The sequence below is a fragment of the Oceanobacillus sp. AG genome (genome assembly GCF_009746545.1).
GTDB classification, from domain to species: domain Bacteria; phylum Bacillota; class Bacilli; order Bacillales; family Amphibacillaceae; genus Oceanobacillus; species Oceanobacillus indicireducens.
Genome location: NZ_WOWT01000017.1, coordinates 1 through 57,671, shown reverse-complemented (window position 1 = coordinate 57,671; position 57,671 = coordinate 1). Strand labels below are relative to the sequence as shown.

The window sequence follows — 57,671 nt, the reverse complement described above, 5'->3', positions numbered from 1 at the left end:
TCAGATCTTAAACGACTGGTCTCTTCCTAAAGATAGGAAAATAACTCACTTCTTTCCATTATAAAAAACGGCGAGCATACATATGCTCCCCGTTTTACTCTATCATTTACCAGCTTGCTTTTTTCAAGCCGGGTACTTGACCTTTATATGCATATTCACGAAGGCAGATTCGACACATATCAAATTTCCTTATAACACTGTGTGGTCTGCCGCAATGCTTACACCTGCTATATTCGCGAACTGCAAACTTTTGAGGCTTTTGTTGTTTGACGACTAAAGCTTTTTTTGCCATGCGGCATTCTCCTTCTATATTTGAAATAGAGAATCATTATACCATATTTTATTACTCAATATGGAATCCAATTTGTGGTAAAGCCATCATCCAGCTATGAAAGAATAAAACAATTATAGTAGTAACTTACTTATTAAGGAATGTTTTACGACATGGAAAAGCGGTAATCAAAAAGTAGACTTTCAAACAGAGTTTGCAGAGTTCTATACCGATAAAGTGAAACTTCATTTAGTGGGGGTTTCCTTACCTTTTTGGTTTTCCCTCTTGTTTAGAGGCGGGGGTATTACAGAGCGTTAATACGTGATAAAATTCGTGAAAAAACAGAAGAGATTAACCTATTAACCTTCCATTTTTTGAAAAAAGGTATTGAAATAAGTGAGTTAACAATGGTATAATATTCTAATGGAAAATGATCAGCTATAAAATGTCACCTGGAGAGATTTCAGTAACTAACACCGAAGCAGATGGCTGTCACGGGAGTTCGTTTATTTATTTTACGGATTTTCGGACGGTCTTTTTTACTGGTTGGGAATTGTGTTATTATGTTGGAATTTGAAAAATTTAATAGTGAAGGAGAAACGATTTCAATTGAATATAGAAAAAAATAAGTATCAAGAACAGTCGTTATTTAGTATTACGTGGCCGCTTTTTATTGAAATCTCTCTTCATATGAGCGTGGGCATTCTTGCAACATTAATATTAAGTAGTTACTCTGACCAGGCGGTAGCTGGTGTCGGTGTAGCGAACCAGATTATGAATATCTTTATTATCCTTTTTAACGTGACAGCAGTCGGAGCGACAATCTTGATTGGTCAAAACCTTGGAGCAAACCAGCTTAAAACGGCGAGGGACTACGCAAGATCTGCTTTCGGGCTGAATTTCTGGATCGGTATCGTGATGACGATTATTGTAATTGCATTTGGCGGTATATTCTTAAATTTCTACGGATTAAGTGGAGAGGTATATGATTACGCGTATTCTTTCCTCGCAATCACGGGGCTTTCCCTCTGTATTGAAGCTGTAGCTTTAGCGCTTAGTGCTGTATTAAGAAGTCACGGATATACGAGAGAGACAATGTTTGTCACGGTTATCATGAATATAATTAGTATTACCGGATACTTTATTGCGGTTCACGGATTGTTCGGTCTTCCGGTGACAGGAGTTGTCGGAGTTTCCGTTACAATCATAGTGGCTCGTATCTTCCTCGTTCTTGCTTTGTTAGGATTTGTATATAAACGGCTGGCGATTAAATTCAGTCTGCAAGATATTTTTAAAATAGATAAGAAAAACATCAAAAATCTGATGGGAATTGGGATACCATCTGCTGCAGAACAACTATCCTATCAGTTCTCGCAAGTAGTTATTACAAGTTTTGTCGCAATCATAGGGGACGCGGCACTTGCTGCGCGGGTTTATATTTTAAATATATCGATGTTTTGTTTTATGTTTACGATGGCAATATCTCAAGGTACACAGCTTCTCATTGCCCGCTATGTCGGAGCGGGGATGTATGAGCGCACATTGAAACGGGGCCTGAAAACGTTGCGGATAGCAGTTTCTGTGTCACTTGTCATTTCGCTTATCATCGCGCTAACCGGCAAAGGACTCCTTGGTATATTCACGAGTGACCCGGCGATTATTGCCGTTGCGATTCCGGTCCTCTGGGCGATTGTGTTCATCGAGCCTGGCCGGGCGGTGAATATGGTCTTGATGGGCTCATTAAAATCAGTAGGGGACGTTCGTTTCCCTGTTGTAATTGGCGTCATCTCCATGTGGGGGCTTGCCGTTGTCCTAAGTTACGTATTCGGTATTCATTTCGGACTTGGCTTACTTGGCGTATGGCTTGCGCAAGGTGCGGACGAATGGTTCCGTGGTATTTTTGCCTACCGTCGCTGGAAATCCCAACCATGGTTAAGGAAAAAGTTGGTTAAAACAAAAGCAGAGACAATATAAAAAAGAGGGGAGCATCCCTCTTTTTATATTTTAATCGGTGCTCTTTTTGTCAATGTCCGGATAAGGATTAATGGAATGAACATGATGACTACAAGAAGAATATAGGCAACCCGGCTTGGTACTGCATCAAAGAAGGCATAGGTTTCAAATAACGGCAAGTCCATTGCGATACGCTGCATGGAGTCTTTTGCAGCAATTAGGACGATGCTGATGGCGATAAATAAAATCCCACCAATCACCCCAAGCCGATAAAATGCTGCCCCAATCAACCAACCGATTAAATAAAAGGCAAAGATATTTAAACTAAATACAGCAAGGGACAGCAATACATTCGCCTCCATATCAACATAAGGCGTAATTAAAATGCTTTGTAACAGATCGCCAATGAAATTGCCATCTGCAGCAGATTCGATATTGAAAGTCGGTTCTTTAAAATTAGCCAATATCAGTTTCTCGAAAATAGTGAGTACATAAGCAAAAACCGGAATCAATATGGAAAGGCAGATACTTGCGATTGCATTCCCATAAAAATAACTTTTCCGGGTGACTCCCATCTCGACAAAGTAGGGCATAAACGAAATGGTGATGATTCCGATAACAAGCATATATACATTACTAGCAACGAAGGCATGATTGTAAAAGGTATCTATCCCGTCTGCACTGAATATCAGCCTAGCAATATTTACAAGTAGCAGAATCCCCATATACCAAAGTGTCCAAGTAAGCTGTGCTTGTAACATGATGAAGGCTGCTTGATGGATTTGTACCGGTTTATTCATTATCTTCATCCTCCTTTGTCAGCTGTATAAACAAGTCTTGCAGAGCGATATTGCGAACTTGCAGACCTCTTTCTCTCGCTTGTTGCCGCTCCATATCATTAAATTCTCCGTATAAAGTCACCGAATGGGTATCTCCCAATTGTTCATGATGAACAATTTCCTTATTTTTGCTAAAGGCATCTATTGCTTCTTTGCTGCCGATTAGATTAACCCCGCGAGAGAGCAAATCTTCATACGCTTCATGAAGAAGGAGTCTACCTTCTTTTAAAATAAGCACTTCATCAAACAGATAATCCATTTCAGAAACAAGATGTGTGGAGAGAATCATAATCCGTGGATGACGTTCCTGTTCCTTTAGCAACTCTTTATAAAATAAGTCTCGTGCCGGTGCATCCATTCCCAGATAAACTTCATCAAAGATTGTAATCGGTGTTCTGCTAGCAAGGCCAACAATCGCATTGAAAGCTGACTGTTTCCCGGTGGACAATTTGGATAAAGTTTTCTTTAAATCCACTTTAAATTTCTTTACTAATTCAAGTGCATATTCATAATCGAAATAGGGACGATAAATTTGTAAACCTTTCAACAATGTCTTTACATAATCCGTCTCTCCGCTATTATCTTTATTGTACAGGAAAGCAACCTGCTGCATGATTTCCGCATTTTCAAATGGTGCTTCTCCGTTAATGAGCATTTTGCCGGAGGATGGTTCCCGAAACGAGCCGATGATGGAAAGAAGTGATGTTTTTCCAGCACCATTTCTACCTAGGAGCCCATATATCTTTGGTGCGTTCAACTCAAAATTAATATCTTGTAACACTTCATCTCGACCATAAGAGAAATGAAGGTTTGTTGCCGTTATATTCATTATTTCTCACATCCTTTAACCTGTTTAATAAACTTTAGAATTTCTTCCTCTGTAATTTCCAGCTTCTCGGCCTCTTGTACGAGGGTGACTATATAATCCTCGACGAACATTTGCCGCCTTTTTTCAAGCAACTGTTTTCTTGCTCCTTCTGCAACGAACATACCAATCCCTCTTTTCTTAAAAAGAATTCCGTCTTCCACAAGTTGATTGATTCCTTTCGATACCGTCGCATGGTTAATTTTATAAAAATTCACAAGTTGATTCGTGGAAGGGGCCTGATCTCCCGCTTGTAATTGTCGATTGATAATTTGGTCTTCGATTTGTTCACGCACCTGAAGATAAATTGGTTTATCATCCTGTAACAGATGTCTCAATGCCAGCCCTCCTTTTATTGCTTCGCTGTTATGGTTATATACTCATGTGTATAACCATAACAGCGATTAATTATTATGTCAATAAACTATTTGAAATAAAGAACATTGGCAGACACACCCTTACAGTAAGCTTCGCGATTCGTTTCACGGGGCGCCTGGGACTGCGATTACTCGTTCCACGAAAAGATCTGCTCGTTGCTTGTCGTGATGTAAGCTTATTCAGTGAAGAAAACTCCTCGCAAAGTGACAAGAGGATTGGGCATGGAAGCTAACTCAAGAACTACTTTATATTGGGCTTTGCTTGGGGTGGCTAGCGGGATTCCCAAGCTATCCACAGCATTTTTTTCCTATGCAACAAAAAAATCCTTCCTACACTTAAGTAGAAAGGATTTTCATCTCTTTAATTTTTATTTTTTATTTACAGAAGCGTCATAAATTGTTTCCACTGCATCGTCTAAAGTTTGGTTAAAGCTTTCATCACTTTGATTGACATTGAGGTTCTGCGTGAGAGCTCTTGAGAAGCTTGCGATGATACCCTCATTCTCTTTCAGTTTCTCATTCGCCTCAACGAGTGGGTAACCTCCAGATAAAGCGACAATACGGATGACTCGTGGATGGTCAACAACTTCTTTATAGAGATTAGCTACAGTCGGGATTGAGAGTTTCAGCATAACGTCTTGTCCATCAGCTAACTCATTTAGTTGCTTCAATAATTCTTCTTTCAAAATCTCCTCTGATTGTGATTTGTCTTCACTGAAAATATCTACTTCAGGCTCAATAATTGGAACTAATCCAGCAGCAAGAATGTCTTTACCGATATCGAATTGCTGTTTAACGATTTTTTGGATACCTTGCGCGTTTGCTTGCTTAATGACAGAGCGCATCTTCGTACCGAAAATATTCCGCTCATTTGCTCGTTGCAGTAATTCATCCAGGTCTGTAATAGGCTTCATGAGCTGGACTCCTTCTGCTTCATCTGCAAGACCTTTGTCCACTTTTAGAAAGGGAACGATTCCCTTCTCTTCTGCTAAATAGTCAGCGGTATACTTCCCTTCAATGTGACGGTCCATCGTCTGTTCAAATAATATGGCGCCAAGGATACGTTCAGAGTTAAAGGCTGGTGAAGTTATAATCCGGGTGCGCATGTCGTGAACAAGATCGAACATCTGCTCTTCATTATCGTACGCGTCTTCTGCTATGCCATAATTTTTCAAGGCCTTCGGTGTACTTCCGCCACTTTGATCAAGTGCTGCAATAAAACCTTTTCCATTTCGAATTCTTTCTAAATGTTTTTCCTGCATGCATTCCACTCCTCTTTCCTTTGTATTAAGCGCTAGAATATTCAGCTATTATCTATTGTATCATTAATTATTGAAAACTTTTACTCGTTTGCAAAGTTTTCTTTTTCAATTTGCAACCTGCCATTCTCAAAGGAAGGAGACCTATGCCAGCTCACTTTAGGGAAAATGAATGTCCAAGGCATGCTCGTCTTCCGCTGAATATTCACCTGCGGAAAGGTAAAATCATGTTCGGCGATTAATTCATCAGCTTCCAGGTACGAAGCATAAACATTTCTAAGGGGAAAATCCTCATTCGAAAAGTTGTGGATGAGTACAATAACAAGTAAATCTTCATTATGATTAATTGCTTGCCTAATCGGTATAATTTCCACATTTTCTTTATTTTCATTCGTTGTCTTTCGGAATAGAGACGTAATATTATCCCTATCAATCGGAGCAATCGTCTTATCCCAAGCTGCTTCAAATATAAGTTGTTGCATGTAAACATCTCCTCCTATACTTAACCTAACAAAAAAAGGAGTGGAGAGGAACTAATAAGTATGCATTGTCAATGAAAATTAAAGCTAGTGCGATAAAGGAAGGAGAGATGGTTGGGCTAGATTGGAAGAGATTCTGTTAGCGGGCACATCAAATAAGGTATGCTGAAATGGAAGCAATAGAGTAGCTTGTGAATATAGAAAATTAATTATATCATGCGTTGGAGAACGGTGAAAATAGCGTTCTCCTTCATTTTATCTAATTATTCCAGGGCTATTTGAAGGAATGACTAATCCGTTTACACCTAAAACAAGATGGGATTGGGAGATTGATCCGATAGGTTTCCGATACTTATTAAATGAGATTTATGACCGTTATCAGATTCCATTGATGATTACAGAGAACGGTATCGGAACGTTGGATGAACTGACAGAGGATAAACAAGTCCATGATCGGGAAAGAATTGATTTCCTTAGTTTCCGTGAATTATCCAAAAATACACAGAAGTTACGAACGTATGTTTGTGTTAATCTTCTGAAATGTGTATAATAATACTTAAGGAGGTGATAATGAATTGGCAAGAAGCCCTTTGTCCATAAAGATTGAGGAAGGGTTACAAAAGGCTATCAAGAAATTTCATGTTGAAAAAGAAGAGAAAACAAATGTGGTAGTGAAAGCGTTTAATGAACACAGAGGTGAAGAATTTAGCGCAAAAAAATCAAGAATGTTATACAAAAAGAGTAGTAATAGAGGAATCCGCTTTCCCATCAAAAGTAAACGGATTCCTCAACACACACCCTCTTGAGAGGTTGCAAATCTATTATAAAAGGGATGTCTCCTTATCGGCAAGGAAATATAAGCGAGATACAAAATATTCATATGACCAATAATGGTTATACAATAGGGGGAGTTTAAATGAAGGCTGATCTATCTACAGTAGAAAATCCAATGGTTTATAATAAAAACTTGGAGAAAAGTTTAGCGAGTTTTTCATTTACTCAAGAAATCCACGAGAATCGTGATACCTATGAATCCGACAATATACTGGACGAGCCTATGACCGGTAACAATATTATTCGGAAGGCTTTTATTAATATTGTCTTTGTTGAACGAGTCCATCAAGTGGCCTATAAGAAGGTTATGGCTGATTCGGAATACCGTACTGCCGAAGAAGTTTGAAGACCAAGGTGATTTGGAAGTGAAATTTGAAGGGGATATCCATGTTGAAAACAACGTTGTTTCTGTCAAAGGAACAACAAATCTTTTACCAGAATCACAACTTATCCTTTTGGTTGATTCAGAGGATGGTGTACTAATTGGAACGAGTGATCGAGCTCGAGTTAATGAAAGTGGAGCCTTTGAATTAGAATCTACTTTGCCAGATAACGTAGAAGGAATACTACATATTGAAGTAAAATTTGAGCCTGTAAATCAGGATGTGGAGGAAATAAAAAATCATTATTTAAACGAGCTTAGTGGGAGCTTTGTACGAAACTATGTAGAATTAGATGAGACCTATCAAAAGGCATCTTTCCAACAAACAGTCACTCTAGATGAGGGTGAAGAACAGACATTTGCGATTACGGAACCAAGCTGGGAAATACCGGATGATTATGGAGAAGCAACGGTATGGATCGAGCCAGAAATAGAGAAGCAAGGAGATTATGTTGCCGTAAAAATAAATAGCAATATTATAGATGGAACGTTTATTCAAGCAAGAGCTTCCATTCCCGATTATATTACATGGGGAATACAGGGCTCCGGCTATATAAATCCCGATGGCTCGGCAGTCCTATATTTTGAAGACCCAGAAAAAGACAGTAGAATTAAAAATCTAACTGAATATGATATTATTATTACAATGGAGCCATCCAATAGTAATAATGGTCCGCATGTTACAGAGATATATGGGGAGAATGGACAGAATCTGGCAGGCGATTTTGTTGATACTGAAGATGGTTCGAAAGTGATTAGGCAAACCATAACAGTTACGGTGGAAGAGTAGAATATATATAAGGCAATCAACACTATCATACGGGGAGTGTAGACATCCCCCCGTATGATAGTGTTTTTTTGCTTACTGATAGGGCAGAGACGAGAATAAGGTTTGGTCCTAATGATTTTGACCTAGTGAGGGATTTTCCTATTAGTATTACTAGTAATTTCACCATTTAAGTTAATTCTCCATCTCGTGATTTAGCACTTTACTACCGATTCTATGATAAGTATAGCAGCACATTATTAAGCCAATGTAATATTTCCGTAAATATTTTTTTGATGTTTTCACAAAATGTAATAATTATGAGTTATAATAGAATAGATCTTATGTTTAGGAGGATTTAAGAATGACAACCATTAAAAAGGCCGGAAATAAGTTTTATGTAGGCGAAGATGTGAAAACACCGCTTGCTGAGATAACATATGTGGAATCTAATAGATCATTAGTAGTCATCGATCATACTTATGTCTCTGATGAGTTAAGAGGTCAGGGGATTGCTGGGGAATTATTGGAACAAGTCGTTTTATACGCTCGTGAGCATAATAAAAAAATTAAACCCCTTTGTGTATTTGCCAAGAAACGAATGGAAGATACAGTAGAATACCATGATGTTCTTGCTCAATAGTATATAGGACATCGTAATAATATAAAAGAGGCGAGCGCTGACGCTTGCCTTTTGTGTGTGTTTAAATGGAAATATCCGTGTTTGTGAGATAAACTTAATAGAGGAAGAGTAATGAACGGAGGTTGAATCATGAATAAGCTGTTAGTTACGCAGTTAGGTATGATAGCGGTCGTTTGGCTTGGAATGTTTTTCTTCTATAATGAGATGACAAGTACAAGTAAAAACATTTTTTATGTTGTAACGTCATGGTTGTTGTTTTTAATTGTAATGGTCGTCAAAAACCTGTTGAAAGTAAGAAAAGAAAAAACCGAATAGGAAGGATTTTTTATGCTAACTGCTGAACAATTATATAAGTTGTATGGAGATAAAGTGCTTTTTGATTCGATCCATTTTACCATTTCCCCATCTGAAAGAATTGGTCTCATTGGTGTAAATGGAACTGGAAAATCAACACTTCTCCGTACGATTGCTGGGCTTGCATCCTTGGAAAAAGGGACGATAGCTCATGCGAAAGATTACGAAATAGAATATTTAGCACAGGATCCAGAACTAGACCCCAACCTTACCGTGATTGAGCAAATCTATTACGGGGAATCCGCGCTTATGAAGTTGCTCCGGGCCTATGAACAGGCCCTGCTAGAGCTTCAGGCAGAACCAGAGCAGGAGAAACTGCAAGAAAAATTATTGAAACTGCAGCGTCAAATGGATGAACAAGATGCTTGGGAAGCGAATACGCAGGCGAAAACAATTTTAACGAAATTAGGGATTACCGACTTCGATAAATTAACAGGAGAGCTTTCCGGAGGTCAAAAGAAACGGATCGCTTTAGCGAAAGCGCTAATCCAACCAGCAGATTTATTGATTCTCGATGAACCGACAAACCATTTGGATCATCTGACAGTAGAGTGGTTGGAGAAGTATTTGCAAACTTATCCGGGAGCGCTTTTGCTCGTAACGCATGACCGTTACTTCTTAAATCGGGTGACGAATCGAATTTTTGAATTGGATAAAGGGAAACTATATTCGTATGAAGGAAATTATGAAGTTTTTCTGGAGAAGAAAGCGGAACGTGAAGAACTGGAACGGGAAAGTGAAGCAAAACATCATAATGTCCTCCGCCGTGAGCTTGCTTGGCTAAAGCGCGGTGCCAGGGCCCGCTCAACAAAGCAAAAAGCGAGAATAGGACGAATAGAAGAATTGCAAGAGAAGCAGTTCGACACGAAAAAACAGGGAATAGAAGTACAAATTGGTTCTCACCGGCTTGGTAAAAAGGTATTGGAACTCGAAAATATTTCAAAATCTTTCGTTGATAAACAAGTTCTTAATGATTTCAATGAACTAATTATCCCTGGAGACCGAATCGGTATCATCGGACCGAATGGTTCCGGGAAGACAAGCTTGCTTAACATTATGGCCGGACGTCTTGCGCCTGATGCTGGAAAAGTAGAAGTAGGGGAAACAGTTAGAATCGGTTATTATACACAAGGTGACGAGGAACTGGATGGGGAACAGCGAGTCATCGATTATATTAAGGAGACAGCTGAAGTCGTCCATTCGATAGATGGTAACGTTATTTCGGCTGAGCAGATGTGTGAACGATTCCTCTTTTCCCGCAGTGAGCAATATACGTATATTAGGAGACTTTCTGGTGGAGAGAAGCGTCGCCTTTATTTACTCAAAATCTTAATGGAAGAGCCGAACGTCTTATTCCTTGATGAGCCGACGAATGATTTGGATACACAGACATTAAGTGTCCTAGAAGAATATCTCAGATCTTTCCCAGGTGTTGTCGTTACGGTTTCCCATGATCGTTATTTCCTTGATCGGGTGGCAGATCGGTTAATTGTTTTTAACAATACTGGAAAAATAGAGCGGTATATTGGAACATACAGTGAATACTTGGAAAACGTCCGAGAGACCGAACCGGTAGAAAAGTTGCCAAAACAACGAGAAAAACAGAGCGCGGAAGAGAGAAAACAAAAGAAGCTTACTTACCGTGAACAGAAAGAATGGGAAACGATTGAAGATGATATAATGGGATTAGAGGAACGTGTCTCCGAGTTGGAACAACAGATTGCAGATGCTGGCAGCGATGCAGGAGAAGTTCAGCGTCTTTTCGCGGAGCAGGAAGATGTACAAGCGGAACTTGATCAGAAAATGGAACGTTGGGAAGAATTATCTTTAATGGTTGAAGCATTTGAAAATAGATAGGTAAAGGTTTAGAAACATTGATTCTAGTGAATCATGTACAAATATAAGCGTTGATTAAAAAATCAGGAGGTTGGATATGAAGTTATACCAGGTTCGTAAGGGACAGTTTGTTTTTTATAAAAATGAGTTGCATAAAGTATACTCCGTTAAGCCGATGTTCAGACAATCCGTCCACTTATATCGTCTAAAAGATATGGAGCAAATTCTTACAAGGGCAGCTGATATCGAATTGTATCGACCAAAACATAATGATACATTTATTTTCTACGGACAACGGTATACAATTGATCAGTATAAAAAGCCGGAGCCGGGTGATTACATTTTAATTACGAAGCCTGCACCAGACTTATTTGATCACTATTCATTAAATGAAATTGAAAAAGTTGAAGAAGTGCATGAAAACAGTGTAACAACGACAAAGGATAATGGTGTAAAGCATCATGAATATGTCATGCTCGTTCCTGGTAAGAGTGAAGCGAGTCAAGAGATTGCCTACTATGATAAGGAACTGGTGCCAGAGGAACAACGCTTGAAAGATGAGTCGATTTCCTATCTAGCTGAGAAAGATGTAACACTGCAGCCTTATGTTGGGGATATTTATCTTGATAAACGAAATAATACGAAGGCAATGGTTGTAGCAGTGACAGAATCAGAAGTAACCTTTGGTCATGGAATCCACGTCCACATTGCAGAACTGCTAGACGAAGAAAGCTTCGAACTCATCTATCGCTACAGTACGGATTAATACACAACTCATTGGAACGAATAAAAGGCTCTAGCTAGTAGCCTTTTATTCGTTTTTTTGTAAGATAAGAAAGTATAAAATAAAAATGCTGTGATAACTTAGGTATCCGGGGCTAGCCACGTCCGGCTCCAGCGCCCAGCAACTAGCAAACTTCACACTCCTCCAATCGATAAGTCAACATCAACTCAGAAATAAAGGAGGACCGTTTAAATTCGGGCTAAAGCCCAACAACGGCATACCCCTAAAGGGGCATGTTTCCTTTATCTCATTCCGTAAAGGGGAAGTTCGATTAAGTTCGCTCACGTATGGGGCAACATCGAACTACCTCCCGTTCTGGGAGGCACAGTTTGTACGTTGCTACGACGCACAGGATGTGCTAGTGCAGGTGTTGCGACAGGACGTCGCGTTTTTAACCTGCAAGGGCGCTTCCGCCTTTGTTGTAACTATAAATACGCATCTGCAAGTAGTTCGATCGTTTTTTTGCGGAGTTTGATATGTGGAAGCAGTGGTACGATTAAAACTTCATCGGCCTGAAATAGACGGATGAGATCGTCTAATTGTTCGGTCACTTGTTTCACATTGCCGGTTATCATCCGTTTGCGGTTTGCCTGGATTCTCGCTTTCTCCTCGTCTGTATAGTTGTAGTTCCTTGCAGTTTCAACAGATGGAAATTGTTTAAACTGGCTGAACTGGTCATTTCCGAGCAACCATAAGTCCAAAGCTTGCCGGTATTCATTTGCTATCTTTTCCGTTTCTGCTGCAATAACAAAAGAGGCAAGAGAAACTTTAGGCTCTTGCATGAATCGGGATGGAGCGAATTCGCGCCGGTATGTCTCGACAGCTTTGATCCCGATATCAAGCCGCTCCGTACCACGGAGGAAAAATCCGTAAGTGAACCCTACTCCAAGCTTTGCAGCTATCTTTGCAGTGCGGATACTCATAGATAAGAGCCACATTTCTGGAACAGTCGGAATAACCGGATTGGCTGAGAGTCCATGGAAGCGGTGATCGTTATTTACTTCATCGGTTAAATACGTTGCAATGTCTGTGATACTCGCTTCATAGTCGAGCTTCTCTCGTTTATTTTCATTCATCGCCCGATTGACGAGAGCCGTTCCTACTGTATTGCCAATACCTAAATCAATACGGTTAGGGTGGAATGCTTCAAGAATCCGGAAATTTTCAGCGACTTTTAACGGACTGTAATGGGGGAGCATCACTCCACCTGAACCAAGACGAATACGCTTTGTAGCGTTTGCTAAATGCATCATAATCATTTCGGGTGAACTGCCAGCAAACGCTGGAACATTGTGATGCTCTGCCATCCAAAAACGGGTGTAACCTAAGCTTTCAGCTAACTGAGCAAGTTCGACTGTTTGCTCCAGCGCTTCTTTTGCGTTACTACCTTCATCAATTTGTGCGTAATCTAATATTCCTAGTTTAACCAACTTCATCCTTCTTTCCATATACTTTGGCTATCCATTTAAAATAAAGCTAACAAGTTCATCTTTATTTCTCAAATCATACAATCCGTAAATTCTCAGACGGTCATACATGGCTTCATAGTTCGGATCCTTTAAGAGTAACCTGCATATACCCGTCCCTGTTTTACGGTCATTGCGCGACCGGATATTTTTTTGCTGTCTAAAACAAAATTATTCCGTATGGAAGTATCATTTCGTTTAGTTTACACAAAACTCATTATTTAAATAATGATGTCTAGCTACATACTTCAAAGACTACGGGTGTTTGTTATAGATGATTAGCTTTCATATTTTAGGTGAAATCAAATGTTGATTAGTCGAAGTCATCCCATAAATTGGTGTCTATATCAATTAGCCAATGGTTCCGGAGCGTGAGAGCACGTTCGAATGCTGCCAAGGCCCCGGAGATAACTAAGAACGTATTCAACCAGCCCGGTAGAATAATAGGAGATTCGAATGTTCCGATATAATCCTGGACAATGGGAATTTCAGTAATAAGGGCGATAAGTTGAGGTAACCCAAGTACAATTGATGCGAGCAAAATAACAATAGCTAGAATTCCAATTGTCTTGCTAATTCTTGGAAAACGCTGATCGAGTCTCATCCGGAGTCCTTCTGTAGAGCCGGGGTGCGGACTAAGCTGTTGTTCGCTTCCTTCCTCGGGGATAAAATGCATACGACTCAGTCCATAAGTCGTCGTTGCAACTTCAATAAATCCCCCAGGTACTGGAAAAGCTGCAGGCAGCTTGGATGTAGCGATATGTTTACCATCGCGGTACATATCGGCTTTCGATTCTTCACTAAAGTAATTGACGTCAACCATATAGGTGTGAGAACTCCCATCATCTTCATCTAAGCGAATATAAAAAAGTGACCGGGAAAGCAAATGATAAAAACGGTAGGCTTTTAAAGCGTGTCCATCACCAGGTTTAACTTTACCTATTTTCCGCTGATGACGCCAATTCCGTAATAGACGCAACATAGTAACAGCCCCTTGTATTCAATCAACTTTGGAGGATAATGATCGTTATCTTTCTCTTTTGAATACGAAAAAAAGAGTGGATTGGTTTCAATAATAAAGAATCTTTCCATGAAGTTTCAGGATATAAATTCATTCTAACGTAAGTATCTTGTTCGGCTATTATTTTAGTGCCCTGATTACCGTTCAGTTACCCGGCAGACGGATACTATCCCAATTAAGTAAGATAATCATACGTATGGGAAAATAGGAATCGTTTGTTTTCTTATTAGAGCAAGGTAAGCGCGCTAATAGGAAAATAACCCTCAGTTGTTTTCCCATTAAAGTAAGAAGAACATGCGAATGGGAAAATAAAACTGACAGTTGCCAGAGGAGGTGAGGCTCACCAGCCGTTCAGCAGGTGCGTGAGGTTTCGGGACTGCGGACCTCCAGAAATTAGTTATTATATTTTTCAATCAAAATTATTAGTTTGTGTATTTTGGGTAAAAATGTGGTATTATATATAGTAACAGAACATATAATAAAAAATGACCACAGCTGTAACTGTGGTCAAGTAGATATCCATTCTCTTAACAGGGAGTGGCGTTATCTAATATACAAAGAAAAAATAGCCTTTACCCATTTGGCGAACAGGGGGGCTATTTTTTTGTGTTAAAAATAGCGACAACGACCGCGATTAACGCAATGATCATTGTAGAAAAAGAAATCATTAACGTCAAAGATTGGAATGTTGTCATAGAATCACCCCCTTTTCGGGGATAACTCCAACCGCCCTGTCCATCAAAAAAATTGATCAATTGAATGAATATCAGTTTCCATTATACCATAAATACCCCTAGACTATCTTTCTTCCTATCGAGAAAATCCTGTTATTTCAAGGGTTTTTCTTTAACTAAAACAAAAACTTCAGACGTTAAATATTCAACTTCATTTCCCTTTCCAGTCAAGCATTCATTGCAGTATAATAAATGTATGTATTTTTTAGAAAAGTTTAAAAAGGAGGAATCATATGCTTGATAAGACATTAGTTGAAAATGTACTTTCTGCCGCACTTACAACGGGTGGAGACTTTTCTGAAGTATTTGTGGAAGATCGCTTTACGAATAACATGCATCATCAAGGCGGGAAATTAGAAAAAAGCTTAGCTGGACGTGATTTTGGTGTGGGGATTCGGATTTTTAAAGGGCTTCAGAGTGTCTATGCATATACAAACGACTATTCCGAGGAAGGGCTTGTAAAGGCTGCAAAAACGGCAGCAAAAGCGCTTCAAGGAGCGAACAGTAAAAAGGACATAATATTACCACTGGAAAAACAATCGTTTGAAACAGCGCATCCGATTCAGTTGATGCCGAACAGTGTGGAGAAAAACCGTAAATTAGCTGTATTAAGGGATGCAAGTGAAATTGTAACCAGTTACGATTCAGCTATCGCTCAGGCAATTATCAGGTTGATCGACGAAGAACAACATGTATTAATCGCAAATTCAGAAGGAACTTTTGTAGAAGACAAACGAGTACGAAGCAGGATGGCGATTGCAGCTGTTGCATCGGACGGAACTGACATGCAGACAGGATTTTATGGGCCGGGTGCATATCAAGGGTTTGAATTCATCGAAGGACTGGATCTTAATCATTATGCAAAAGAAGCGGCCCGGATAGCCGTCACAATGCTTCATGCAGACCCTGCACCAAGCGGGAAATTCCCGGTAGTTATCGATAATGAATTTGGCGGGGTTATTTTCCATGAAGCATGCGGTCATGGACTAGAGGCGGAAGCTGTTGCGAAAAATAATTCGGTTTTTGCAGGTAAGATTGGTGAGAAAGTTGCCTCAGACCTTGTTACATATATTGATGATGGTACGATACCGAATGAATGGGGATCCATTAATATCGATGATGAGGGAGAAAGGGCAAGAAAGAATGTACTGATTGAAAATGGAATTTTAAAAGGGTATATGATTGATAAATTCAATGGCAGAAGAATGGAAGCAGAATCGACCGGTTCGGGACGGAGGGAATCTTATAAATTCGCTCCAACATCTCGAATGACGAATACGTATATCGCTCCAGGAGAGTCTACACCTGAAGAAATCATTGCAAATACGGAGCATGGCATCTATGCGAAATATATGGGTGGCGGTTCGGTCAATCCAGCAACAGGTGATTATAACTTTGCTGTAAATGAAGCATATATGGTGAAAAACGGAAAAATCGACAAGCCAATACGTGGAGCGACCTTGGTTGGAAATGGGGCAAAAACGATTCAAAAGGTAGATATGGTTGGCAATAACTTAGGCCATGGTGCCGGGATGTGCGGTGCATCAAGCGGAAGTATTCCAGTTAATGTTGGCCAGCCCATGCTACGCGTAAGTGAGATTACTGTCGGTGGAAGGGAGGCAAACTAAATGGATTTAACAACATTTCGCAAGCAGCTTTTTACAGAAGGTGAAAAATTAGGGTTTACAGATTTAGAATTATATTATGAGAAACAGGAAAAATTCTCTGTGAAAATCTTTAAAGGTGAAATAGACGGGTATGAATCATCGACTGTAAACGGTGTTTCTGTGCGTGGGCTCTACAACGGGCAGATGGGTTATGCCTATACGGAGAAACTGGATGGGGATTCTATTGCCTTTTTACTAAAAAGTATTCAGAAAATTGCGCCATTACTAGAAGATGAGCCCGAAGAACTTTTTACAGGTGAAGGTGCAGATTACCAAGAGACAGATTATTACTCTGCAGAATTACAACATGTAACAGCAGAAGAAAAAATTGCATTCCTAAAAGAAGTCGAAAAGAAAATTTATGCCTATGATCCCCGGGTTTCTCAAACGAATTACGCAGCGATACAGGATAAATCTATTGAAAAAGGTTTGTTTAATAATAAAGGATTAACGCTAAATGATCGAAATAATTTCTTATCCGTCATCTTTTCTGTCGTCGTAAAAGAGGGAGAGGAAATTAAGTCTGATTTGTATTTTAAAATAACGAAGGACTTTGCTGCACTGGATGCCGAAAAAATAGCGAAAGAAGCAGTTGAAAAGAGCTTAAGCCAGCTTGGTGAACAGGCTTATCCTAATAAAAACTATCCAGTCATTCTAAAAAATACTGCTGCGGCTTCACTTGTCGCAACCTTTGTATCTTCTTTCTCTGCTGAAGCGGTTCAAAAGGGGCAATCAAGATTAAAAGGAAAGTTGGATGAAAAAATAGCATCAGAACAAGTTACATTATTGGATAATCCCTTTTTACCAGAGGGAACGCATAGTGGAAACTTTGATTCAGAAGGTGTGCCAACAAATGAGTTGAACTTAGTAGAGAATGGGAAACTGATATCCTTTTTCCATAATTTAAAAACTGCAAAGAAAGATGGAGTTAATTCTACAGGGCATGGATATAAATCATCTTATAAAGAAACGATTGGTGTCAGTCCATCGAACTTGTATGTCGTGCCAACGGAAAAAACGTATGAAACGTTATATGGAAGTCTGGAAGAAGGTATCATCATAACTGATTTATCCGGACTCCATTCCGGGGCCGATCCAATTTCAGGTGATTTCTCCCTTGCAGCTAATGGATTTTATGTAAAGAACGGAAAAATCGTTGGCCCAACGACACTTATGACGGCTGCTGGAAACTTTTTTGAAGTTTTACAAGATATTGAAGAGGTCGGGGCGGATCTTGAATTTTCACCAATGAGTAGTTATGGTTATATTGGATCCCCGTCCCTTAAACTTAAGGGCTTGGCAGTTACGTTTGATTAAGATGTGAAGAGGGAAAATGACCGTTCCATACGATGCTGAAGTACGGACGGTCTTTCTCCTTTCTGTTCTATTAATTCTCTCCAAAAATCGGCCATTGTTTCGCTTTGGCCACTTCACGCATCCCATTTTTTGGGTTAACGATAATCGGTTTATCGACAAAATGGAGGAGGGGAATATCACTTTCACTATCCGCATATGCCCAAATCTCTGTTTCTTCGGGATCAAGTTGAAGTTTTTCCAACCAATTGGCAACCGCTCGAACCTTTTCTTCTCCGTTAATGACAGGACCAGTTGCCCCAGTGCATCTTCCATCTTGATCAAAGAGCAATTCTGTACCGATTGTTGTAACAGTAAGCCCAAGTTTTTCAATTAATGCATCTAAAAATGGCTTTAATGCCCCGGATAAAATAATGACTTGTTTGCCGCTATCTTGATGTTCTTTTATTTTATGTACAAGCGGTTCATTAATCTGATTTCTTCCAGCTGCAATCAATTCATCGAAAAAGCTAGCAAGCTCTTCTTCTGTTTTCCCTTTAAAGGTTTTGGCGAACGCTTGGAAGAAATGAATCCGAAGCGCATGTTTTCCTCTTGTTATTCCTAGAAATAAGGCTTGGGCTGTGCCGATTAATACGGTTGTCCATTCCCTAATACCGAACTCTTTCCTTCCTGCCTGGAACATTAGCTTAAAAGAATCCCCTTGAAATAAAGTTCCGTCAAAGTCTACCGTAACAAGCTGCAACATTATTCCTCCCTTGAATTAGCGTGATTTCCGTATATATCTGTTAGGCTTATTGGTAATTTTACACAGGAAACAGGAAAAAGCAAAGAAATATCGAATATAGTATATAGGGTTGTAATCGCTTTCAGTTGAGGCTGCTAAAAAAACTAAAGTTTGAAGCATGCTTTCCTATTATAAAAGTAGAATATAGAAGGAGGTTTTTTAACATGGAAGAAAAAGTATTGCAAAATTATATTGCTGGTAAATGGGTAGATGCCGAGAATCGGACGTCTGTATTTAACCCCGCAACAGGTGAGGAAATCGCCCAAGTGCCTCTGTCGGAAAAAATAGACGTTGACGAAGCGGTAGCAGCAGCGAAACTCGCCCAGAAAAAATGGGCGCTCGTCCCAGCACCACAGCGAGCCGAGATTCTTTACCGGGTTGGTTCACTCATGAAGGAGAAAAAGGAGCACCTCTCCCGTCTCCTTACAATGGAAAATGGTAAGGTGCTGGAAGAGGCGAGAGGAGAAGTCCAAGAGGGAATTGATATGGCGTTTTATATGGCGGGGGAGGGAAGACGATTATTTGGTCAAACGACCCCAGCGGAATTGCCGGATAAATTCGCGATGAGCGAGCGGGCGCCAATAGGTGTTGTAGGCATTATTACGCCGTGGAATTTTCCGATTGCGATTGCGACATGGAAGTCCTTTCCGGCGATTGTCGCAGGAAATGCCGTCGTCTGGAAACCGGCAACAGAGACACCAATCATGGCTTATGAACTGGCGAATATTTTTGAAGAGGCTGGGTTACCTAAAGGGGTGATCAATGTTGTATTTGGGACAGGTCGTACAGTTGGGGATGCAATGGTGCATCATGAAGATATCCGGGTGATTTCCTTTACGGGATCGAATGAGGTTGGTCGTAATATCGCTGCTGATTGTGGAAGGCAACTAAAGAAAGTGTCTCTTGAAATGGGCGGAAAGAATGCGGTTATTGTGATGGATGATGCCGATCTTGATTTAGCAGTTGAAGGGGTCGTTTGGAGTGCATTTGGGACAAGTGGCCAGCGCTGTACAGCATGCAGTCGGGTTATTGTCCATGAAGCGGTGAAGGAAGAATTTGAAACACGCCTTTTAAAGACGATGAAAGGTTTGACGATTGGTGACGGTTTGGAAGAGGGTATTAAAGTCGGACCGATTATTAATCAAGCAGGTCTTGAAAAGATTGAGCGTTATATCGAGATTGGAAAAGAAGAAGGGGCGAAGTTACTCGCTGGCGGGCGCGTACTTACAGGGAATTCCTATACGAAAGGATATTATTTTGAACCGACATTATTTACAGATGCTACTAGTTCGATGCGCATTGCCCAGGAAGAAATATTTGGACCGGTTGTTTCCATTATACCTGTAAAAAGTTTTGCGGAAGCGATTGAGGTGAATAATGGGGTAACGTACGGGCTATCAAGTTCAATTTTCACTCAGGATGTTAATCGAGTCTTCCAGGCGAAGCGGGATTTGGATACAGGAATTGTTTACGTGAACGCAGGAACAACAGGTGCTGAAATTCATTTACCGTTTGGGGGAACGAAAGGAACGGGGAATGGTCACCGTGATTCTGGTGTCCAGGCTTTAGATGTATTTACCGAATGGAAAGCGGTCTATGTTGATTACAGCGGGAAATTGCAGCGTGCCCAAATTGATGTGGAAGAATGATAGTTTATAACACCTACACACGGGGGGATGCAGATGAAAATCGGTGTTCTTGGTTCTGGATTGATGGGAACAGAAGCAGCAAGGGATTTAGTGAACAATAAAGACGTACAAGTTGTAGGGCTTGCGGATGTTGATTCGGGGAAGCTGAAGCGAGCGGAGCAAACAATTGATTCGAAAAAACTTGCTACGGCTAAGGTTGATGCAAGTGACTCCGGTGAATTAGGCAAGTTTATGAAGCGGTTTGATGTCGTCATTAATGCGCTTTTTTATTCCTTTAATGAAATGGTTGCCAAGACGGGAATAGATGTTGGTACACATGTGGTGGATTTAGGTGGGCACATTGGCGGGATGACAGACCGGGTTTTAAGTTTAGATGACAAGGCGAAGAGTAAAGGAGTTACAATTATTCCTGACTTAGGTGTCGCGCCAGGGATGATTAATATTCTTACGGGCTACGGGGCAAGCAAACTTGACCAACTAAAGGAAATTAAGCTTTACGTGGGCGGGATTCCAGTTCGTCCCGAGCCGCCACTTGGATACAATCATGTGTTCTCGATGGAGGGAGTTTTTGACCATTATACAGATCCGTCACTCATTATCCGTGATGGAGAGCAAAAATTAATCCCTTCCTTATCAGAAGTGGAGGAAATATATTTTGAAAAGTTCGGTCCATTAGAAGCATTTCATACGTCAGGGGGAACTTCGACGTTAACCCAGTCGTATTCGGATGTGCAGGCATTGGAGTATAAGACGATTCGCTATCCGGGTCATGCGGAAAAGTTCAAATTACTCGTTGACTTGAATTTGACAAAAAAAGATATGGAAGTGGAAGTAGAAGGGAAAAAGGTGAATCCGCGCAAAGTTGTCTTACAAGCGATTGATCCAATTGTCGATCTTCGGGACAAGGAGGATGCGGTGTTACTCCGGGTTGCCGTTACTGGAATGAAAAAAGGGGAGCCGCGAACGTATCAGTATGAAATGCAGACGTTCAAGGATACGAGCAGAAATATAACCGCGATGGCACGGGTGACAGCAAGTACGATCTCGATTGTCGCTCAGCTAATCGCTGCAGGAACGATTGCAAAGAGAGGAGTCTATCCGCCTGAGCGTGCAGTCCCTGGTGAAGTGTATATTGGTGCGTTAAAAGAAAGAGGGATAGAAATAAAGGAAATGCTCCTTTAAGTAATAGAATGAAAAAACCTTCCAAGCGTAATCTGCTCGGAAGGCTTTTTATTTTTCGAGTGGGACAAATGCTCTGACCCCCATGTCCCGTTATTTTGCTGCTTTTTGTAGTTTGTTGATGATTTTTAGGGATTTGCCTGTGCCGATTGCGACTGCTTCAAGCGGGTTTGGTGCCATGTGTACTGGGACATTTAGTTCGCTTGCAAGCCATTCTTTCATACCCTGCAGCAAGGATCCTCCGCCTGTTAAAACAACGCCGTGATCGACAATATCTCCACTTAACTCCGGTGGACAGTTTTCAAGTGTAGCCTTCACTGCATCAAGAATTTTAAGGAGTGGCTCTTTAATCGCCTCATGAATCTCGGTTGACGTAATATCAATTGTTTTCGGCAAGCCTGTCACCATATCCCGGCCGCGGATACTCATCATGTCCTCTTTATGGTTCGGATGAGCATAGCCGATTTCCATTTTAATATTCTCGGCTGTCCGTTCCCCGATTAAAACATTATAGGTTTTCCGGATATAATGAATGATTTCTTCATCTAAATTATCTCCTCCGACCCGAATCGAGTTCGAGGAAACGACTCCCCCAAAGGAAATAATCCCGACCTCCGAAGTACCTCCGCCGATATCAACGACAACACTTGCAAGTGGTTCGTCTACTGGGAGGTCCGCTCCGATTGCGGCTGCAACTGGTTCCTCAATTAAGTGTACTGTTTTTGCGCCGAAGCTTGTAATTGCATTATGAATTGCTCGTCTCTCAACAGCAGTGCTGCCTGCCGGTGTACAGACGACAACAGTTGGCTTCCGCATGGAGACGCCGATTTTCTTACTTACTTTCTTTAATAATACTTTGAGCATCTGGGCGGTAACATCATAATCAGCAATGACTCCGTCCCGGAGCGGGCGAATTGGGATTATGTTTTTCGGTGTTTTCCCGATCATTTCTTTCGCTTCTGTACCAACTGCAACAACATCTTTAGTATTCACATCAATCGCTACAACAGACGGCTCATTTAAAACGACACCTTTTGTTTTTGAATAAATAAGGATATTTGCGGTTCCTAAGTCAATTCCAATTTCTGCATTTGAAAACATGTTAAATCCTCCAATGTGTAATTTCATCTATTCTTGTTGAATTAATCAATACATTAATGAGATAGTCCTCTTGCAATTATAAACTGCCTCTCTTTAACGTAAAACAGCTTAGGGGGGGAAATCAAGTAACATTTCAATTACATTTTCTCATATTTTGTAATAAAAAATCATCTTTTTTGTAATAAAAACTCGATATTTGGAGGGTGTCAAGGGTGTATTTCTAGCAAAAATTGCCATAGCACTTAGCAATTTCCTTTATTCCAATTTTTATACGGACTCTAAAACGATAGGAAACTTATGTTTTTCGCAAATTCTATAACCTCTAGTAAAATGGAAGAATCAATTGGAAATCTCTCCCGTAAATATTACAAAAAAGCTGTGATATGATGATTTTGCAAGCAAGGCAACACAAAAATAAACATACAAGGAGAGGTAAACATGCTTCGCAAAATAACAATCATTACTGCAGCAACTGCAATCTTGACATTTGGAGGTGGTGCGTTCACATCTACTGCAGATGCCAAGTCTGTTGAGCAGCAGTCACCATATAAAATCCATTACACTATTAATGGAGAGTCAGGAAGCCTAACACAGGAAGATGTTTCTAATCTATTAAATAAAGCTTTCGATAAAGTTCAAGCGAAATGTCTTACAAACTTCGATTGGGAGCGAATTGAGAAACTCATTGGAGTAGGGAAACAAGAAATAGAGAAAGAACAAGTTGAAGTGGAAGAACCTGCTAAAGAAGCAGAGCAGCCGGAACAAGAACAGCCAGTTGAAAAGAATAAAGAAGTAAGTAAGCCACAAGAGAAGGCACCGGTCCAAGAACAACCGGAAACACCTGAGGCACCAAATGCGACACCACAACCGCAACCAGAGCAGCCGCAGGAGTCCCAGCAGCCAGCAGAGGAAGCAGGACAGCAAAATGAATTAAGTGAATTTGAAGCTAAGGTCGTTGAACTTACAAACGCAGAACGGGCAAAACAAGGACTTGCACCGTTACAAATCGATAATGAACTAAGTAAGGTAGCTCGCGACAAATCAAAAGACATGGCTACAAATGGTTACTTCGATCATAATAGCCCTGTCCACGGTTCACCATTTGATATGATGAAGAACTATGGCATCAACTATAACGCAGCTGGAGAGAACATCGCTCAAGGTCAGCGTTCACCAGAAGAAGTAGTAAATGCTTGGATGAACAGCCCCGGCCACCGCGAAAACATTATGAACAGCAGCTTCACCCACATTGGAGTTGGCTTTGTTGAGCAAGGAAACCACTGGACACAGATGTTTATTGGTAAATAACTAAAGCGGAAGCGCCCTTGCAGGAAAAGTACGCGACGTCCTGTCGCAATTCCCGGGACTGCGATTATCGTCCCACCGAAGGGCGTTTGCACTAGCACAACCAGTGCCTCGTAGCGACGTAAAGACTGTACTGATCCGTAAGAGATAAAGGAAACATGCCCCTTTAGGGGGTAGACGTGAGTTGGGCCTTGGCTCGTTCATAGTCGGCCTTCCTTTTCACTTTGAACTGATGTTGACTTATCGCACGGAGGTGAAGGAGGTCTCGCTAGTCGCTAGGCGCTGGAGCTGGATGTAGCTTTTCAGCAAAGAACGAATATATTCTGTTATTAACGATGATTGATTAGGTAAATAACATAGAGGAAAAATGAGGAGGCTGAATGCAGTCTCCTCTTTTCTTTGTCTTAAATGATGGAAACTTGCTACAATAGAGGTAAAATTGTCACAGTGTAACTGTCTGTTTCACTCCCATATTTAGAGGAACAAAGGCGTTGAGTGATTAGAGAGTTCTAATGACTCGTTTGAAGGTGATTCCAGATCATTCGAGTGAATAGCGGGGATCTAATCGATCGAATGAAGCAGACTCCAGTTCGTTCGAGTGAATAGGAGGGCTCTAATCAATCGGTACAGTGATGTAGAGCAATTTTATGAAGCTTATCAATGCGAAAGTTGAATTATCTTTTAAAAAAGGTCAAAAAACAAAGCGGGAGATTAACAGCCAGTAACGACCTGATTGGTTCAACTAGCAATCAGTGGGGAAGGAAAAGAACACCCCACTGTTGAAATTTCACTTTATGCTTAATGATGGAGATTTTTGCAGCAGATCGCGTAAAATATAGTAAACAAGAGGTGATGGTGATGGTACAAGGTTCTACAAATCTAAATACAGAGCTGACCCAGGATTGGCTGCAAAATTATGTCGACGACTGGGTTAAATTTTACCGGAAACATACAGCGGACGGTAAACTTGCTTCCTATATCCCACAGTTAGAAAAAGCGGATCCGAATGCCCTAGGAATCATTATTATTGGTAATAATGGGATGACAATACAATCGGGTGATATCGATACAACATTTTCTATCCAAAGTGTTTCGAAGGTCTTTGCTTTTATTGTTGCCTGCATACAACGTGGTATGTCTTATGTACTGAACCGGGTGGATGTGGAGCCGACGGGGGAGGCATTTAACTCTATTATGCACTTGGAAATGAAAAAAATTGAAAAACCATTCAATCCACTAGTGAATGCTGGTGCGATTACGGTTACTTCTCTACTGGAAGGCAAAACGTCAGATGAAAAGTTGGAAGGTATTTTCCAGTTGTTTGAAAAAATTCTCGGCCGCCGTCCGGAATTGGATATAGAAGTGTACGAATCTGAACGGGAAACGTCAATTCGCAATCGGGCCATCGGTTATTTCCTATTAGAAACCGGCGTACTTGAATCGGATTTGGAAATAACATTGGAAACGTATTTTAAGCAATGTTCGATTGAAGTGTCAGCGGAAGACCTTGCAAGATTAGGACTGATTCTCGCTAATGACGGTATAGATAAGATGACCGGGGAGGAAGTGATTCCAACGCAAATTGCAAGACTGGCAAAAGTGTTAATGCTTACTTGTGGAATGTACGACGCCTCCGGAAAATTTGCTGCCTATGTTGGGATTCCTGCAAAAAGTGGTGTCTCGGGTGGTATAATGGCTACAGTACCACCACGGGCAAGGGATGAGTTGCTGCCATTTATGGATGGCTGCGGAATCGGGGTATATGGTCCAGCTCTTGATAAACAGGGAAATAGTACCGCGGGTATCCGCTTATTGCGCCATATTGCGAGCCACTGGGATTTGAGTATATTTTAAGGAGGATCTCTCTATATGTGCGGCAGATATACACTATTAGGCGATCAACTGGAGCTTCTAGATGAATTTGCATTAGAACAACCGATAGATGATTTTCATGAAAGTTATAATGTAGCGCCAGGTCAACAAGTGCTCGCAATTATCCATGACGGAAAGAGAAAGCGGGCCGGCTATTTACGCTGGGGACTTGTACCTTCTTGGGCAGATGACCCGAAGATTGGTTATAAAATGATTAATGCAAGAAGTGAAACAGCTCATGTGAAACCGAGTCTTAAACAGTTGATGGCGAAGAGACGTTGTTTGATCATTGCAGATAGTTTTTATGAGTGGAAACAAACGGACAAGGAGAAAATTCCACAACGGATTCAAGTGGCAGATAGGAAGTTCTTTGCTTTTGCCGGGCTTTGGGATAAATGGACACAAGGTGATGAGACGTTATTTACTTGTACAATTTTAACAAAGGATTCCCATGGATTCATGAAGGATATCCATCACCGAATGCCAATCATTCTACCGAAACATGCAGAAGATGAATGGATTCAGCCGGTGCAATTCGCTCCCTCCCAAGTAAGTGAACTTTTAAAACAATTTGAGGATCCAACATTCACAGCCTACCCCGTCTCCACTTACGTTAACACCGCCAAAAACAACGACCAACAATGCATTGCGGCTTTAGCTTAAGGGACATGGGGTCAGAGCATTTGTCCCATTTCGAACTGGGACAAATGCTCTGCCCCTCATTAGTACATATGGTATGGAGGTTAATAGAATGAGGAGTCGAAATTTACTCTGGATTGGTTTATGTCTGCTCTTACTCGCTGCTTGCGGGAATAACGAAGATACAGTTGCAGCTAAACATAATACGAATGATGAAATCGATCAGCAAATACAGGAAAAGCTTCCTATCGATTGGGTAATCGAGGAAGATGAAGAAGAGACGATTGAAGCGGAGAAGAAAGCGAAAAGCGCTTCTATTACAACTGAGATGGAAGAGAACACGGCTTCAGATACAGAGGAAGATGACACGACACCAGAGAACGAGAAGACGGATTCACTCGCATCTTACACGAATGAAGAGATTGAATATGCACGCATTTGGTTGCAACTTGGACCGGATCATGAGATCGATGAATTAAATGTCCGCCATATTGCAGAAGGGGAACCACTTAATCCAAATTGGGAATCAAGTGCTACTTATCCGGAAGATGTCATTCAACTGACGGGTAGCCGTTTAGTTGATGGTTCAATAACTTATAGCGGAAATGGCGATGGCACGATTAATCGCTACTATGTTCCGTTACGCTGGGAAACGAACATTCCAAATGATTTTAGTGAAGAAGATATAAAGATTTTCACGGAGTCGTTCATCACAACTACAAAATTAATCACCATCGACCCAGCAGAAGGGCAAGAAGTCATCTCTCTCATCGAAAAAATAAACAATGGTTCTTAAAAGCCAGATAGAGGGGCGGAACCACAGTCTCGGTTTAACATGAAATGGCAACTCCATCAGATGGTCATACAGATGGAATTGCCATTTTTAATTAAGAAACTTTTGCCCTTTTCTCTGCTGCCTTTTCTTCTTTCGCAACTTTGAGGAATCGTTTCGTCTCGTATGCAACTACCCCAGACAATCCAAGCAGTCCTATCAAGTTAGGAATAGCCATCAGTGCATTGAAGATATCCGAGAAAAGCCAAACGATATCAATTAGCGTAATGGAACCGAAAAGTACGACAAAAACCCATACCGTGCGATAGATCGTGATGGCCTTTGTACTTTTAAAGAGATAGTTAAAGCATTTCTCACCGTAATAAGACCAGCCAATCAGTGTGGAGTAAGCAAATAAAATTGTTGCGATACCAACGATATACATGCCAGGTGTCCCGAGAAAGACGGCAAAAGATTCACTTGTTAGAGCACCTCCATCAATCCCTGTCTGATGCAAGTCAGCCATAACAATTGTAATTCCAGTAATACTACAAACGATAATCGTATCGATAAATACTTGTGTCATAGAAACAAGTCCTTGTCTACCCGCATAGTCGGTCTTGGCTGCAGCAGCTGCTATCGGTGCAGAACCAAGGCCTGCTTCATTGGAGAAAATACCCCGGGCAACACCATAGCGGATCACCGTACCTAAAATACCTCCTCCAATCGCATTTGCCGTAAAGGCATCGGTTAAAATGATATTGAAAGCAGTTGGTACTAAATCAACGTTCAGAATCATAATAATTAAACCGCCAAAAACATAAAATACAGCCATAACCGGTACAAGGTAAGCTGTTACTCGTCCAATGCTTTTAATCCCGCCAAGAATAACAATCGCAGTAATAATAAAAAGAACAATACCAGTAACCCATGTCGGGATATTAAAAGTGTTTGAAGCAGCAGCTGAAACGGAATTCGCTTGAACCATGTTTCCGATACCAAACGCAGCGATTGAACCGAAAATTGCAAATAAAATTGCAAGCCACTTGGCATTTAATCCACGTTCTAAGTAATACATCGGACCACCGGCCATTTCACCTTTCGCATCTTTCACCCGATACTTTACTGCAAGAACCGCTTCCGCATACTTAGTAGCCATCCCAAAAATCGCCATAACCCACATCCAAAATACAGCTCCGGGTCCACCCGCGATAACTGCTGTGGCAACTCCAACGATATTTCCTGTTCCTACCGTTGCCGCCATTGCAGTTGTTAATGCTTGATAATGGGTGATATCCCCTTCAGATAATTTGTCTTGCTTCCTACGGGTAAATGCATTAATTAAAGCAGTCGGCAGTGCTGTAATCTGGACAAATCCAAGTCTGAAGGTGAGGTAGAGCCCTGTACCAACAATGAGAATCAAAAGAGGCGGTCCCCATACAAAACCACTTACCTTGTCTAGAAAATCTACCATTTCATCATCCCCCTATCCTTTTTGTAATTCAATTTATACTATCTAATATTCCGAATATTTATAAATAAGTCAAGACTTTTTTGAATTTTTATTTTAAATTTTATAATGGTGTAATAAAACGGTGTAGTAAAACGAAGAACTTCGATAAAAAAACAGAGATTATTACAGCTTTCATTGATTCATCTAAATTAATTCGCTTATAATATAAGATAATGATAGAACATGGTATGATAGAAAAAGAATTGGAAAAGGAGAGAACAAAATGGGACAAAAGAAATTAATCGCTGGCGTTGTAGCAGGAGCGTTACTTGGTGCCCTCGCAATGCAATTTGATAAGGATGCACGCAACTATACGAAAACCTGTCTGAACAAATTAAAAGACAACTCAGGTGACCTGTTAAGCAATCCGACGGAAACGGTGCATAAATTACGTGATTCATTCGATAAATTGAATGCGAATATTTCTGTTGGGGCTGAAAATACGATCAATGCGCTTGAGCAAGTAGAATCCACACTTGACCGCTTAGTTAGTAAAAAATAATACGATTACGGAAAATAAAGAACATAGAAGGAATACCCCATCTCAGATCTTGTGATGGGGTCATTGTCTTTTATCGGTGGAGGATAAGAAATTGAAAAATCTCATCCCAGTTTTAAAAGAATTTTATGCACGAATGGAGAAAGTCGACGTTTTTGGCTTGGCGGCACAGCTGGCTTATTTTTTCCTTTTGTCGCTTTTTCCCTTTCTGTTGTTTTTATTTAACTTAATCGGTTATTTCTCTTTGGACGAAGAGGTTATTTTACAAACCATTGTCAATTATGCTCCACCACAAGTATATGACTTAATCGAGTCAAATATTGAATCAATGCTGCAAATTCAAAGTGGTGGCCTCCTATCCGTAGGAATCATCGGTACACTCTGGGCAGCTTCTAACGGGGTAAATGCAGTTCGGAAAGCATTGAACCGCGCTTATGAGATAAAACCGAAGAGAATATTCATCATCTACCGTCTCTTATCCATACTGCTTACCATTGGGATGTTTTTTGTCGTCATTATTGCATTATTATTACCGGTGTTTGGAAAGATGATCGGAGAATATTTCTTCTCTTGGTTCGGTTTTTCAGCTGAGTTCTTGCAAATATGGGAGACGTTTCGTTGGGTGACTTCTTCTATCATCTTCTTTATTGCCCTTGTTGCATTGTATCGGCTTACTCCAAATCGGAGGGTGTACTTTAGGCATATTGTTTGGGGAGCGCTATTTTCCACGGTCGGCTTCCAATTGGTATCTTGGGCTTTTTCCTTTTATGTAGGAACACTTGGGAATTATTCAACAACCTATGGAAGTCTAGGAACAGTTATTGTACTTATGATCTGGTTTTATTTATTTGGAATGATTGTGCTGATTGGTGGAGTATTAAATGCTTCTCTGCATGAGCGGGCATGGAGCAAAAAGACGTTCGAATGAGGCGGTTGGGAGTCTGACTGCCTTATTTTAATGTGTAGACTGTTTGCACTATATTAATCGCCAACTATAACAGACTTTACTCCTGAATATTTAAATAGGTTACATATCTGTTGTAAAAGAAGGAAATGTGTTACAATCAAAAATGAAAAAACATTATAACAGGAGGGGTATATGTGAAGCGATTCGTATTATTGTTGGCTATTGGTTTGATCACTCTCTTAGCCGCGTGTGGCGGAGATGATAAAGAAAGCACTTCTGCGGGCGTTTCAGAATCTGAGGTGACGGATGAAGTTTGGGAGAAGATTCAGGATGAAGGTGTTTTGACAGTTGGCACTGCAGGAACGCTCTATCCATCGACTTATTATCCAGAAGACTCAGATGAACTGACGGGTTATGAAGTAGAAATCCAGAGGGAAATCGCCAATCGGTTAGGTGTTGATATCGAATTTGAAGTCATGGGATTTGACGCAATTCTTACAGCACTTGATTCAGGACGTATTGATATGACGGCGATGGGACTTCGCGGGGAGAGAAAAGAAAAGTTCTCTTACACACAACCGATTAAATATTCTTATGCAACGATGATCGTTCGAAAAGATGATCACTCGGGCATTAACAGTCTGGAAGACCTCGAAGGAAAAATTGCCGGCGGGGCTGCTACAACGGTATATAGTGAAATCGCTGAGAAATTTGGGGCAGAAGTAAAAACATACGGAAACGCGACTAATGATGCCTATTTAAGAGACGTACATAATGGTAGAACAGACGTCGTTATTAATGATTATTATTTACAAAGTCTTGCAATCCAGGCATTTCCTGAGTTTAATATTGAGCTCCATCCGGATTTGAAATTCCATACATCAACAGCAAGCATTGTTATGCCGAAACACGCAGATAAGCTGCATCAAGAGGTAGAACAAATAGTTGCGGACATGCTAGAAGATGGAACTTTAAAGAAAATATCAGAAGAGTTTTTTGATGGACAAGATGTGTCTGTAGAGCCGGAAGAAGATATTATAGAAATTGAAGGTATAGCGAAATAAGTAGGGATGCTCATGTTTGAAATAGATTATATCCAATTGAGTAGTTTATTTGACCTCGAGTTGGCGCTTGAAAGCTTGCCTTTCTTGTTAAAAGGTGTGCCGATGACATTGTATCTCTCCGTGCTTGGCATGGTGTTCGGTCTCGTGCTTGGTTTCTTTCTAGCCCTTGGAAGGGGTTCTGAAAGATTTATTTTAAGATTCCCATCAAGAGTTTATATTTCCTTTATACGCGGGACTCCAATGATCGTTTTTCTATTTATTCTTTATTTTGGGTTGCCTGTAATCGGGATCGAGCTTTCTGCATTTACGGCAGCAGTACTTGCATTTGGTCTGAATAGTGCGGCATATATAGCTGAAATTAATCGTTCCGCGTTAAATAGTATTGATGTTGGGCAATGGGAATCGGCAAAAGCGCTCAATATTCCTTACTGGACGACGATGAGGAAAATCATTTTGCCACAGGCGGTGAGGATTGCGATTCCGCCGTTATCGAACGTATTCTTAAGTATCGTAAAAGGAACTTCGCTTGCCGCGATGATTACGGTGCCTGAACTATTCCAGAAAGCTCAGATTATAGCTGGAAGAACGTTCGACTCGATGACAATGTATATATTGGTCGCTTTAATTTACTGGCCGATATGCGGACTAATATCTGTTCTGCAAGATCGTCTCGAAGACAGGTTTAGTGAATATCTATAAAAAAGTGAAACTTCATTCAGTGGGGTATCCTTACCTCCCCACTGAATGTTAGTTGAATCGAATTAGGGATTTACGGCTGTATATCCCCACCTTCACATATTGGGAGCATATCAAATTGAGGTGTGTGGACTTTTTTTACTTTCTAATGATACCCAGCTTACTAAAAAAACTTGACTTACTGTTGCTTTCCTTCCCTATCGAAGAATAAGGCACTGGCAATGCGAATGAAAACATGCGGGCCTCTACAAGAACGAACGGATCCGCATATTTTTTGTGCTGCCCGCGCGTATATTTTTCCATGAAGCGAAAAAACTATAGGAAAAGAAAGGATGGAGGTCCATGAACATTAAGCGTTTATCCGGTATGATTGCTGCATTTTTCATCCTGCTTACATTTCCTGTAGTATTTTTTGCTGAGGAAAAAAAAGAAACGGAAGAAAATTTTGAAATACCGAGTCATGTATTGGATATATCAAAGGAAAACACGGTGCAAAGTGACGATTCCGATAATGAAGTCGTTGAGCCGAGCAAGGAGACGAAGGAACTTCTGGACAGTGCCTCTGTTGCAATTGAAAACTCGGAGTTGATTCAACAGCTGAATGAGACAAGTATCGATCCGTCTCCAATTGGTTTCGGGTATCGTGGAGAGATTTATCTTGGGCGCTGGCCATTAAAGTACGAATCATTGGAAACAGGAGTGAATTGGGAATACCAGGCTATTAATAAAAATGAGTTCCAAAACGGTCCCGATGGTCAGCAGGAGATGAACTATATTCAACAGGAACATAAGGAAATTAAAGGAATGCTCACGAATAAGATTGCTAATGCAGAAACGGTAAGGAAAATGGTACTGCAAAAAGCGAAAGATAAAACCAAGCTTCCTCTTTCCTATGAAGTGGAGATAGGGCGGAATACAAAAATGGCTCATGGTTATCCTGTTCCTCCAGAAAAATTAGGAATTCTTGAAGCGTATACACCAGCTGTTCATGAAAAGGGCCGGGTAACTTTCGGAGAAGTATATATCCAATTAAAGGGAACAAAAAAACAACTAACAATTAAAAATGTAACAAAACAAGGAATCGGAGCATGGATTCCTGTCCAAAACCACCTATCCTATTCCTTCCAAGTGAAATAAACAGGCGGGACACGGGGGTCAGAGGCCATTTCCCCAAGAGGTGGGGCATTGCCTCAGGACCCCCGGTCCCGGTTGTCTTTAAAAAAACTGTTGCTTTTTTACTTTTAATGCTTTATTATGATGAAGTATTAAAGTGATGAAAGAGTAAAGATTTAAGGGGGAAGAAATAGGTGGAATGGGTAGTTCTTGTTTCCGTTCTTGTGCTGACTATCCTCAGCTTATTACGACTTAACGTTGTTTTAGCGCTGATCGCAGCTGGAATTGTTGCAGGCGTCATGTCAGGACTTTCATTTGTAGATACGATTGATTTACTTGTAAGTGGAATGGGTGGTCAGGCGAATACGGCTTTAAGTTATATTTTATTAGGAGCGTTCGCGATTGCTATTAGTCATACGGGAATAACAGGCTTTCTCGTGAATTTTGTAATCAATAAATTGTCTGGGAAGAGAGCAACGATATTACTTGTTATCGCTGGAATCGCTTGTCTATCTCAAAACGCGATTCCTGTGCATATCGCATTTATTCCCATTTTAATCCCACCGCTTCTGAAGTTGTTTAACAAGATGCGGATTGATCGCCGGGCTGTTGCTACAGCACTGACATTTGGTTTAAAAGCGCCGTATGTAATGCTTCCGTTAGGCTTTGGCGCTATTTTCCACGGTATCATTGTTGATGGCTTAGCGGAGAGTGGCATTGAGCTAACTGCATGGGACACAGCATTTGCTATGTCAATTCCTGGACTTGGAATGGTGGTTGGACTATTTGTCGCAATCTTTATTACGTACCGGAAAGAAAGAGACCCGGTGAAAGGATCTGGAGGGAGTGGCACTATAAATGTTGAGACGATAGGTGAAGAGGACCTTATCTTCAATAAGAAACATTTATTTACAATCTTCGCAATTGTAGCGGCTTTAGTCGTCCAAATTATAACACAAAATTTAATCCTTGGTGCGTTAGCTGGGCTGCTCGTTATGTTTGCCTTTCTCGTTGTTCCCTACCGGAATCTGGATAAAATTATGGCTGACGGAATTGGACTAATGGGAATGATTGCCTTTATTATGCTTGTTGCTTCCGGTTACGGAACAGTTTTACGCCAAACTGGAGCAGTCGATGCATTAGTTGAGGCTTCTGCTGGTTTTATTGGTGATAATCAGGCTGTCATTGCATTTGTTCTTTTATTAGTAGGACTTCTTGTAACTATGGGAATCGGTTCTTCATTCGGTACGATTCCGATTTTAGTTGCTTTATACGTTCCAATATGTGTAGCGGCAGGATTTTCGCCATTAGCAATTGCTACACTAATCGGAACGGCAGGTGCTCTTGGTGACGCAGGATCACCAGCTTCTGACAGTACCCTTGGACCGACATCCGGTTTAAATGCGGATGGTAATCATAACCATATCTGGGATACAGTTGTACCAACATTCATCCACTACAACATCCCACTGATCATATTCGGCTGGATTGCAGCAATGATCTTGTAGTTTTTTCGGGACATGGGGTCAGAGCATTTGTCCCGCACGAAGTGGGACAAATGCTCTGACCCCAACTGTCCCACTTCCGCATAATTTCGTCCTTACAGGTTATGCTAGGAAAAAAAGGGTGTTGTTGATGAAGCGTTTGTTAGGGTTTTGTTTCATTTTTGCACTGCTTCTTGGATTCAGTTTAGAGAATGAAGTTGATGCAAAGGGTTATGGCTGGGGCTATAAAAAAGGTCAGGGCGGAGAAATACCGGAAATCGGCTCCTATAATCCGCTTTTACAGGAATATGGCGCATATTTCGCCGATCAATCTGGCGGGAAATATATTTATTTAACGTTCGATAATGGCTATGAGGAAGGGTACACTCCGCAAATTTTAGACGTATTGAAAAAGGAAAATGTTCCAGCTACTTTCTTTGTCACCGGACATTATGTCGAGACCGCCCCTGAATTAGTAAAACGGATGGTTGATGAAGGGCATATTATTGGAAATCATTCCTATCATCATCCTGATTTCTCCATTTTAACGAAAGAAGCTATGCAAAAAGAACTTGAAGACTTGGCGGAAAAAGTGGGAGAAGTTTCCGATCAAAAAGATTTGAAATATCTGCGCCCCCCAAGAGGCATTTTCAGTGAGCAGACATTGGAATGGGCAAATGAATTAGGTTACATTCATATCTTTTGGTCGCTTGCATTTAAAGACTGGGAGACATCCAATCAGAAAGGCTGGCGTTATGCGTATGAAGAAGTGATGGAACAAATCCATCCAGGTGCAATAGTTTTACTTCATACAGTTTCTAAAGACAATGCCGAAGCGCTTGCTGCATTGATAACGGATTTAAAAGAAGAAGGATATCAATTTAAAAGTCTTGACGACCTTGTCCTCCGCGATCATATACCAGAGGTTATTTATGGCTATTAAGCATAAGAAAAATCGGGAAGCAGAACTACAGCTGCTTCCCGATATTTTTAGATTAAAATCATACCAAACTTTCTGATTCTTTGTTATAATAAGGAAAACTCATAAGAAAGTGGTGGAGTCACGATGATGAGAGAGGATTTAATTGCACCTAAACAATATAATATTGCGATGGAAGTCGAGAAATATGCGAAAGATAAAAACAAGAAAGCACTTATTTGGCTAGATGAAAACAATAATAAAAAAGAGATTACATATCAGGCATTAATGCGGAATGTAAACAAAATCGGGAATGTATTCCTGAACAGTGGTTTACAGCGAGGAGATAAAATTCTCATCATCATGCCACGACTCATTGAAACGTACGAAGTCTATTTAGCAGCATTAAAAACAGGAATCATAATTATTCCAAGCTCCGAAATGTTGAAGGCTAACGAATTGGAATATCGGATCCAACACGGGGAAGTTAGTGGCGTTGTAGCTTTTCATGAATCTACAAGCGAGGTAGGGAAAGTACCTAATTTTGCGGAACTAAAGAAATTTTCTGTGGGACATACCGTTGATGGTTGGGATTTCCTCGATGAAGCAAAAGCGAGTGCCAGTGATGAACTTGAAATGGCAGATACGACCAGGGAGACAATCGCATTTTTGCCATATACCTCGGGAACAACAGGAAATCCAAAAGGTGTTGTGCACACACATGCTTGGGGATTTGCTCATTTAAAGACAGCGCCAGAAAATTGGCTTGGCGTGGAAGAGGATGATTTAGTGTGGGCAACGGCAGGTCCAGGCTGGCAAAAATGGATCTGGAGTCCGTTTCTATCCGTACTAGGAACAGGAGCAACTGGATTTATTTATAGCGGTAAATTTGAACCGTCCAAATATCTGGAGCTCCTTCAGGATAATGAAATCAATGTGCTCTGTTGTACACCAACAGAATACCGCTTAATGGCGAAAGTCGAACATCTTGAAGATTATAAGCTGCCACATTTACGTAGTGCCGTCTCTGCTGGAGAGCCGCTAAACGTGGAAGTAATTGATACTTTCCGCAAGCATTTTGGGATTATGGTACGTGACGGCTACGGTCAGACAGAAAATACTCTACTCCTTGGCATTACGAAAGATATGGAAGTAAAGCCGGGTTCCATGGGCAAGCCAACGCCAGGTAATGAAGTGGAAATTATTGACGAAGATGGCAATATTGCAGATGTAAATATAGTTGGGGACATCGCAGTCCATATCGACAGTCCAGCTCTTTTCCGTGAATATTATAAGGATATGGAACGGACAAAAGCATCCCGACGAGGAGATTTTTATATTACCGGAGATCAGGCGCGCAAGGATGAGGACGGCTATTTCTGGTTTGAAGGCCGCCGGGATGATATCATTGTCAGCTCGGGGTATACGATTGGACCTTTTGAAGTAGAGGATGCGCTTGTGAAACATCCATTTGTTCAAGAATGTGCGGTAGTGGCAAGTCCAGATAAGGTTCGCGGAAGTATTGTAAAAGCATTTATCGTATTAAAGCAAAATGTGGACAAGAACGACCCAGGTTTGATTAAAGAATTACAAGATCATGTGAAACGTGAAACGGCACCATTCAGGTATCCGAGAGAAATAGAATTTATTGATGAACTTCCGAAAACATCTTCAGGGAAAATAAGAAGAATCGAATTACGTCAGAGAGAAATGAAGAACTTGTAAAATCTGATTTCTAGAATCATTAGTTTCCCAGGCGCACATTTTGGGTATACTACTATAGAATACTTAGAAATGAGGGATGATAGATGGCTACTAAAAACATCTACTCAATCTTCTTGACGAATTGCCAATTGTTAGTTTTACGGAAGAAATAAAGGAATCAATTTTTGGGATAACGATTATAAAAATGATGCTAAAAATATGAAATGAAAAAAGCGGATGAGATGAAACGAATCTCAATCTGCTTTTTCGTTCTATCAGACTATAAAATAAAATTGCTGTGGGTGATTTAGGTGTTCAGGGCTAGCCATGTCCGCTCTCTTCCCACGATAAATTTTTTTAGAAAAAGTTAGGCAAAACACTTGAAAGTCAAAATAGGTCAGAGTATAATGTAGTTAAAGTCAAAGATAGTCAAAGTCAAATTTGATCAATATAACACTACTTTAGGAGGAATGTAAGATGAAATGTCAACATTGCGGTCAGAATGAAGCAAATGTAAATGCGTCTGTTTTTGTGAACGGACAGCGTATGGAAATGCATCTATGTAACTCCTGTTTACGTGAAATACAAGGAAATATGATGAACCAGGCAAATAATTTCTTCTCTAATTTTAATCAAGGGCAAAATCCGTTTGAAAATCAATTCTTCCAAGCTGGAGGAAATGGACAAACAGGTGCACGTACAAAACAGCAAACAAGAAAACGTGAAGGTCTACTTGACCAATTAGGGAAAAATCTAACTGATTCAGCACGAGCAGGAGAAATCGATCCGATTATCGGACGCGATCAGGAAATTAAACGAGTCATTGAAACATTGAACAGAAGAAGTAAAAACAATCCGGTCCTTATCGGGGAACCAGGTGTAGGTAAAACGGCAATTGCAGAAGGTCTAGCACTACGAATTGTCGAAGGTACTGTTCCAAGTAAGTTACTCTCTAAAGAAGTATACTTGCTGGATGTCGCCTCTTTAGTTGCCAATACTGGTATTCGCGGTCAGTTCGAGGAACGAATGAAGAAACTGATCACAGAACTCCAGGAAAGAAAAGATGTCATCCTATTCATTGATGAGATCCACTTAATTGTAGGGGCAGGTACAGCAGAGAGTTCACAAATGGACGCAGGAAACATTCTTAAACCTGCTCTTGCCCGTGGGGAAATGCAATTAATTGGGGCAACGACACTTAAAGAATATCGTCAAATTGAAAAAGATCCGGCACTCGAACGTCGCCTGCAGCCAGTTATTGTAAAAGAACCGACGCTTGAACAAACGGTACAGATTTTACATGGAATTAAAGATCGCTATGAAGCGTTCCATGAAGTGAATTATTCTGATGATGTTATTGAAGCTTTTGCTACATTATCAGATCGCTATATCCAAGATCGTTTCTTGCCGGATAAGGCGATTGATTTAATGGATGAAGTCGGCTCCCGCTTGAATTTAAAAAATTCACAGCAAGATGCAAACTCCTTGCAACAACGCTTGGATGAAATTGTGAAGGAAAAACAAGAAGCAGCCGAACGCGAAGATTACGAACTTGCAGCAAATCTCCGTTACCAAGAAATCCAATTACAGAAACAATTGGAGAAAGCGGATGACAGTGAAAAAGTTACCGATGTAACAGTAGCAGATATTGAATTGATCGTTGAAGAAAAAACAGGGATCCCGGTAACGAAAATGCAAGCAGAAGAACAAAAGCAGATGAAGGGCCTTGCAACCCATTTACGTGGTAAAGTAATTGGACAAGATGAAGCGGTGGACAAAGTTGCTAAAGCAATCCGTCGTAGTCGTGCAGGCTTGAAATCGAAAGAACGTCCAATTGGTTCCTTCCTCTTCGTAGGTCCGACTGGTGTCGGTAAAACGGAACTGACGAAAGTTCTTGCAGAAGAATTATTCGGTAAACGTGACGCACTCATCCGTCTTGATATGAGTGAGTACATGGAGAAACATTCCGTGTCCAAGATTATCGGTTCACCACCAGGATATGTCGGCCATGAAGAAGCGGGCCAGCTAACCGAGAAAGTCCGCCATAATCCGTATTCCATCATTTTGCTGGATGAGATTGAAAAAGCACATCCAGACGTGCAAAATATGTTCCTGCAAATTATGGAAGATGGCCATTTGACAGACTCCCAAGGTAGAATGGTGAGCTTTAAAGAATCCGTCATAATTATGACAAGTAATGCTGGTACAGGTACGAAGAAAGTCAATGTTGGTTTCAATAACACACATGACGCCGTTTCGACCTTGGAAAACTTAAGTGATTTCTTCAAACCAGAGTTCTTGAACCGTTTCGATGCGATTGTAGAGTTCAACGAATTAACAAAAGAAAACTTATTATCTATTCTTGACCTTATGCTGCATGAGCTTGAAGAAACGATTGAGGAAAATGATATTGAAATCACAATTACAAGTGCAGCGAAAGAAAAACTGGTCGAACTTGGATACGACCCACGCTTCGGTGCAAGACCATTACGTCGTGTCATCCAAGATAAAATTGAAGACCAACTTACTGATTTAATTCTTGAGTCCGAATCCGTGGATAAGGTTCATATTGATGTAAAAGAAGATGAAATAATAGTAAAACAGGCTTAAAACTTGTTAATCCCGCCGCCCTAGTGCAGCGGGATTTTTTTCATGCTCATAAGCGGAATATTTCGGTGCAAAATAAGAGGGAGAAAGGGTGGTACCGATGAAAAAAGTACTCCATTTATTCTTCCTTTTATTACTTATGATCCCGCAAATTACATATACAGCACCTAACAGTGGCTTACGCGTCCATTTTATTGATGTTGGGCAAGGGGACAGTATGTTAATTGAAACTCCTGATAATCGGGCAATCTTAATCGATGGCGGTGTTCCTGAAGTGGGAAGTAAGCTCATATCATACTTAAAGGAGCAACACATCGAAGAAATTGATTTAATGATTGCGACCCACCCGGATTATGATCATATTGGCGGATTAATCGATGTGTTGGAGCATTTTCCTGTACGGAAAGTCTTGGAGAATGGAGAGGTTCAATTGACGAAAACCTTTGCCAAATATCGGTTCTATCTTTTCAAAGAACAAGTTCCCGTACAAATCGCTCAAGCAGATGACAAAATCATGTTAGCAGAAGATGTGCAACTGCACATTCTACATGCGGCAGATGAACATGCGGAAAATAGGAATCAATCAGCCATAGCGTTCAAGTTGTCCTATAATGAAATAGACTTTCTTTTTATGAGTGATGTGGAAGCGGAACAGGAAGAGGCAATTGCTGAAAAGTATGATGTCAATTCAGAAGTTTTAAAAGTCGCCCATCATGGCTCGAATTCCAGTAGTACATTAAAATTTCTCAAAAAAGTAAATCCAGAGGTGTCGATTATTACGTATAGTGCTTCGAATGATTACGGACATCCAGTCGAACGGGTAATTAACAATTTGGCCAAAGTTGAGAGTCAAATCTTCTCGACAGCAGGCTATGGTAATATTATAGTCGAGACGGACGGTAAACAGTATATCGTGATTCCTGAAATGCAGCCGATAGAAAGGTTCCTGAAAAGAATTAAGGATAGGGAATAAGAAAAAACCAGCAAATGATGCTGGCTTTTTTCGTGTTTCTTGAAGTGTACAGGCTACTTGGAATAAATCCAGTTTCCTTTCCCATTTTATAGAGCATGTGGCTTGATTGGGCAAATAAATCCAGTTTATTTTCCCATTGTATAGAGCAAGCGACTGGATTGGGCAAATAAAGTATGTTTCCTTTCCCATTGCATATAGCAAGCGACTAGATTGGGAAAATAAACTCTGTTTCCTTTCCCAATACATGAGGATACGGGCTGGATTGGTCGAATAACTCCCGTTTATTTTCCCATTGCATAGAGTAAGCAGCTTAATTGGGCAAACAAACTCCATTTACTTTCCCACCAAGGCGAATAATCTGCCTGTTTAGGAAAATAAAAACCTGGTTTCTTCCTACTCTAACATTTAACTTCAATTATGATAGACGCGGTTTAGGATGCGTGTTCTTTTGTCTGGAAGATATAAATACTCCAGACAAGCAGGAGAGCGCAGATGCTAATCGTTGTTACTGCTGAGCCGATGAGCGCTCCTGAGATGTCGCCGGTTTGCAAATAGTGCAAGGCGTGGTTTGAAAGATTGCTCGGGCTGTAATTCAATTTTTGTCCGAACATGCTTGTTACAACGCTCAAAACTATAATTGTTGCAATGGTACTGAACGCGACAAGTCCAGGTGATCTGAATACCGTATTATAAAAAATCGATAGTGTTACAACGAGGACGAACCAGAGTCCGTAAAAGAAAAGAAGGAGCAAAAAATCCCCGATTGGTATGAACTCATAGAGCATCCCGATATAATACCAGGCGAACAGCATGCTTACGATATAGGATACGAGTACGAGTGCGAGCAGAGCTGTCCATTTACTCATAATATAAGCCGTATAGGATACGGGCTTTACAAGAATCAGTTCCGCAATTCCGGATTTTCTTTCACCAGCAATCGTGCCCATGGAAATAAGAACGAAAATTAATATTCCTAAACTGCTGAGCTGACTTATACTCATCATGATGGCGTCAATCCCGGTGACTTGAGGCATCTCGAAAATCGCTCCGTCGGGGAGTCCACCGACTGCATCGAGAATTTGCGGTAAATAATAGTTTGATACAGGATCCATGACGGCAAGGAGAATGAGAACGATGGGTACCCAAATCCATTTCCTATCCCGAAAGTTACCAAGCAGTTCTTTCTTAACAAGCGTTTGCCACTGTCTCATTTCTTCACCGCCTTCATAAATAGGTCTTCAAGAGAAGCACGATTTAAATTAAAACCGATAATTGGCCAATTCTCTTCTGCTGCAGCTTGGAAAATCTCTTTCCGAGCTTGAGCAATATCAGCTACTGGAATTTTTATAATTTGCCGTTCGAGCGTACAGTCAGTTATACCCGGAAGTTGTTTTAGCTTCTCTAAATATCTTTGAGGATTTTCTTGAAATTCAACTTCAATGACAGACGTTTGATATTTTTCCCGTAACGCTTCCATTGAACCCGCCTCATTGATTTCTCCATCATGAAGCAAAAGAAGCTCATCACAAACTTCTTCGGCATCATTTAGGATATGGGTTGAGAAAAGAATCGTCATTTCTTTTTTCAACCGTTCGAGTAAGGTTAATACGTCGCGCCGGCCGATTGGATCAAGGGATGAAACTGGTTCATCAAGCAGCAGGAGTTGTGGAGAGTGGATAATCGCTTGGGCAATTCCGAGACGCTGCTTCATCCCTCCGGAAAAATCGCTAATCCGTTTGTCAAGTGCATTTGTAATCCCAACTTGTTCTGCTAAATCTTCTGCACGTCTCGCTGCTTCTTCTTTTGTCAGGCCAGCGATTTCTCCACTGAAAAGCAGAAATTCACGTGCGGTCATCCAACTAGGGAAAACAGGATACTGTGGCAAGTAGCCGATAAATTTACGAATATCCGCATTTGTTTCTTTACCGGAAAAAGTAACAGCACCATCCGTCTGTTTCAGCAGTCCAGCAAGGATCCGTAAGATTGTCGTTTTCCCGGCGCCATTCGGTCCAATTAGTGCAATACACTTCCCTTCAGGAAGAGAGAAGTCCACACCACGTACAGCAGTCATATTTTTGTACTCTTTACGTAAGCCTGTTACGGAAAGGATGCTCATCATTATTTTCTCCTTCCAAAGATAAAGTATAGAATCGGTCCAATCATCGTGAGGACTAGGATGATAACAAGCCATACCCAACGGTTACCCCGGACATTTTCTTCCTGTTTGATCCAGTCGAAAACTGCTACGACTATTAAGATTCCTTGGATAAAAAATATTGGTAAAATCAATCCCAAATTAATAGATTCCATCGCAAATTCATTCATATTTATCCCTCCAATTTTAACTGAATAATAGTGGAATAAGAATCGCAAGCCCGATAATTAGAATAAGTGTCATCCATGCTAAAGGACGAGCGAAATTAATCGTCCATCCGACACCGAATCTTTTTTCAAGAAATAATGCAGGATCATTCCTGTTGAAATAGATGACCCCAAGCTTCCAATATTTATCGTCATCGCGATTAATTGTTTTCCCATCATTAATCATTGTTCCATACTTTATTCGGCTCCCACCTTGACCCGTCGTAAACGAAAGGTAAATGGCTCCACCGATGAGCAAGACTGTGAAGCTCAACGTGATCATCAGAAAGACTTCAGGGCTAAAGTTAAAAAATAGGCTGATCTGCGCAAAGGCAAGGAGTAAGGTTAAGGCAATACCGCCGATAATGGTAAAAAGTGACCACCTTCTACGGAACATTGCATTTTGTTTCAATGATTTCTCCGGATTTTCACTATCTATCTGCTGCTTTGCCCGAGAGATGATTGTGTTTACAAATAAAAAGATTAGAGTCATATAAAGCATTAGAACTGGAAAAAGCAGTGCAGAGCGATATGATTTGTCCGCCCAGGTTGTTACTTCACCAGAGAAATTATATTGCATTGGAATTCGTTCAGGAAGTATATGATAATTTTTAAAGGTGAAAAATATAACGATAAATGTAGTGAAAAACGAGATTAAAAACCAGAGATTTGAATATCTTAATTTATCCTGGTAGAAATTCGTGCTAATAAAAAGACGCTCGCTTTTTCCTTCATTCCAATTTCTTTTTTCTTTCAGCTTTTTCATCTCAAGGTGGAATTTCAAATAAATGAGAAAGCTGACTAGTAGATATAAGATAATGGTAATGGCTAACTGGATTCCCAACACCTGTTCAGATACGTTCCAGTCTAAAGCGAATAAAACAATTAATAGAAGCAGGGCAAATATACTTGTGTATCCTGCATACTGCTTCCTCATTTTCTTTAACTCAGCGCTAGGATAAATTTTCTGGGGAATCGTAACTCCAAAGCTTTCCGTTCTCCGCGTCCAATAAGGGATGAACGTAATCGTTACTACTACTGGAATAAAAATCGTTAAAACGATGATTGGAAATAGGAACTCATTCATCTTCTCCACCTTCTTTCGTTAAAATTTGTTCATATACTTCTTGAGATAAACGGGCAAATTCCTCTGCACTAAAATCATGGACGATCGCTTCCGCAATGAGGGGCCGTAACGTTGCTTTAAGATTTGTGCGGTACGTTTTATCAGCCTTAAGAAAGCCGTCCGGATGAATCATCACTCCCCGGCTGCGGTGAATCTGGATATATCCTTCTTGCCGCAGCTGTTGATAAACTTTATTCACCGTGTGCAAATTAATTCCAATATCAGCAGCAAGTGCCCGAACAGAAGGCAAATCATCCCCAGGCCGCAAACTCCCCCGCGCAATCCCCTCAATAATCTGCTCCTTCAACTGAACATAAATCGGCTTATCCCCAGCCATATCTAGCTCTAAAAACATACACCCACCCACCTTTCACTGGGACACGGGGTCAGAGCATCTGTCCCACCCGTTTGTCTGTTATACTACTAATATAACAGAAAAACGAATTTTAAACAATAGGCATAAGCACCCTTTGCACCATACGTGAGAATGTTGAACAACAAAAAAGAGAGCAGTCTTCCTGCTCTCTTTTCAAATTTGTTCATATTGATCGATTATGCTTGCTAATAGCTTTTGAACCGATATTTGCTTTTTAATGGATAATTGCTGTAGACGATAAATTTGTTCTTTCAATTCAGGGAACTTCATCATATATTCCACAAGTTTAACAGCCTCATCATCAAATTCAACCGATTTGGAACGGTAAATCCGTTTAAATTCCTTCATCAATTCCTCGTGGTATGTATAATTGCCTACAAGATTATCGAGTGTAATGTTAAATACACTGCTAAGTTTAATTAAACTCTGTATATCAGGGGTCAGCTGGTTGTTTTCCCATTTTGTCACGGTAGAACGGGAAATCATTAATTGATCAGCAAGTCTTTGCTGTGTCCATTTTTTCTGTTCCCTTAAAAATTTTATATTGTAAGCGATTTGTTCAATCATTTAAGCATCACTACTTTTTTTAGAATCATATAATCGTTTAGACAATACATATGGTATCACGCAAAAAGACAATAAGTTCCACTACGCTTGTTCATTTAGTTAACATATGATAATATGTTCCTGATTAGAACGAAGGAGGTGATACTTTGTCACTAGGTTGCATGGTGTTATATCATCCATTAATCTCAAGTTATACAAAGAGCTTGCTATTACGAAGTGTGTTTAACAATCAGAGAATTGAAATAGAAGTGTTGGATAAGAAAACGACAATCATCTATCTTGAAGGGGTGGAGAAGTGTCAGGTTTGGCAGGCGACAATGGATTTTGAGAGCTCGGGTATCCAGACGGTGTATGCTTTCGAACATACAAAGGAAAGAGCATTGGAAGAAGCACTGAAGCAGTTTAAGACAGATAAGGAGAATCTAACTCAGTAACGGTGTATAGGAGCAAATAAAACACCAAAGCTGCCAGATATATCTGAACCAGCTTTGGTTATTTTAATATACGGCCTTTATTAGGGGGGAAGGATCCCCCACTGAATGAAGTTTCACTTTATGAAACCTCTATACCACTCGCTGCTGTTTCTACAGGTACGAATTGTTTGTAGGAGACATAGCTTTCCTTTGATATAACGAATAAATCATAAATCTCCTCATCTGGATTGACTTTCGCGAACACTTCAGGATAGGTTTCATTAGCTAATGCGATATATGGAAGCTTTAATACGGCTTTTAAGGAGCGGATATTCGTTTTACGAACCTTCATGAATATACCATCTATCCCTTGGGTGAAAAATAACTCGTCAAAAAACATATCCTTTGCCTGACGGTTATACCCTTTGCCAAAATAAGGCTTCCCAATCCAAGTGGCGAGGAATCCGTGATTCTCTTCAATATCAAATAAATTGATTGTACCAATCGGCTGCCCGAATTCATCTAGAATCGTTCGCGAAATCAACTCTTGGTTTTGTTCGGCTTCGATCGTCTGTCTTGTTACAAAATAAAATTCATCCAATGTGTCGGCTTTTTGTCTAACGTAGGGAAATACTTCAGGATGTGTCATCAATTCATACAGAACTGGCACCTCTTGTAATTCACGCATTTTTAGCATAAAAAAACCCTCCTTTATTCCAGGTGGGTATTATTCAAGGTGCAGCCACTAAAACAAGCGGTCCTCCTGAATCCTACCCACGAATTTTTATCCACGATATTACGTTAAAACTTGCGATAAACAAAAATTCGGGGTGGGAATCGAACCCACTAGAACCAGTATGAACATACCGGTGGCGCACCATTTGCCTTCCCTATTAAATTTCTTAATCGTACGGAATGCTGTAAGCCGTCATCTCTTTTCTACATGATGTAATCAATTTACTTAACTCATTCTACAACGGATTTTACAAAATGTGAATGGGTTTTTTAAAAAAATATTATTAAAAATTTTTTACTGATTTTGTTTCTTTTTCGTCTGATTTTTCTGCCGGGATTAAAGTATCCAAAGGCCCTGTGTCAAGCCTTCGAAAGCAACTTATGATCGGTTAATGAAAAACAAATTTGGGTGGATGCTGAACATTCACTGCCCCTTCTCTTTTCATGATAAAATAGGATGGAAGGGGTGAAGGATTTTGAAAAAAATTACCCGAATCACAACGCAACAGAAAAATACGAGCCGTTATAACATATTCCTTGATGATGGAAATGGTGAAGCTTTTGCATTCGGTGTCGATGAAGCAGTACTAATCGAATTCAGGCTGCGTAAGGGATTGGAACTAGATGAAGAGACAATCAAGAAAATAACGCAAAAAGAAAGGCTCCATCAGTTCTATACCCAATCTATTCATTTTTTAAGCTATCGAATGCGGACAAAAAAAGAAATTTATGACTATTTAATGAAGAAGGAATTAGAGCCTGAGTATATAGAGAAAATCATCGAGCGCCTGACGAAAGAAAAACTGCTGAACGATCGGGAATTTGCCGAAATGTTCATCCGCACCAGAATGAACACCTCGTCGAAAGGTCCAAAGCTGATTGAGCAGGAATTAAAAGAAAAAGGTGTCAGTGCGGCAATTATTGCAAGTGTCATTCCGATGTATGGGTATGAGGAGCAATATGATAAGGCGTATAAGTTTATGGAAAAGAAACTTCGGCAATCCACAAAGCATGCTTTTCGTAAACGGATGGAACAGCTTCAGATGAACTTGATTCAGAAAGGTTTTGCTAGCGATGTTGTGAAAGATGTTGCCTCGGAGTTTTTCGGTGAATTGGATACAGATGAAGAATGGGATGCTCTTGTTTTCCAAGGGGAGAAATTGGTGAGGAGACATGCAGCGAAGTTTTCCGGTTATGAGCTCCGAAACAAGATTAAAGAGGGATTGTACCGGAAAGGATTTCCCTTCGATTTAATTGAGCGGTTTATTGAAGAACAGATCGAACAGGAATAACAAATTTTCCCGCGAGGAGTTTGATTATTCCCTTCCTGGTGAAAAGTTGGTAAGCTAGAAGAAGGATAGGGGGAAACGACATGAATTATCGATATAGTGATTACTCCGTGGAGCAACTATATAAAGAAATTGGGGAATTAAAAGAAAAAGCACTGAAAGCGGAGCAGCAAGGGAATATTTCCGAAGTACAGATTAATGAAAGGAAAATGCAGGTTGCCATTTCCTACACGATGAACCCAGATGAATTCAAACCAGAAGAAATTTATCAATTGAAGATGGAGCCGGGTTTCCGATTTCAGATTGAGTACATAAACGGTATATTTGCTTGGGGATATCGAATTAATTTGCTTGATGAACGATATGAAGCGATAGAAGCATTGCCGATTTCACTACTTGGCAAAAAGGTGGATAAATAAAAGAACAGCAGGATAGCCTGCTGTTCTTATTTGGTATTATTATCTACATAAGGTTGTCACCTAATAGCTTGGTGACAACCTTCGTTTTCTAACGATAAATCAATTTAGGCGAGCGTGTCACTAGCATATAATTTCCGCTGCAGCTTATGCTCAGAGAAGATCCAACCTGTGTAGGAACTGATAACTTCAAGGTCTGGGTTGATTTTCACTACAGCGACAAATGGATAATAATCATTCGAGCGGTAGCGAAGGTCAATCAGTCTTACTTCGGTATAGGCATCGAACTCATTGATTTCCCAGCGGTAAACGGGGGAGAAGTTCAAGAATGCAGCAATATTTTCATCCGTCTTCGCTGTTTCAATAAGTGGAATTTCCGGTAAGGATATTTTCTCGAATTCATCTACAATTTCAATATGACGATTTTCCACTTTACCTACATAGAACCGATTTTTCGTCGTAATTGCGACCCGCCAATAATTTTGCTTTAATGTTGGTGAAGTTGCAATCTCTACTGTATCAGGAAAATGTTCTTTGATTTTATGAACGATTTCCCGTTTATCCAAGTATCGTTTAATATAGTAGAGGATGATGACCGTATAAATCGTGATCCACGTATAGGCGGGATTTGCCCCGAGTGACCAGGCGATGATTCCGACAACGTTCAATGTGAAAATATATGGATCGAACGTGTTGATGAAGCCTTTTGCAATCCATTTATTCGTAAACGGCCGGAAAGCTTGAGTTCCGTATGCATTGAAGAGATCAACTGTCACGTGAATGATCACGGCAAGGGCAGTCCAGAGCCATAAATGAAGAAAGCTTACTTCTGGGACGAATAAGTATATACCACCGGAAACGAGTAGCCCCCATAGGATAACGGCTGGGATCGAATGGCTTGCTCCTCTATGGTGCCGGATGTAGGTGGCGTTATCTTTCATTTTAAATACGGTATCAAAGTCTGGTGCATGGGACCCGACAATTGTTCCGACGAGTACAGCGTTAAAGAGCATTGGATCGCTCTGTACAACGGGGTCTAATGTTGCAAGTCCTGCAAGTGAGACGCCCATTACAATATGTGTAGCGGTATCCATAATTAAGGACACTTCCTATCGTTTTAATTATTATTAATCAATGTTCATAGTCAAAAACAGCAATAATTTTTTAGGTTACTTTTAATCGTATACATCAATTGTACCAAAGGAAGGTGGCACAATGGTAGAAGATATTTTACAAAATTTTAACATAAAAGCATTCGAATCTGATTTATTAACTTGGTATCATGAAAATAAGCGCATGCTCCCTTGGAGAGAGTCGAGGGACCCTTATCGTATTTGGGTATCTGAGATCATGCTGCAACAAACCAAAGTAGATACTGTTATCCCTTATTTTAAACGTTTTATGGAGAAATATCCAACCGTATACTCACTCGCAGAAGCCCCAGAAGAAGAAGTATTGAAAGAGTGGGAAGGGTTAGGATATTATTCACGGGCGAGGAACTTACATACAGCGGTACAGGAAGTCGTGGAAAATTATGGGGGAACCATTCCGGATGAAAAGAAGGAGTTGGGAAGCTTAAAAGGTGTCGGCCCCTACACTCAAGGAGCAATTCTGTCTATTGCATTTAATCAGCCAGAACCAGCCGTGGATGGAAATGTCATGCGCGTATTTTCCCGTTTGTTATTAATTAATGATGATATCGCTCGTCCGCGAACGAAAAAACATTTTGAAACAGTCGTTAGGGAAGTGATTTCAAAAGAAGATCCATCATCTTTTAATCAGGCGATTATGGACCTTGGTGCAACAATTTGCACACCGAAGTCACCTGCTTGCCTCGTCTGTCCCGTACTAGAACATTGCCGTGCCTTTGAAGTCGGTGCTCAAGCCGAATTACCAGTAAAATCGAAGGCGAAAAAACAAAAGCCAATATTTTATGCAGCACTAAAGGTGAAAAATGCGGACGGCAATTATTTAATTGAAAAACGACCGGAAACGGGATTGCTTGCGAATATGTACCAATTTCCAATGGTTCCGCTCAGCGAAGTTGCTCTAATCGATATCCCGAAGTGGTTTAAAAAAGAATATGGTGTTGATGTTAGGCTTGGGAAACGGGACGGCGATTTGAAACACGTCTTCAGCCATTTAATATGGGATATCGAAATTTACGAAGCCCAAACAGATGCGATCGAAGTGGCAGACAACCGCCTCCGTCTGGCGAGCCCAGACGAAATGAAAAAACTACCATTTCCTGTATCGCATTTAAGAATCCGCGGTTTTTAGACATTTTGGTGCCTAGTGCCTCTCCAAGCTTTCCAGAAGTAATATTTTCCTCCGTATAGTCCTGCGAGAAATGGATAAATTAACAACTACGGAGGTGATATTGATGGCTAACAACAACCCTAAAAACTCTAAGGCGGGCACCAATGTACAAAAAGTAAGACAGCAAAACCAAATGGCACAGCAAGGTCAATATGGGACAGAGTTTGCTTCTGAGACTGATGCACAAGAAGTAAAACGCAAAAACCAAAAGTCTCAACAAAACAAAAAATAACTTGGATAAAAAAGAGCTTCCGTTATAGGAGGCTCTTTTCCTTTATATTTTATATCATTCCCTTTATAATAGATAAGATATAAAAAGAAAAGAGTAATTAACGTAAAAGGAAGGTTGATCCAAGTGGTTGCTCCGGAGCCTGGTTCTAGAATAGAAATACAAAGCTATAAACATAATGGGACGGTTCATCGCATATGGGAAAGCAGCCTAGTTTTAAAAGGTACGGAGTCAGAAATAATCGGGGCAAATGATCGGACAAAGGTGAAGGAAAGTGATGGTAGAGTATGGTTGACAAGGGAACCGGCAATCTGTTATTTCCATTCCGAACACTGGTTTAATATTATCGGCATGATCCGAAATAACGGCATACATTATTATTGCAATCTTAGTTCTCCATTCATATATGAAGATAAAGCCCTGAAATATATTGATTATGATTTGGATGTGAGAGTGTTTCCGGACATGACGTATGAGCTGCTTGATGAAGATGAATATGATCTCCATAGGAAATTGATGAATTATCCGATTGAAATCGACCGGATCTTACAAAAAAACTTAAGATTATTGAAACATTGGATCCATCAGCAGAAAGGTCCCTTCGCACCGGATTTCGTCGATAATTGGTATGAACGATACCTTACATACCGTTAGATTGAAATCGATCTAAATGCTTTGTTACAAATTGTAGCAAGGCATTTTGTTTTACAAGTGAAAGGAAAAAGGTTAACAATAGATGGGTAACTATTATTTATAGCACGTATAAGAGGAAGATGACTGCATGAGTAGTATTAGACAATATATGGAATTTGTAAAGCCATATAAGTGGAAGATTTTCCTGACGATTTTAATCGGGATTTTAAAATTCGGAATCCCTTTGTTAATGCCACTGATACTTAAATATGTCCTTGATGATATTATTTATGTGGAGACATTGACAACGGATGAGAAAGTAACCCAACTTTTATGGGTAATGGGAATCGCCTTTCTGATATTCTTAATCATCCGTCCACCGATTGAATATGCTAGACAATATTACGCCCAGTGGGTCGGAAACACGGTTCTTTTCGATATTCGTGATAAGCTTTTTGACCATATTCAAAAGCTCAGTTTAAAGTATTATTCGAAGACAAAATCCGGTGAAATAATTTCCCGGGTAATAAATGATGTCGAACAAACGAAGAATTTCGTGATGACCGGGTTAATGAACGTGTGGCTGGATTTAATTACTATATTTATTGCACTTGGCATCATGTTTGCTATGGATATTCCGTTAACACTCGTCGCTATTGCGCTCTTTCCGTTTTTCGGATTTGCAATTAAATATTTTTATAGTCGACTCAGGCAGCTTACAAGAGAACGGTCACAGAAATTGGCAGAGGTTCAGGGCCATCTCCATGAACGAATTCAAGGAGTACCTGTCACCCGTAGCTTCGCGTTGGAGGATTATGAGCAGGAACAATTTGGTAAGCGAAACTCTGGCTTTCTGAATAAAGCCCTAGAACATACAGACTGGAATGCGAAAACATTTGCCGTCACGAACACAATCACAGACCTTGCTCCACTGCTCGTGATTGCTTATGCAGGTTACCAGGTGATTAATGGGAATGTGACAGTCGGTACGATGGTTGCCTTTGTCGGGTTCATGGACCGGGTGTATAGCCCGTTACGCCGTTTAGTCAACTCATCCACTGTCCTAGTCCAATCAATTGCTTCGATTGACCGGGTATTCGAATTCATGAATGAAAAATATGATATTACGGATAAAGAGGGCGCCGAGCAATTGGACCGAGTGGAAGGTACGGTGGAGTTCGAACATGTTTCATTCCATTATGATGAGGATGAATTGCAAGTACTGAAAGATGTGAACCTCAAAGTGGAAAAAGGGGAAACCGTTGCCCTTGTTGGAATGAGCGGTGGCGGGAAATCAACACTTATTAGCTTGATTCCGCGTTTTTACGATGTGACCGGTGGAGCAATCCGAGTAGACGGTACAGATATTCGGGATGTAAAAGCACGCTCTTTACGGAATAATATTGGGATGGTTTTACAGGACAATATTTTATTTAGTGAATCGATTGCAATGAATATCCGAATGGGGAATCCGTATGCCTCGGATGAAGAGGTAATTGAAGCGGCAAAAGCAGCGAATGCTCATGATTTTATTATGAGTCTCCCGAAAGGCTACGATACATTAGTCGGTGAACGAGGAGTGAAATTATCCGGTGGTCAGAAACAACGAATCGCAATCGCCCGTGTATTCTTGAAAAACCCACCAATTCTCATATTCGATGAAGCAACATCAGCTCTTGACTTGGAGAGTGAATCATTGATCCAGGAAACGATGGAAAAACTTGCTGCGGAGCGGACAACTTTTATCGTTGCCCATCGCCTTGCTACTATTACCCATGCCGATACAATCGTCGTTATCGAAAACGCGAAAATCGTGGAAAAAGGTTCACATGAAGAGTTAATGAAGAAACAAGGAAGTTACTTTGATTTATATGAAATCCAGAATTTAGATAATGGTATCAAGATATAAAAAACAGGAAGAAATCCGTTAAAAGATTTCTTCCTGTTTTTGTTTTATCTCATTTGTTCAAAGGCTCGGTCAACAGCTGCGATTGTGTCATCAATATCTTTCTCTGTATGCTCCGTCGTTAGGAACCAGGCTTCGTATTTCGATGGGGCCAAGTTTATTCCTTCATGTAGCATCAGTTGGAAGAACTTCGCGAAAGCCTCACCGTCGGTTGCCTCGGATTCCGCGTAGTTTGTTACTTCTTCTGTACCGAAGAACACGGTTAATGCTCCGCGCAGACGATTGATTGTAATATCAATTTGATGTTTCGCTGCTTTTTCTAAAATACCTGCTTCAAGCTGTGCACCAAGCTTCTCCAACCTGTCGTAAACACCTTCTTCTTGAAGCACTTCCAAACAGGCAATCCCCGCAGCCATGGATAACGGGTTACCTGACATCGTGCCTGCCTGATAAGCTGGACCGAGCGGGGCAACTTGTTCCATTATATCTTTCCGCCCGCCATAAGCACCGATTGGCAAGCCGCCACCGATGATTTTACCCATTGCTGTCATATCCGGTTCGACACCGTACACTTGCTGGGCACTTCCATAAGTGAAGCGGAATGCAGAAATGACTTCATCATAAATAACGAGTGCACCTGCCGCGTGGGCAAGGTCATTTACGCCTTGAAGGAACCCGTCATGTGGTGTCACGATTCCGAAGTTCCCGACAATCGGTTCCACAAGAACTGCAGCTACTTGATCCTTCCATTTTTCTAATGCTTCTTTTAGTCCTGCTAAATCATTGAAAGGAACAGTGATGACATCATTGGCCGTTGTTTGTGGAACACCAGCTGAATCCGGTGTTCCTAATGTGGAAGGTCCTGAGCCTGCTTCAACGAGCACTGCATCAAAATGTCCGTGGTAGCACCCAGCGAATTTGATGATTTTATCTCGTCCGGTATATGCACGAGCGACACGGATAGTTGTCATTACTGCTTCTGTTCCCGAGTTATTAAAACGGACTTTTTCAAGGGAAGGAATTGCCTCTTTTAACATTTTCGCAAATTTATTTTCAAGACTCGTTGGTGCTCCGTAAAGCACCCCTTTTGCCGCTTGTTCTTGAATCGTTTTCGTTATATGTGGGTGTGCATGTCCCGTAATGATTGGACCATATGCCGCTAAATAATCAATATATTTATTTCCGTCGACATCGTAAAAATAAGGACCTTCAGCACGATCCATATAGACAGGTGAACCACCACCTACTGCTTTATAAGAGCGGGAAGGGGAATTCACTCCTCCGACAATATGTTCTAATGCTTCTTGATGCAATTTTTCTGATGTTTGATGATTCATCGTTAAGCCTCCTTGTTCATGAGTTATTACAGTAATACATATAATGAATAGATGCCTATTTACTATATCAAATATTATCATTTCGTACATAATGAATTAAAGCATTTTTTAAGGAATCCAGTTACTGTCTATGATATAGTGGGTATAAAGTAGAACTTCATTCTGTGGGGCTGTACTTCACTTTCACGGAATGTTAGTCGAATTAACCGGGCAGTTACTGGTTGCTGCAACTCCCACTTAGAAACTGAAATGTCTGCTGGAGCTTGATGTGGGGGCTATACCCAGTTACACCGCGATAAAAGAGATGGAGGAATTTTCATGACAGTTGAATTAGGAAAAGAAGTTAACAATTTCACTATACAGAATCAGTCCGGAGAGGAAATCAGTTTGAGTGATTATAGGGGGAAATATGTCATTCTTTATTTTTACCCGAAAGATATGACGCCAGGCTGTACAACGCAGGCTTGTGATTTTAGAGATAATCATGAGAAATTCAGTGAGCTGGATGCAGCGATTCTTGGAGTAAGTCCAGATCCGGTGGAAAGACATCAGAAATTCATCGAAAAACATGATTTGCCATTTGAATTATTGGCGGATGAGAACCATGAATTAGCTAAAGCCTTTGATGTTTGGAAGTTGAAGAAGAATTTTGGACGAGAATATTATGGAGTTGAACGCTCTACTTTTATTATTGATAAAGAAGGAAAGTTATTAAAAGAATACCGTAAAGTCCGAGTGAAAGGGCATGTGGAAGAGGCACTGAAATATTTACGTGATGAAGTTCATGCATAATAGAACATAATCTATAGGGATGAGGAGTGATTTCATGATTGTATTTTCAGCTAAAGTAGCAGACAAGCATCAAGAAAAATTGATAAAGACTTTTCCAGAGCAGCAATTTATTTTTGGCGAAACTGATGCAGAAGTGGAGAGGCACTTGGAGAAGGCAGAAGTATATGTTACGTACGGAAATGATGTGACGAAAGAGTTGCTTGAAAAAGCACCTAACGTAAAATGGATCGCTTGCTTATCTGCGGGAGTGGATGGCTTTCCGTTTGAACGCTTGAAAGAAAAGGGGATCCTGCTTACAAACGCGCGAGGCATCCATAAGACGCAAATGGCCGAATATGCAATTGCAATGCTTCTTCAAGTATACCGCAATTCGAAAACCATTATTGAAAATGAGCGTCATTCCAAGTGGGATAAAGGAGTAAGGGTTCAAGAAATTACCGGAAAGACATTACTCATCCTTGGAACGGGTGCAATCGGTGGCGAAACTGCAAGACTGGCGAAAGCATTTCAAATGAATGTAATAGGAATTTCCCGGAGCGGGAAAGCAGCTGAGCATTTTGATGAAGTATATAACACAGCGGAATTACTGCATATTTTACCTAAAGCGGATTTAATTGTTTCTGTTCTACCGAGTACAGAGGAAACGAAACAGCTTTTAACTTATGAACATTTTAAAGCAATGAAAGAATCCGCCGTGTTTTTAAATATGGGCCGAGGAGATGTATTGGTTGAAGAAGATCTGCTGCGGGCGATACGCAACGAAGAAATTGGCCATGCTGTTCTTGATGTCTTTAAAGAGGAGCCACTCCCTAAAGAGCATGGCTTCTGGAAAGAAGAGAATATTACAATCACCCCACACATCTCTGGTCTTTCTCCAGAATATGTGAAACGGGCATTGGATATCTTCCATAAGAACCTTGCCGTATATGTAAGTAATAAGGGTGAATACATCAATAAAATTGATTTAACTCGCGGTTATTAATTAATATTAGCAGATAATTGATAAGTTTTCACTATTCTCAAGCTACTTATATTGACTAGAATTGAGAATAACGGTACACTGATTATAAAGATTATTAATTAATAATATAAGTTGTATGTTATATTATCTATTAGATTGAATATTTAATTGAAAGCGAGGTTGCTGTGATGTCTGAAAAAAGACTGCGAGATGCGATTGATACATTAAAAGAATCAGGCGTCCGGATTACTCCACAACGTCATGCAGTTCTCGAATTCCTTCTAAGTTCGATGACTCACCCTACAGCGGACGAGATTTATAAAGGGCTGGAGGGGAAGTTTCCTAATATGAGTGTTGCAACAGTTTACAATAATTTACGTGTGTTGAAAGAAATCGGGCTCGTACGTGAACTAACCTATGGAGATTCCTCCAGCAGGTTTGATTGCACTACAACCGACCATTACCATATTATTTGTAACAGTTGCGGTAAGATTGTAGATTTTCATTACCCATCATTGGATGAAGTAGAATCTCTGGCAGAACAAGTAGCGGGCTTTAACATTAGCCACCACCGCCTAGAATTGTATGGAACTTGTGAAGAGTGCAGTAAGGTAGCAACAGAGAAACATTAATTTAAACTAAAGTCACCTGGGATGATACCCCGGGTGACTTTTTTAATCGGTTGATTGATTTTTTTGTTTGGCATATTTACGTTTATTGTATTTCTCGTCAAACTCCATACCTTCTAAATCTTTATCTAATGTGAGCGGTTGTTTGCAGTGCATGCACGCATCAACCCGTCCGAGCATTTTTGTCGGTTTCTCACAACTGGGACATATTATCGGGACGGCTCGGAGCGAGAGTGTACCGATCCATAAATAGACAATTAAGCTCGCGAAGATTGCTAATAGACCAAATATGAAGAAGATAACCATCAACCATTCTCTACTTTTGAAAATCAACCCTACATACATAAGAAGAATTCCAGCAAAAATCAAGATTAAAGCAAATGAACGGATTTTATTTATTTTACTCGAATAGACTAATTGTGACATGTTTTTTCAGATTCCTCCCTTAGTATTCCATTTGTAGTATAGCATATTTTCTTTGAAATTGAGGATTAAAAGGTTAGGGATTCGTGATAGGTTCGGATTCTAGTAAAATAAAAATGAGAAATGGAATCATGATGTCATTTTACTATATAATAGAAGCGTTTATTTTCTTGTTTTGAACGTAATTAAAAGATAATTTAGATTTTCTTTATTTCGTTGACTTCCAATTTATATCATGGTACATTAATAACCGTCGCCAAAAGCGAAAGAGATTCAAACGACTTAGCGACAATAAATAAAAAATAGTCGTTGACAGGATATTACATTCATGTTATATTAGATAAGTCGCCGTTAAGAAAACGGCAGAAAATTTGCTCTTTGAAAACTGAACAAAACAACCAGTATGAAAAAAGAGGTAAGAAGAAACGTTGGATTTATCTAACGAGAGCTTTTTATCCCTTGAATCAATTTTTGAAGCTAAGAATAGATGACGGTGTCATCTATTACAAACACTTTTATGGAGAGTTTGATCTTG

Annotated in this window: 59 protein-coding genes; 37 read left to right on the top strand and 22 right to left on the bottom strand. The window is 40.4% G+C overall.

Features of this window, described 5'->3' with window-relative positions; translation table 11 throughout:
- Window positions 1–106 precede the first annotated feature (106 nt).
- Window positions 107–292 carry a type Z 30S ribosomal protein S14 gene (locus GN217_RS10550; protein WP_156856645.1) on the bottom strand — a complete coding sequence of 62 codons (186 nt, stop codon included), beginning with the start codon at window positions 290–292 and terminating at the stop codon, window positions 107–109.
- Window positions 293–880: 588 nt separating this feature from the next.
- On the opposite strand from GN217_RS10550, the gene GN217_RS10545 reads away from it, so the two are divergent.
- Complete coding sequence (locus tag GN217_RS10545) at window positions 881–2,245, top strand: MATE family efflux transporter (RefSeq protein ID WP_156856644.1); 1,365 nt, start codon at window positions 881–883, stop codon at window positions 2,243–2,245.
- A gap of 23 nt (window positions 2,246–2,268) precedes the next feature.
- Here GN217_RS10545 and GN217_RS10540 read toward each other — a convergent pair whose 3' ends face one another.
- The 5 genes from GN217_RS10540 to GN217_RS10520 form a co-directional block, all read right to left on the bottom strand.
- On the bottom strand, window positions 2,269–3,024 hold the full coding sequence (locus GN217_RS10540; RefSeq protein WP_156856643.1) for a hypothetical protein: 756 nt from the start codon (window positions 3,022–3,024) through the stop codon (window positions 2,269–2,271).
- Window positions 3,017–3,892 carry an ATP-binding cassette domain-containing protein gene (locus GN217_RS10535; protein WP_156856642.1) on the bottom strand — a complete coding sequence of 292 codons (876 nt, stop codon included), beginning with the start codon at window positions 3,890–3,892 and terminating at the stop codon, window positions 3,017–3,019. The genes GN217_RS10540 and GN217_RS10535 overlap by 8 nt, the downstream gene beginning before the upstream one ends.
- Window positions 3,892–4,266 (bottom strand): GntR family transcriptional regulator, encoded by a 375-nt coding sequence (locus tag GN217_RS10530; RefSeq protein WP_156856641.1) that lies wholly within the window; start codon window positions 4,264–4,266, stop codon window positions 3,892–3,894. Before GN217_RS10530 ends, GN217_RS10535 begins: the two co-directional genes overlap by 1 nt.
- Before the next feature lie 407 nt (window positions 4,267–4,673).
- Complete coding sequence (locus GN217_RS10525; RefSeq protein WP_156856640.1) at window positions 4,674–5,567, bottom strand: fructose bisphosphate aldolase; 894 nt, start codon at window positions 5,565–5,567, stop codon at window positions 4,674–4,676.
- Between the two features lie 80 nt (window positions 5,568–5,647).
- Window positions 5,648–6,046 (bottom strand): SLAP domain-containing protein, encoded by a 399-nt coding sequence (locus GN217_RS10520; RefSeq protein WP_156856639.1) that lies wholly within the window; start codon window positions 6,044–6,046, stop codon window positions 5,648–5,650.
- 283 nt (window positions 6,047–6,329) lie between these two features.
- Between GN217_RS10520 and GN217_RS10515 the strand changes: the two genes are divergently transcribed.
- From GN217_RS10515 to GN217_RS10480, 8 genes are all read left to right on the top strand, one after another.
- Complete coding sequence (locus GN217_RS10515; RefSeq protein WP_156856638.1) at window positions 6,330–6,593, top strand: family 1 glycosylhydrolase; 264 nt, start codon at window positions 6,330–6,332, stop codon at window positions 6,591–6,593.
- A gap of 25 nt (window positions 6,594–6,618) precedes the next feature.
- Window positions 6,619–6,849, top strand: a complete 231-nt coding sequence (locus GN217_RS10510) for a hypothetical protein (RefSeq protein ID WP_156856637.1) — start codon at window positions 6,619–6,621, stop codon at window positions 6,847–6,849.
- A gap of 110 nt (window positions 6,850–6,959) precedes the next feature.
- The gene (locus tag GN217_RS10505) at window positions 6,960–7,223 is read left to right on the top strand and encodes a hypothetical protein (RefSeq protein WP_156856636.1); all 264 of its coding nucleotides are present in this window, start codon (window positions 6,960–6,962) and stop codon (window positions 7,221–7,223) included.
- Between the two features lie 19 nt (window positions 7,224–7,242).
- A complete protein-coding gene (locus tag GN217_RS10500) occupies window positions 7,243–8,049 on the top strand; it encodes a hypothetical protein (protein ID WP_156856635.1) in 807 nt (268 codons plus the stop codon).
- 340 nt (window positions 8,050–8,389) lie between these two features.
- Window positions 8,390–8,668, top strand: coding sequence for a GNAT family N-acetyltransferase (locus GN217_RS10495; RefSeq protein WP_156856634.1), 279 nt, complete (start codon window positions 8,390–8,392; stop codon window positions 8,666–8,668).
- Between the two features lie 129 nt (window positions 8,669–8,797).
- Window positions 8,798–8,983, top strand: coding sequence for a hypothetical protein (locus tag GN217_RS10490; RefSeq protein WP_156856633.1), 186 nt, complete (start codon window positions 8,798–8,800; stop codon window positions 8,981–8,983).
- Between the two features lie 12 nt (window positions 8,984–8,995).
- A complete protein-coding gene (locus GN217_RS10485; RefSeq protein WP_156856632.1) occupies window positions 8,996–10,879 on the top strand; it encodes an ABC-F family ATP-binding cassette domain-containing protein in 1,884 nt (627 codons plus the stop codon).
- A gap of 76 nt (window positions 10,880–10,955) precedes the next feature.
- Entirely contained in the window at window positions 10,956–11,624 is a 669-nt protein-coding gene (locus GN217_RS10480; protein WP_156856631.1) for a hypothetical protein, read from the top strand.
- A gap of 443 nt (window positions 11,625–12,067) precedes the next feature.
- Here the strand turns inward: GN217_RS10480 and GN217_RS10475 are convergent, their stop codons facing one another.
- From GN217_RS10475 to GN217_RS18700, 3 genes are all read right to left on the bottom strand, one after another.
- A complete protein-coding gene (locus GN217_RS10475) occupies window positions 12,068–13,072 on the bottom strand; it encodes an LLM class flavin-dependent oxidoreductase (protein WP_156856681.1) in 1,005 nt (334 codons plus the stop codon).
- A gap of 349 nt (window positions 13,073–13,421) precedes the next feature.
- The gene (locus GN217_RS10470) at window positions 13,422–14,090 is read right to left on the bottom strand and encodes a hypothetical protein (RefSeq protein ID WP_156856630.1); all 669 of its coding nucleotides are present in this window, start codon (window positions 14,088–14,090) and stop codon (window positions 13,422–13,424) included.
- 635 nt (window positions 14,091–14,725) lie between these two features.
- Window positions 14,726–14,824, bottom strand: a complete 99-nt coding sequence (locus GN217_RS18700) for a putative holin-like toxin (protein ID WP_198042633.1) — start codon at window positions 14,822–14,824, stop codon at window positions 14,726–14,728.
- 272 nt (window positions 14,825–15,096) lie between these two features.
- On the opposite strand from GN217_RS18700, the gene GN217_RS10465 reads away from it, so the two are divergent.
- A complete protein-coding gene (locus GN217_RS10465) occupies window positions 15,097–16,491 on the top strand; it encodes a TldD/PmbA family protein (RefSeq protein ID WP_156856629.1) in 1,395 nt (464 codons plus the stop codon).
- On the top strand, window positions 16,492–17,847 hold the full coding sequence (locus GN217_RS10460; protein WP_156856628.1) for a TldD/PmbA family protein: 1,356 nt from the start codon (window positions 16,492–16,494) through the stop codon (window positions 17,845–17,847).
- Window positions 17,848–17,917: 70 nt separating this feature from the next.
- Here the strand turns inward: GN217_RS10460 and GN217_RS10455 are convergent, their stop codons facing one another.
- Entirely contained in the window at window positions 17,918–18,586 is a 669-nt protein-coding gene (locus GN217_RS10455; RefSeq protein WP_156856680.1) for an HAD family hydrolase, read from the bottom strand.
- Window positions 18,587–18,792: 206 nt separating this feature from the next.
- Here GN217_RS10455 and GN217_RS10450 point away from each other — a divergent pair, with 206 nt between their 5' ends.
- On the top strand, window positions 18,793–20,277 hold the full coding sequence (locus tag GN217_RS10450) for an aldehyde dehydrogenase family protein (protein WP_156856627.1): 1,485 nt from the start codon (window positions 18,793–18,795) through the stop codon (window positions 20,275–20,277).
- 33 nt (window positions 20,278–20,310) lie between these two features.
- A complete protein-coding gene (locus GN217_RS10445; RefSeq protein ID WP_156856626.1) occupies window positions 20,311–21,459 on the top strand; it encodes a saccharopine dehydrogenase family protein in 1,149 nt (382 codons plus the stop codon).
- 90 nt (window positions 21,460–21,549) lie between these two features.
- Here the strand turns inward: GN217_RS10445 and mreBH are convergent, their stop codons facing one another.
- Entirely contained in the window at window positions 21,550–22,557 is a 1,008-nt protein-coding gene (mreBH, locus tag GN217_RS10440) for a rod-share determining protein MreBH (protein ID WP_156856625.1), read from the bottom strand.
- Between the two features lie 438 nt (window positions 22,558–22,995).
- Between mreBH and GN217_RS10435 the strand changes: the two genes are divergently transcribed.
- From GN217_RS10435 to GN217_RS10420, 4 genes are all read left to right on the top strand, one after another.
- Window positions 22,996–23,865, top strand: a complete 870-nt coding sequence (locus GN217_RS10435) for a CAP domain-containing protein (RefSeq protein WP_156856624.1) — start codon at window positions 22,996–22,998, stop codon at window positions 23,863–23,865.
- Window positions 23,866–24,720: 855 nt separating this feature from the next.
- Window positions 24,721–25,716 (top strand): glutaminase, encoded by a 996-nt coding sequence (locus GN217_RS10430; protein WP_156856679.1) that lies wholly within the window; start codon window positions 24,721–24,723, stop codon window positions 25,714–25,716.
- A 15-nt stretch (window positions 25,717–25,731) separates the two neighbouring features.
- Complete coding sequence (locus GN217_RS10425) at window positions 25,732–26,397, top strand: SOS response-associated peptidase (RefSeq protein WP_156856623.1); 666 nt, start codon at window positions 25,732–25,734, stop codon at window positions 26,395–26,397.
- A gap of 88 nt (window positions 26,398–26,485) precedes the next feature.
- Window positions 26,486–27,169, top strand: coding sequence for a hypothetical protein (locus GN217_RS10420; protein WP_156856622.1), 684 nt, complete (start codon window positions 26,486–26,488; stop codon window positions 27,167–27,169).
- A 91-nt stretch (window positions 27,170–27,260) separates the two neighbouring features.
- Here the strand turns inward: GN217_RS10420 and GN217_RS10415 are convergent, their stop codons facing one another.
- Window positions 27,261–28,619: an alanine/glycine:cation symporter family protein gene (locus tag GN217_RS10415; RefSeq protein WP_156856621.1), complete on the bottom strand. Its 1,359-nt coding sequence runs from the start codon at window positions 28,617–28,619 to the stop codon at window positions 27,261–27,263.
- A gap of 262 nt (window positions 28,620–28,881) precedes the next feature.
- Between GN217_RS10415 and GN217_RS10410 the strand changes: the two genes are divergently transcribed.
- The 10 genes from GN217_RS10410 to GN217_RS10365 all read left to right on the top strand — a co-directional run bounded on the left by GN217_RS10410 (window position 28,882) and on the right by GN217_RS10365 (window position 40,624).
- Window positions 28,882–29,160 (top strand): YtxH domain-containing protein, encoded by a 279-nt coding sequence (locus tag GN217_RS10410; protein WP_156856620.1) that lies wholly within the window; start codon window positions 28,882–28,884, stop codon window positions 29,158–29,160.
- A 91-nt stretch (window positions 29,161–29,251) separates the two neighbouring features.
- Window positions 29,252–30,085, top strand: a complete 834-nt coding sequence (locus tag GN217_RS10405) for a YihY/virulence factor BrkB family protein (RefSeq protein ID WP_156856619.1) — start codon at window positions 29,252–29,254, stop codon at window positions 30,083–30,085.
- Window positions 30,086–30,258: 173 nt separating this feature from the next.
- Window positions 30,259–31,128, top strand: a complete 870-nt coding sequence (locus GN217_RS10400; protein WP_156856618.1) for a transporter substrate-binding domain-containing protein — start codon at window positions 30,259–30,261, stop codon at window positions 31,126–31,128.
- A 6-nt stretch (window positions 31,129–31,134) separates the two neighbouring features.
- The gene (locus GN217_RS10395) at window positions 31,135–31,827 is read left to right on the top strand and encodes an amino acid ABC transporter permease (protein ID WP_156856617.1); all 693 of its coding nucleotides are present in this window, start codon (window positions 31,135–31,137) and stop codon (window positions 31,825–31,827) included.
- Window positions 31,828–32,166: 339 nt separating this feature from the next.
- Complete coding sequence (locus GN217_RS10390; RefSeq protein WP_156856616.1) at window positions 32,167–32,961, top strand: YfkD family protein; 795 nt, start codon at window positions 32,167–32,169, stop codon at window positions 32,959–32,961.
- A gap of 170 nt (window positions 32,962–33,131) precedes the next feature.
- Window positions 33,132–34,445, top strand: a complete 1,314-nt coding sequence (locus tag GN217_RS10385) for a Na+/H+ antiporter family protein (protein WP_156856615.1) — start codon at window positions 33,132–33,134, stop codon at window positions 34,443–34,445.
- Between the two features lie 127 nt (window positions 34,446–34,572).
- Window positions 34,573–35,364, top strand: a complete 792-nt coding sequence (pdaA, locus tag GN217_RS10380) for a delta-lactam-biosynthetic de-N-acetylase (RefSeq protein WP_156856614.1) — start codon at window positions 34,573–34,575, stop codon at window positions 35,362–35,364.
- A 123-nt stretch (window positions 35,365–35,487) separates the two neighbouring features.
- On the top strand, window positions 35,488–37,065 hold the full coding sequence (gene mbcS, locus GN217_RS10375; protein ID WP_156856613.1) for an acyl-CoA synthetase MbcS: 1,578 nt from the start codon (window positions 35,488–35,490) through the stop codon (window positions 37,063–37,065).
- 456 nt (window positions 37,066–37,521) lie between these two features.
- A complete protein-coding gene (locus tag GN217_RS10370; RefSeq protein WP_156856612.1) occupies window positions 37,522–39,654 on the top strand; it encodes an ATP-dependent Clp protease ATP-binding subunit in 2,133 nt (710 codons plus the stop codon).
- 97 nt (window positions 39,655–39,751) lie between these two features.
- Window positions 39,752–40,624 carry a ComEC/Rec2 family competence protein gene (locus tag GN217_RS10365; RefSeq protein ID WP_156856611.1) on the top strand — a complete coding sequence of 291 codons (873 nt, stop codon included), beginning with the start codon at window positions 39,752–39,754 and terminating at the stop codon, window positions 40,622–40,624.
- A 431-nt stretch (window positions 40,625–41,055) separates the two neighbouring features.
- Here GN217_RS10365 and GN217_RS10360 read toward each other — a convergent pair whose 3' ends face one another.
- The 6 genes from GN217_RS10360 to GN217_RS10335 form a co-directional block, all read right to left on the bottom strand.
- Window positions 41,056–41,835 (bottom strand): ABC transporter permease, encoded by a 780-nt coding sequence (locus GN217_RS10360; RefSeq protein ID WP_156856610.1) that lies wholly within the window; start codon window positions 41,833–41,835, stop codon window positions 41,056–41,058.
- Complete coding sequence (locus GN217_RS10355; protein WP_156856678.1) at window positions 41,832–42,740, bottom strand: ABC transporter ATP-binding protein; 909 nt, start codon at window positions 42,738–42,740, stop codon at window positions 41,832–41,834. Before GN217_RS10355 ends, GN217_RS10360 begins: the two co-directional genes overlap by 4 nt.
- 2 nt (window positions 42,741–42,742) lie before the next feature.
- Window positions 42,743–42,949 carry a PLD nuclease N-terminal domain-containing protein gene (locus GN217_RS10350; RefSeq protein ID WP_156856609.1) on the bottom strand — a complete coding sequence of 69 codons (207 nt, stop codon included), beginning with the start codon at window positions 42,947–42,949 and terminating at the stop codon, window positions 42,743–42,745.
- A 16-nt stretch (window positions 42,950–42,965) separates the two neighbouring features.
- A complete protein-coding gene (locus tag GN217_RS10345; protein ID WP_156856608.1) occupies window positions 42,966–44,072 on the bottom strand; it encodes a DUF1648 domain-containing protein in 1,107 nt (368 codons plus the stop codon).
- Window positions 44,065–44,466, bottom strand: coding sequence for a GntR family transcriptional regulator (locus tag GN217_RS10340; protein WP_156856607.1), 402 nt, complete (start codon window positions 44,464–44,466; stop codon window positions 44,065–44,067). Before GN217_RS10340 ends, GN217_RS10345 begins: the two co-directional genes overlap by 8 nt.
- A gap of 174 nt (window positions 44,467–44,640) precedes the next feature.
- The gene (locus GN217_RS10335) at window positions 44,641–45,054 is read right to left on the bottom strand and encodes a helix-turn-helix domain-containing protein (RefSeq protein ID WP_156856606.1); all 414 of its coding nucleotides are present in this window, start codon (window positions 45,052–45,054) and stop codon (window positions 44,641–44,643) included.
- 146 nt (window positions 45,055–45,200) lie between these two features.
- On the opposite strand from GN217_RS10335, the gene GN217_RS10330 reads away from it, so the two are divergent.
- Window positions 45,201–45,488 (top strand): hypothetical protein, encoded by a 288-nt coding sequence (locus GN217_RS10330; protein WP_188856353.1) that lies wholly within the window; start codon window positions 45,201–45,203, stop codon window positions 45,486–45,488.
- Window positions 45,489–45,606: 118 nt separating this feature from the next.
- Here the strand turns inward: GN217_RS10330 and GN217_RS10325 are convergent, their stop codons facing one another.
- Window positions 45,607–46,164 (bottom strand): GNAT family N-acetyltransferase, encoded by a 558-nt coding sequence (locus GN217_RS10325; protein ID WP_156856604.1) that lies wholly within the window; start codon window positions 46,162–46,164, stop codon window positions 45,607–45,609.
- A gap of 514 nt (window positions 46,165–46,678) precedes the next feature.
- On the opposite strand from GN217_RS10325, the gene recX reads away from it, so the two are divergent.
- Together recX and GN217_RS10315 are read left to right on the top strand one after the other, a co-directional pair.
- Window positions 46,679–47,494: a recombination regulator RecX gene (recX, locus tag GN217_RS10320; protein WP_156856603.1), complete on the top strand. Its 816-nt coding sequence runs from the start codon at window positions 46,679–46,681 to the stop codon at window positions 47,492–47,494.
- Window positions 47,495–47,574: 80 nt separating this feature from the next.
- Window positions 47,575–47,910: a YfhH family protein gene (locus GN217_RS10315; RefSeq protein WP_156856602.1), complete on the top strand. Its 336-nt coding sequence runs from the start codon at window positions 47,575–47,577 to the stop codon at window positions 47,908–47,910.
- 104 nt (window positions 47,911–48,014) lie between these two features.
- Here GN217_RS10315 and GN217_RS10310 read toward each other — a convergent pair whose 3' ends face one another.
- Entirely contained in the window at window positions 48,015–49,001 is a 987-nt protein-coding gene (locus GN217_RS10310) for a metal-dependent hydrolase (protein WP_156856601.1), read from the bottom strand.
- Window positions 49,002–49,122: 121 nt separating this feature from the next.
- Between GN217_RS10310 and mutY the strand changes: the two genes are divergently transcribed.
- From mutY to GN217_RS10290, 4 genes are all read left to right on the top strand, one after another.
- The gene (mutY, locus tag GN217_RS10305; protein WP_156856600.1) at window positions 49,123–50,187 is read left to right on the top strand and encodes an A/G-specific adenine glycosylase; all 1,065 of its coding nucleotides are present in this window, start codon (window positions 49,123–49,125) and stop codon (window positions 50,185–50,187) included.
- A gap of 103 nt (window positions 50,188–50,290) precedes the next feature.
- Window positions 50,291–50,458 (top strand): gamma-type small acid-soluble spore protein, encoded by a 168-nt coding sequence (locus GN217_RS10300; RefSeq protein ID WP_156856599.1) that lies wholly within the window; start codon window positions 50,291–50,293, stop codon window positions 50,456–50,458.
- Window positions 50,459–50,581: 123 nt separating this feature from the next.
- Complete coding sequence (gene ntdP, locus GN217_RS10295; RefSeq protein ID WP_156856598.1) at window positions 50,582–51,109, top strand: nucleoside tri-diphosphate phosphatase; 528 nt, start codon at window positions 50,582–50,584, stop codon at window positions 51,107–51,109.
- 127 nt (window positions 51,110–51,236) lie between these two features.
- Entirely contained in the window at window positions 51,237–52,997 is a 1,761-nt protein-coding gene (locus GN217_RS10290; protein ID WP_156856597.1) for an ABC transporter ATP-binding protein, read from the top strand.
- Window positions 52,998–53,041: 44 nt separating this feature from the next.
- Here the strand turns inward: GN217_RS10290 and GN217_RS10285 are convergent, their stop codons facing one another.
- Window positions 53,042–54,331 carry a glutamate-1-semialdehyde 2,1-aminomutase gene (locus GN217_RS10285; RefSeq protein ID WP_156856596.1) on the bottom strand — a complete coding sequence of 430 codons (1,290 nt, stop codon included), beginning with the start codon at window positions 54,329–54,331 and terminating at the stop codon, window positions 53,042–53,044.
- Window positions 54,332–54,649: 318 nt separating this feature from the next.
- Between GN217_RS10285 and bcp the strand changes: the two genes are divergently transcribed.
- The 3 genes from bcp to perR all read left to right on the top strand — a co-directional run bounded on the left by bcp (window position 54,650) and on the right by perR (window position 56,716).
- On the top strand, window positions 54,650–55,123 hold the full coding sequence (bcp, locus tag GN217_RS10280; protein ID WP_156856595.1) for a thioredoxin-dependent thiol peroxidase: 474 nt from the start codon (window positions 54,650–54,652) through the stop codon (window positions 55,121–55,123).
- Between the two features lie 34 nt (window positions 55,124–55,157).
- The gene (locus GN217_RS10275) at window positions 55,158–56,105 is read left to right on the top strand and encodes a D-2-hydroxyacid dehydrogenase (protein ID WP_156856594.1); all 948 of its coding nucleotides are present in this window, start codon (window positions 55,158–55,160) and stop codon (window positions 56,103–56,105) included.
- Window positions 56,106–56,272: 167 nt separating this feature from the next.
- Window positions 56,273–56,716 (top strand): peroxide-responsive transcriptional repressor PerR, encoded by a 444-nt coding sequence (perR, locus tag GN217_RS10270; RefSeq protein ID WP_156856593.1) that lies wholly within the window; start codon window positions 56,273–56,275, stop codon window positions 56,714–56,716.
- A gap of 42 nt (window positions 56,717–56,758) precedes the next feature.
- Here perR and GN217_RS10265 read toward each other — a convergent pair whose 3' ends face one another.
- Entirely contained in the window at window positions 56,759–57,139 is a 381-nt protein-coding gene (locus tag GN217_RS10265; protein ID WP_156856592.1) for a YgzB family protein, read from the bottom strand.
- Window positions 57,140–57,671 lie beyond the last annotated feature (532 nt).

Bases quoted from the DNA above. Each gene is read 5' to 3' on its own strand.
- GN217_RS10550 (WP_156856645.1), bottom strand. From the start codon at position 292: ATGGCAAAAAAAGCTTTAGTCGTCAAACAACAAAAGCCTCAAAAGTTT.
- GN217_RS10540 (WP_156856643.1), bottom strand. From the start codon at position 3,024: ATGAATAAACCGGTACAAATCCATCAAGCAGCCTTCATCATGTTACAA.
- GN217_RS10535 (WP_156856642.1), bottom strand. From the start codon at position 3,892: ATGAATATAACGGCAACAAACCTTCATTTCTCTTATGGTCGAGATGAA.
- GN217_RS10525 (WP_156856640.1), bottom strand. From the start codon at position 5,567: ATGCAGGAAAAACATTTAGAAAGAATTCGAAATGGAAAAGGTTTTATT.
- GN217_RS10520 (WP_156856639.1), bottom strand. From the start codon at position 6,046: ATGCAACAACTTATATTTGAAGCAGCTTGGGATAAGACGATTGCTCCG.
- GN217_RS10515 (WP_156856638.1), top strand. From the start codon at position 6,330: ATGACTAATCCGTTTACACCTAAAACAAGATGGGATTGGGAGATTGAT.
- GN217_RS10505 (WP_156856636.1), top strand. From the start codon at position 6,960: ATGAAGGCTGATCTATCTACAGTAGAAAATCCAATGGTTTATAATAAA.
- GN217_RS10495 (WP_156856634.1), top strand. From the start codon at position 8,390: ATGACAACCATTAAAAAGGCCGGAAATAAGTTTTATGTAGGCGAAGAT.
- GN217_RS10490 (WP_156856633.1), top strand. From the start codon at position 8,798: ATGAATAAGCTGTTAGTTACGCAGTTAGGTATGATAGCGGTCGTTTGG.
- GN217_RS10485 (WP_156856632.1), top strand. From the start codon at position 8,996: ATGCTAACTGCTGAACAATTATATAAGTTGTATGGAGATAAAGTGCTT.
- GN217_RS10480 (WP_156856631.1), top strand. From the start codon at position 10,956: ATGAAGTTATACCAGGTTCGTAAGGGACAGTTTGTTTTTTATAAAAAT.
- GN217_RS10470 (WP_156856630.1), bottom strand. From the start codon at position 14,090: ATGTTGCGTCTATTACGGAATTGGCGTCATCAGCGGAAAATAGGTAAA.
- GN217_RS18700 (WP_198042633.1), bottom strand. From the start codon at position 14,824: ATGACAACATTCCAATCTTTGACGTTAATGATTTCTTTTTCTACAATG.
- GN217_RS10465 (WP_156856629.1), top strand. From the start codon at position 15,097: ATGCTTGATAAGACATTAGTTGAAAATGTACTTTCTGCCGCACTTACA.
- GN217_RS10460 (WP_156856628.1), top strand. From the start codon at position 16,492: ATGGATTTAACAACATTTCGCAAGCAGCTTTTTACAGAAGGTGAAAAA.
- GN217_RS10450 (WP_156856627.1), top strand. From the start codon at position 18,793: ATGGAAGAAAAAGTATTGCAAAATTATATTGCTGGTAAATGGGTAGAT.
- GN217_RS10445 (WP_156856626.1), top strand. From the start codon at position 20,311: ATGAAAATCGGTGTTCTTGGTTCTGGATTGATGGGAACAGAAGCAGCA.
- mreBH (WP_156856625.1), bottom strand. From the start codon at position 22,557: ATGTTTTCAAATGCAGAAATTGGAATTGACTTAGGAACCGCAAATATC.
- GN217_RS10435 (WP_156856624.1), top strand. From the start codon at position 22,996: ATGCTTCGCAAAATAACAATCATTACTGCAGCAACTGCAATCTTGACA.
- GN217_RS10430 (WP_156856679.1), top strand. From the start codon at position 24,721: ATGGTACAAGGTTCTACAAATCTAAATACAGAGCTGACCCAGGATTGG.
- GN217_RS10425 (WP_156856623.1), top strand. From the start codon at position 25,732: ATGTGCGGCAGATATACACTATTAGGCGATCAACTGGAGCTTCTAGAT.
- GN217_RS10420 (WP_156856622.1), top strand. From the start codon at position 26,486: ATGAGGAGTCGAAATTTACTCTGGATTGGTTTATGTCTGCTCTTACTC.
- GN217_RS10415 (WP_156856621.1), bottom strand. From the start codon at position 28,619: ATGGTAGATTTTCTAGACAAGGTAAGTGGTTTTGTATGGGGACCGCCT.
- GN217_RS10410 (WP_156856620.1), top strand. From the start codon at position 28,882: ATGGGACAAAAGAAATTAATCGCTGGCGTTGTAGCAGGAGCGTTACTT.
- GN217_RS10395 (WP_156856617.1), top strand. From the start codon at position 31,135: ATGCTCATGTTTGAAATAGATTATATCCAATTGAGTAGTTTATTTGAC.
- GN217_RS10390 (WP_156856616.1), top strand. From the start codon at position 32,167: ATGAACATTAAGCGTTTATCCGGTATGATTGCTGCATTTTTCATCCTG.
- pdaA (WP_156856614.1), top strand. From the start codon at position 34,573: ATGAAGCGTTTGTTAGGGTTTTGTTTCATTTTTGCACTGCTTCTTGGA.
- mbcS (WP_156856613.1), top strand. From the start codon at position 35,488: ATGATGAGAGAGGATTTAATTGCACCTAAACAATATAATATTGCGATG.
- GN217_RS10370 (WP_156856612.1), top strand. From the start codon at position 37,522: ATGAAATGTCAACATTGCGGTCAGAATGAAGCAAATGTAAATGCGTCT.
- GN217_RS10365 (WP_156856611.1), top strand. From the start codon at position 39,752: ATGAAAAAAGTACTCCATTTATTCTTCCTTTTATTACTTATGATCCCG.
- GN217_RS10360 (WP_156856610.1), bottom strand. From the start codon at position 41,835: ATGAGACAGTGGCAAACGCTTGTTAAGAAAGAACTGCTTGGTAACTTT.
- GN217_RS10355 (WP_156856678.1), bottom strand. From the start codon at position 42,740: ATGAGCATCCTTTCCGTAACAGGCTTACGTAAAGAGTACAAAAATATG.
- GN217_RS10350 (WP_156856609.1), bottom strand. From the start codon at position 42,949: ATGAATGAATTTGCGATGGAATCTATTAATTTGGGATTGATTTTACCA.
- GN217_RS10345 (WP_156856608.1), bottom strand. From the start codon at position 44,072: ATGAATGAGTTCCTATTTCCAATCATCGTTTTAACGATTTTTATTCCA.
- GN217_RS10340 (WP_156856607.1), bottom strand. From the start codon at position 44,466: ATGTTTTTAGAGCTAGATATGGCTGGGGATAAGCCGATTTATGTTCAG.
- GN217_RS10335 (WP_156856606.1), bottom strand. From the start codon at position 45,054: ATGATTGAACAAATCGCTTACAATATAAAATTTTTAAGGGAACAGAAA.
- GN217_RS10325 (WP_156856604.1), bottom strand. From the start codon at position 46,164: ATGCTAAAAATGCGTGAATTACAAGAGGTGCCAGTTCTGTATGAATTG.
- GN217_RS10315 (WP_156856602.1), top strand. From the start codon at position 47,575: ATGAATTATCGATATAGTGATTACTCCGTGGAGCAACTATATAAAGAA.
- GN217_RS10310 (WP_156856601.1), bottom strand. From the start codon at position 49,001: ATGGATACCGCTACACATATTGTAATGGGCGTCTCACTTGCAGGACTT.
- mutY (WP_156856600.1), top strand. From the start codon at position 49,123: ATGGTAGAAGATATTTTACAAAATTTTAACATAAAAGCATTCGAATCT.
- GN217_RS10300 (WP_156856599.1), top strand. From the start codon at position 50,291: ATGGCTAACAACAACCCTAAAAACTCTAAGGCGGGCACCAATGTACAA.
- GN217_RS10290 (WP_156856597.1), top strand. From the start codon at position 51,237: ATGAGTAGTATTAGACAATATATGGAATTTGTAAAGCCATATAAGTGG.
- GN217_RS10285 (WP_156856596.1), bottom strand. From the start codon at position 54,331: ATGAATCATCAAACATCAGAAAAATTGCATCAAGAAGCATTAGAACAT.
- bcp (WP_156856595.1), top strand. From the start codon at position 54,650: ATGACAGTTGAATTAGGAAAAGAAGTTAACAATTTCACTATACAGAAT.
- GN217_RS10275 (WP_156856594.1), top strand. From the start codon at position 55,158: ATGATTGTATTTTCAGCTAAAGTAGCAGACAAGCATCAAGAAAAATTG.
- perR (WP_156856593.1), top strand. From the start codon at position 56,273: ATGTCTGAAAAAAGACTGCGAGATGCGATTGATACATTAAAAGAATCA.
- GN217_RS10265 (WP_156856592.1), bottom strand. From the start codon at position 57,139: ATGTCACAATTAGTCTATTCGAGTAAAATAAATAAAATCCGTTCATTT.